The sequence below is a fragment of the Stenotrophomonas sp. CASM106 genome (genome assembly GCF_049384825.1).
In the GTDB taxonomy this organism is placed as follows: domain Bacteria; phylum Pseudomonadota; class Gammaproteobacteria; order Xanthomonadales; family Xanthomonadaceae; genus Stenotrophomonas; species Stenotrophomonas muris.
This window is the reverse complement of sequence record NZ_JBMRFS010000005.1, coordinates 334,914-391,872: the sequence shown is the minus strand read 5'-3', so window position 1 is coordinate 391,872 and position 56,959 is coordinate 334,914. Positions and strand designations below refer to the sequence as shown.

The following is a 56,959-nucleotide window of genomic DNA, read 5'->3' as shown; positions in this document are numbered from 1 at the left end:
GCCAGTACGTCGGCACCAGGAAGGCGGGCCAGTGCCACGGTCGCGGCGGCTTCGGCACCGGGCTGCCCAGGTGCCAGCGCTGGCGATAGAGCGCCGCGTTGGGGCCGACGAGGAGGTTCAGGTAGTCCGCGTCGGACGGAGGGGGCGCGTCGTCCACCTCTGTGGCGGGCGCAAGATAGGGATTGTCATCCGCCGGGGAAACCGGCGGAGTATCCAGATGATTCATGTTGGCGATTCCTTGCCCAGGATGATCCCGCGGTAGCGGCAGCCACCGCCGGATCTGAAGCCTTCCCGGCCTCAGCCTGCCAGCGCCTGCCCCACCAGCATCACCGCAACGACGGCGATGGCCACCACCGCCGCTGCCAGTGCATTGGTGTCACCCCGTCTGGCCAGCTCGCTGCGCAGGCGCGCCCCGTCATCTCCCACCAACGCGCGCGCGCGGGCGATCTCACGCTGGCAATGCGCCAGGTACCAGCGGTTGGCATACACCGCGGCGGTGATGTTGATGACGAGGGTGATGACCGTCGACACGCCTTCCGGAACGCCCAGCAACGCCTCGGCGATGCTGAAGAACACCAGCACGCCGGCCCAGATCGCCGCCAGCCGGTACATCCTGCGGTACACCATCCAGATCACGCCGATCAGGAACGCCGGCCAGTGCCAGGTGCCGTTGCCGTTGCCGTTGCCGTCGGCAATGCCCTGGTCGAGCCGCCAGCGCTGTCGATAGATCGGGAAGTTGCCGCCGACCACGGCGGCGTACAAGGCGATGTCGCCTTCCAGCTGCGGCGCGGTCGCGGCCACCGGCGAAGCTGCCGGCGCACGATAGGGGTCGGACGGATCAGCGGTCGATGCGCCGCTGGCGCTGACGGCCTGCGCCGGTTCAATCGACGGCGGGGTCGGATCCATCGGCGCCACCGAAGGATCCAGCTCGGCCAGCGGCCGCCACGATGCCATTCCTTCCCGCCACATCAGCGTACGGGCGGTTACCGTGCCGTCCTGCTGCAGACGGCGCAGCCCGGCCAGGTCCACCGGCCCTTCGCTCTGCTTGCTGTTGGCGTACCACCACTGTGCGTCCTGCATGCCATCCATTCCTGTCGATCCCATGGTTACTCCGAACACCCCGCCACGGCCTGCAGCGGTTCACTGGCCAGTACCTGCACCAGCTGGTGGCGCGCGCCGGGTGCAAGGGCAATCTGCTCCGGCCCGGCATTGGCTACTTCCAGGCACACGTAATCGTGCCAACCGTCGCCGACATCGGCCATCTTCGCCGCCGCCTCCGCGCCCGGATTCCACGCCACCAGGGTCTGGCTGCCTTCGCTGCGGATCTCGATCCGCCGCTGCAGGACGGGATCGCGAAGCACGTAGTGGCCACCGGCACCGGTATAGATGCGGTCGCTGCGCCCCGGATCGCGCGGGTCACGCAGCGACCAGGGCCCCTGCTGCCGGCGCAGCTGCGTGTAATCCTCGTACTTGTCCAGATAGTGCAGGCCATCGAGGCCATCAACCTCGACACGACGGGCATCGCCCACCCGGAAGTAGCTGTGCAGGGCCTGGGTGAAGGTCATCGGGGACGGGCCGGTGTTCTCGGTGGTCAACTGCTGGCGCAACTGGCGACCGATGCGCAGCTGCATCTGCAGGCGCAGGCCACACTCGGCAATCGACAGGGGCGCCAGCTGCAGCTCCAGTTCACCGTCATCGTCCTGGCGGGCCTGCAGCAGCTCCCAGCGCGCGGTGCGTACCAGGCCGTGTGCCGGCACGTCATCACTCTGGCCCTGGCGACCGAACCACGGCCAGCACACTGGAACGCCACCCCGGATCGGCGTGGGCAGCCCGGCCCGTTTCGGCGACAGCCACAGCAGGTCCGGCTGCCCCTCCGGGATGAACGACAGCAGCTGTCCACCGAACACGCTGATGGCCGCGGTGGCGCTGGGCGTGCGTATCTGCCAGGCCTCGAGCCCGTGGTACAGGCCGGTGCTGATGTCCGGGTTCGACTGCATGCTATGACGCTCCTTGAAGACCGCGGCGATGATGTCGCGGCCAGCCTGTGATCGGCAAGGTCTAGCGGGTGGCAGGCGCCCCTGCGGCTGCCTCCTGCTGCAACGCGCGCAGGATGCGCTGGCCGGCGCGCCCATCCGCATTGGCCCAGCCCAGGCGCTGCTGCTCGACCTGGATCGCGCGGCGCGTGGCGGTGCCGATCATGCCGTCCGCGCTGCCGATGTCGTGGCCGCGGGCCAGCAGCAGGGTCTGCAGCTGGCGGCGTTCATCGCGGCCGATGCCAGGATCATCGGTCGGCCAGGCGGTGGCCAGGCCGGTGCCGCCACGCAGCTGGTCGGCCAGCGTGGCGATGGCCAGTGCATAGCTTTCGGCGGCGTTGTAGCTGTAGATCGCATCGTAGTTGCGGAACACCAGCAGCGCCGGGCCCTTGATGCCGGCCGGCAGCAGCAGGGCGGCGCGCGCGTCGGCCGGCAGATTGGGCGGCACCAGCGCGCTGCCATCCAGCGCGGTCACGCCCTGCACGCGCCAATCGGCGAGGGCTCTACGTTGGGTGCGGCCCGCCTGGCTGGCATTGAAACCGGGGGGAACACGGACCTCCATGCCCCACGGTTCGCCACTGCGCCAACCCGCACGCTTGAGGTAGTTGGCGGTGGACGCCAGCGCGTCGGGAATGCTGCCGACCAGATCGCGGCGGCCATCGCCATCACCATCGACCGCGATACGTGTGTAGGTGCTGGGCATGAACTGCGTATGCCCGAAGGCACCGGCCCAGGAACCGGTGAGCCCCTGGGCCTGCAGGTCGCCGCGGTCGATCAGCTTGAGCAGCGCCAGCAGTTCGCCGCGGAAGAAGGCCTGGCGGCGGCCGGCGCAGGACAGCGTGGCCAGCGACTGCAGCAGCGGGCGCTTGCCGAAGACGCGGCCATAGTCGCTCTCCACCCCCCAGACCGCGACGATGGTGGCCGGGTCGACGCCATACTGCGCGGAGACGCGATCGAGCAGATCGCGATGTTGCTGCAGCAGGGTGCGGCCATCATCGACGCGCTGGCGGTCGACCAGCGCGGCCAGGTAATCCCAGATCGGCGTGGTGAATTCCGGCTGTGCGTCCAGCAGTCCGAGCACGCTCGGGTCCGGCGTGAGTCCGGTGGTGATCTCGTTGAAACGGTCGGCGCCGATGCCCTGGGTTGCGGCGGTGGCCTGCAGGCCCGCCAGGCAGCGGCTGAACACCGGATCGTTGCTGGCGGCAGGGGCCGCAGGCAGCGTCGGGGTCGACGCGAGGGCGGCCGCCAGGCCGAGCGTGGTCAGAATGGGCATGGCGTCCTCCGTGTTGCCGTTGCACGGCCATCTTAGGGGCAGCAGTGCGGCTGAACCTGAAGGGGCGCCTGCTGCACCCCCCTAGGCAGCGCGCAGCAGGCGCAGGCCATAGGCGGGACTTTCGGCATCCCAACGCTGTGCGACCTGCAGGCCCGCCTGCTGCAACAGCGCCTCGAAGCTGTCATCGGTGTACTTGTGGCTGTACTCGACGCGGATGGGTTCACCGGCAGCAAAGTGGAAGGTGCGGCCACCGAGGTGGACGTCCTGCGGCCACTGGCTGACCAGGTCGGTTTCGATGCGCAGCCGCGCGGTGCTGTAACGGGCGCGGTGGCGGAATCCATCGAGATCGAAATCGCTTCCGATCTCGCGGTTGAGGCGGGCCAGCAGATTGAGGGTGAATGCCGCAGTGACGCCCTGCGCATCGTTGTAGGCCGCTTCGATCAGCGCCGTGTCCTTGTGCAGGTCGATGCCGATCAGGGCCAGGCCGTCGCGGCCCATCGTCTGGCGCATCGCCCGCAGCAGGGCGACGGCCTCCGCTTCGGCGAAATTGCCCAATGTGGAACCGGGGAAGAACAGCAGCCGTCGCGCGGGTTCGCGTTCGGGCATGGGCACGGCGACGGCGCGGGTGAAGTCCGCGCAGACCGGCAGCATCTCGACCTCGGGCAGCGCCGGCGCCAGGTGGTCGATGCTGGACAGCAGTGCGGCCCGCGAGATCTCGATCGGCGTATAGGCCACCGGATCCTGCAGCGCGGCCAGCAGCAACGCGGTCTTGCGGCCACTGCCGCTGCCCAGCTCGACCACATGCAGGCGCGGGCCGACCACGCGCGCGATATCGGGCAGCACCCGGGCCAGCAGCGCCAGCTCGGTGCGCGTGGGGTAGTACTCGCGGGTCTGGGTGATCTGTTCAAACAGACGCGAGCCGCGGGCATCGTAGAAGTACTTGGAAGGCAGCTGCCGCGATGCGCATGACAGACCGGCCAGCGCATCGGCCAGGATCTGCTGGCGGCTGGGGGTCAGGTCGGTCAGCGCCTGCAGCGCGTCATGCACCGTGCTCATATGAGGTCCCTGGCCAGGCGCAGTCCGGAGAACTGCCAGCGCGCCGGCGGCATGAAGAAATTGCGGTAGCTGGCGCGCACATGGCCACGGGGCGTGGCACAGCTGCCGCCGCGCAGCACCCATTGCCCGCACATGAACTTGCCGTTGTATTCGCCGAGGTTGCCGTCAAAAGAGCGGAAGCCCGGGTAGGCACCATAGGCGCTGGCGGTCCATTCCCAGACATCACCGAACAGCTGCCGCAGCCCACTGCCCCCGGCTGCCTGCGGGTGCAGGTGATCGTCATCGGCGAAATGACCGCGCAGGGGCTGCGACGCGGCGGCCGCTTCCCACTCGAACTCGCTGGGCAGGCGCGCACCGGCCCAGCGGGCGCAGGCATCGGCCTCGTAGTAACTGAGGTGGCAGACCGGCGCGTGCGGGTCCAGCTCGCGCCAACCACCCAGGGTGTACTCGCGCTGCAGGGCATCATCCCAGTACAGGGGGTGCTGCCAGCCTTCGGCTTCTCGCAGCGCCCAGCCTTCGCTGAGCCACCAGCGCGGTTCGCGGTACCCCCCTGCCTCGATGAAGGTGCGGTACTCGGCATTGCTGACGGGACGCTCGGCCAGGGCATGCGCGGGCAGCAGCACGCGGTGCGGCGGCGATTCGTTGTCGTAGGCGAAGGCGGCGTGCCGGGGCCATGCCGCAGCACCGACGGTGACGATGCGTTCGGGCGATTCGATCCAGCCCTGCGTCGCGGCGATGCTGGCAACGGGCCGCAGGTCGTCGCGATACGGTGGCTGCAGTGGATTGCACCAGAACGCATGCTTGATGTCGGTCAACAGCAGTTCCTGGTGCTGTTGTTCGTGCTGCAGACCCAACTGCAGGTGGTGCAGCGCCTGCGCGTCGAGGTCACCGGCTGCCAGCCGTGACTGCACCTGCATGTCGACCTGTTGCCGGTAGTCGCGCACCTGCTGCAGCGAGGGCCGCGACAGCAGCCCGCGCTGCGGCCGCGCATGCGCCGGGCCGATGCTCTTGTAATAGCTGTTGAACAGATAGTCCCAGGCCGGGTCATGCGCGGGCGTGGTGGCGAAACCGGCCAGCACGAAGCGTTCGAAAAACCAGGTGGTATGGGCCAGGTGCCACTTGCTGGGACTGGCGTCGGCCATGCTCTGCAGCATGGCGTCCTCGGCACTGAGCGGCGCGGCCAGCTGCAGGCTGCGCGCCCGCACCTGTGCAAAGCGGCGGGCGAGATCGCGCTGCGGGGCAGCGACGGCGGTGGGTACGCTGTCCATGCCGGAAGCATCGGCGCAGGACGGTGAGCGCAACGTCATGGCACCACATCACCACGTTCACATGACAGCGGGCACGCGCATTCAAGAAGCGCGTGGGGACGCCGCTAACGGCAATGTTGCGGCCGCATCGTCACCGCACTGGACTTACCGCGTGCCCCTGCATCCGCTCCGCCAGCCTGCGCATTACCTGTTCGTGCTGCCCGCCGTGCTGGTCGTCCTGGTGCTGTGGATGGCGCTGGGCACCGAGGATGTCGCCAGCCCGGCGCAGCGCATCCTGCCCTGGCTGCTGGCCTGTCTCGGTGCAGGCCTGGCCCTGCTCTACCACCAGATGCGCACGTTGTGCCTGCTGCTGCTGGTGGCGGTGGTATTCGCCCTGCTGCACTGGGACGTCGGTGGCTACCTGCGCAGCGGCCATGTCGACGCCCTGACCCCGCTGCGCTTCCACGCGATCTCGGCGTGGGTGCCGCTGCTGTTCGCCGGACTGGCACTATGGCCGGAACGCGGCCGCCGACGCCAGGACCTGCTGCTGCGCGGCGTAGTGTGCGGCGCGGCGCTGATGATCTTCCTGCTGCTGGCGGCACAGCAGCCGCAGGGCATGCACGATCTGCTGTCGAACCGTCACTGGGCCTGGATTCCCGCCAACTGGAACGCGTTGGCGCAGTTGCCGGCGCTGCTGTTCCTGCTGGCGACCGCAGCATTGGGCTGGCAGGCCTGGCGGCATCCGCGGCCACTGCACACGGCAATGCTGCTGGCCCTGCTGTGCCTGTGGTGGATGCTGCCGCGGATCTTCCTGCAGCCGGTGCTGCTGCCGGCGCTGAGCAGTGCCGCCCTGCTGCTGATGCTGGGCGCGATGCTGCAGGAATCCTTCCACATGGCCTTCCGCGATGAGCTGACCGGCCTGCCGGGGCGACGGGCGTTCAACGAGACCCTGCAGCGGGCACGCGGTACCTACAGCATCGCGATGGTGGACGTTGACCACTTCAAGTCATTCAACGACACCCATGGTCACGACACCGGCGACGATGTGCTGCGCCTGGTGGCGTCGCGGCTGGCGCGGGTGGGCGACGGTGGCCGTGCGTTCCGCTATGGCGGCGAGGAGTTCGCGGTGGTGTTCCTGGACCGGCCGGCGGCAGCCTGTGTCGATGCCGTGGAAGCATTGCGGCAGAGCATCGAGGACACCCGCATGCAGCTTCGCGACCGCAGCACCCGCAGCCGTGACGACGAAGCCGGCCGCCAGCGGCGGGGACGCGGTGGCAGCGGCCAGGTGGTACAGGTGACGGTGAGCATCGGGCTGGCCGACAGCCGCGTGGATCCGCGGCCGATGGCCGTGGTCAAGGCCGCCGACCAGGCCCTGTATGTGGCCAAGGACGGGGGCCGCAACCAGGTGCGCGCGCACGGCGGCCAGCGCGTTCTGGCAGCGCACAGCGCGTAGTGCTCAGACCGCGTCGAGGTAGTACCAGCGGCCGTCGATGCGTTGGAAGCGGCTGTGCTCGGTCATCCTCACCGCGCTGCCGCCGCCGATGCGGTAGCGCGCGGTGAAGCGGACTTCGGCGCTGTCAGCGCCAGTGACGGTGTGCTCGTGCACGGTCAGGCCCAGCCAATGGGTGCGCTGGCCGGGGGCATCGTCCAGCGACAGCTCGGCCGGACGCGTGTCCGGATGCCAGGACTGGCGCAGGTAGTCAGCCAGGCCACGCACATAGGCGCTGTAGCGCGAACGCATCAGGTGCTCTGCATCAGGCGCGGCTTCACCGGCATGGAAACGGCCACAGCAGGCGGCATAGTCGGCGGGAAGGCCACAGGGGCAGGGATCGGCGGGTTTTCGGCTCATGCCGGCATTGTCGCCGGGTTGCCGGGATTGATCCACGCGGGGCCGCAGTCGCCCGGAGCAGGACAGGCGTATGCTGTCGCGCCCCCTCCTTGATTGATCGCCGTGCTGGAACTGGTTCCCCCTGAGTTGTGGTGGCTGGTGGTGATCGCCTTCATCGCCGGCCTTGTGGATGCCGCTGTCGGTGGCGGTGGCCTGGTGCAGCTGCCCGGCCTGTTCACGGTGCTGCCGCAGCAGACGCCGGCGATGCTGTTCGGTACCAACAAGTTCAGTTCGATGTTCGGTACCGGTGCGGCCGCCTGGCGCTATGCGCGCAACGTGCGCTTCCCGTGGAAGCCGGTACTGTTCGCGGCCGGTACCGCCTTCATCTTCTCCTTCGCCGGGGCCACCGCGGTGAGCCTGCTGCCCAAGGACGCGGTGCGCCCACTGGTGCTGGTGCTGCTGATCGCGATGCTGGCCTACACGTTGTGGAAGAAGGACTTCGGCGCGTTGCACCGGCCGCAGGAGATCGGCCGCCGCGAACTGGCGATCGCGCTGGCGATCGGTGCGGCGATCGGCTTCTACGACGGCTTCTTCGGGCCGGGCACCGGCAGCTTCCTGATCTTCCTGTTCGTGCGCTTCTTCGGCCTGGATTTCCTGCGTGCGTCAGCGGCGTCGAAGGTGGTGAACCTGGCGACCAATGTGGCGGCAATCTCGTTCTTCGTACCGACCGGCAACATCCTGTGGCTGTTCGCGCTGCCGATGGCGGCGGCCAACATCATCGGCTCGGTGGTGGGCACGCGCCTGGCGTTGAAGGGCGGCACGCCGTTCATCCGCAAGTTGTTCGTGGGGCTGGTGGTGGTACTGATCGCGCGGATGGCGTGGGATACCTTCCGCGGTGCGTGAATGCGGTTGCCGGCCAGCGGCCGGCACTACCGGGTCATGAACCCCGCCCATGGGCAATGCCGGCCGCTGGCCGGCATCCCCATCCGATCGGGTCATGAACCCCGCCCATGGGTAGTGCCGGCCGCGGGCCGGCACCCCCATTCAATCGACCGGGTCAGGCTTCGGCTTCTTCCGGTTCGTTGGCCTGCTGGCGGCTGCGCTCGGGCAGCTTCAGGCGCTTGCCTTCTTCGTCGTACTCGATCAGCAGCACGCCGGAGTCGTGGCGGCCGCTGATCTCGACGAAGCAGGCGCCACCGATGAACGGCTCCAGCGTCATCACCGACTTCAGCGGGGTGGCGACCACCATCTGGAAACCGAAGTTGTCGAAGATGTTCATCGCCAGCGCGGTGAACTCGTTGTCGGCCTTGTCGAAGGCTTCGTCGAGCACGACGGCGGCGTAGCTGGGCAGCTGGCTGTCGGCGCCGCCGAGCTGGTAGCGCAGTGCCGCAGCCAGGCAGGTGGTGGCCAGTTTCTGGCGCTGGCCACCGGACTTGCCCGCGCCACTACGGTAGATCTCGACCTGCTGGCGCGTTTCCGCATCCAGCTCGACGCCGATGAACTCCACGTGCATGCGTACGTCCAGCACCAGCTCGCGCCAGCGCTTGTCCTCGCCTTCCTGCGAACCCAGGCGGTTGACCAGCTGGCGCAGCACGGTGAACTGCGATTCGGCCAGCTCGCGCTGCTCGGTCTGCTGCTGCGCCAGCACCTCGCGCAGCTGCAGGTGGAACTCGCCGACTTCCGGCAGGCGGCGGTCGCTCAGTTCGATGGTCAGCAGCGTGCCACGGTTGAACGGCACCTGCTCCAGGCTGGCGTTCACTTCGTCCAGGCGCTGGCCAATCGACTTGCGGGCCTCGGCGCTGTGGCGCTGCAGGGCCAGCAGGTTGTTCTTGCTCTGGTTCTGCAGCAGATCGAAGAAGCGCTCTTCGTGCTGCGGCAGGCCGTCGCGCTCCAGGCGCTCGAGGCGGGCAAGGAAATCCTCGGCCGAGGCCACCGATACGGTGAAGTCGCCCGATTCCTCCGGCCACTGCTGGATGAAGCGACGGAAGCAACCGATCAGCTGGTTCTCGATGCGGTTGAGGTCCTGCTGCGAGGTCGACAGCTGCTCGTTCAGCGCGTTGCTGACCTGGCGCATGTGCGCCTCCAGCGTTTCCAGGCTGAGCGGGCCCTGCTCCTGCAGGCGCTCGGCGAGCCCGGCTTCCTGCTCCTGGGCCAGGCTCGGCAGCACCAGCGCACGGCTCTGCTGGCGAGCGCGGTCGAGGCGATCGCGTTCCTTGACCAGCTGGCCGCGCTCGACGCGGACGTCTTCATAGGTGCGGCGGGCCTGCTCGATGTCGGCGCGCACGGCGTCGATCTGCTTGGCCAGCTTGGCCAGGTCGGCATTGCCTTCGCGCAGGTCGCGCAGGGTGGCCTCGATATCGGTCAGGCGCTGCTGCGGGGCGGCGATGTCGATCTCGTTCCAGCTGATGCTGACCAGCTCGTGGCAGGCCAGCCGGCGCTCGTTGTCGCGGTCACGCTGCCCACGCAGGCGCGCGATGTCGGTCTCGCAGCTGGCGATGCGCTTGGCCAGTTCCTGGGCTTCGCGCTCGAAGGCGCCCACCTTGTCGTGGTTGTTGAAGCCGAGGATCCAGCGACGGCGGTCGCCCACCGCACTGCGGTCGTCCTTCTCGAAGCGGTCGCCGGGATGCTTGACCTGGCCTTCTCGGGTGATGCCGCGGTCGACGTTGCGCAGCTGCTTGGCATCCACGCACTCGTAGTCGAAGCGCTTGCCGAGCTCACGGCGCAGCCAGCTTTCGAATACGTGCTCGCGCAGCTCCAGCTTGTGCAGCAGCGACTTCGCCGACGGCTCGCGCGCGAACGCATCATCGTTGCGGCGCACACGGTAGTAGGTGAAGCGCATGCCCAGGTGAGTGCGATTCACCCACTCGGCGACGTCGTTGTAGTGCTTGTCATCGACCAGCAGCGACAGCGCGAAGCCACCCAGCACACGCTCGATGGCACCCTGCCAGCCCTGCTCTTCCGAGCGGACCTGGATCAGCTCGCCGACAAACGGCAGCGCCGCCTCGGCAATGCCGGTTTCCTCGGCCAGGCGCGCGCGCAGCTTCTGCATCGGCGCAGGGATGTTGGAGGGCGTGCGCTGCATCGCTTCGAGTTCCGCACGGACTTCGCCGAAACGGCGCTCGTCATCGCGCTTGCCACCCAGGCGATCGCTGATCGCATCGTCCAGCGCCGAAGAGGCACGCTGGCGGTCCTGCAGTTCGTTCTGCGCACGCTCGACCAGCTCGGCGAAGCCGTGTGCGTCGTCCGGAAGTTCAGCCCCCAGCTGCTGCGCGGCCAGGCTTGCCTGCTCGCGCTTGGCTTGGCGGCGGTCACGCTCGGCTTCGGCGCGGCCCTGCTCGCGTTCCAGTTCCTCGATGCGCTCACCGCCCTGCTGGCGACGCTGCAGTTCCAGTTCGGCCAGGCGCTCGGTGTGGTTGTCCAGTGCGGCACGGCGCTGGGCTTCTTCCCCGAGCAGGCCACGGTCACGCACGTCCATCTCGCGCAGGCGCGCCTCGATCAGCGCCTGGCGGCGGCTTTCACGGAAGCTGTCGACGCCAAGCTTGAGGGCTTCGTCGTCGCCGCGCCGGCGGTGCATTTCCTTCAGGTCGTTGTAGTAGGCGCGTGCCGGCAGCAGGGTCTCCACCTGGCGGCGGGCGGTGACAACGGCCTGGTGCGCGCCATCGAGTTCGGCGAAGTCGCTGACCAGGCGCTCGGCGGCGTCGAAGGTCTTCGGCGTGTCGAGCATGAAGTCGCGCAGGAAGACGTTGAGGTCGCCCAGGTTCTTCGCCGACTGCGTCTTGTGCAGCAGGCGCAGCGCCATCTCGTTGTCGATGCCGAGCAGGTCGCGGAAGCGCTCGGCGTAGCCGGAGAAGGTGTCGAAGTGGTGCAGGTCAGGCAGCTTCTGCTTGAGCTTGCGCAGGTCCAGGTCAAAGCCGCCAAGATCCTTGGCGATGTCGAACGGACGCTCGGCGATCATGTAGTGCTTGCGCACATCGCCGGCCGAGGTGCCGTTGCCGGAGATCCACAGCAGGCGCACCAGGCTGACCACGCGGCCATCGCCGGCGCGGTACTCCAGCACCAGCGCAGTCCAGGTCGCGCCCTTGCGAAGGTACTGGGTGGCGATTTCGCCGGTGCCGCTGTCCTGCTGGTCGGCCCACGCGCCACGCACGTAGGACACCAGGTTGCGGTCGCGGCCACTTCGCTCGGCTTCACGCGCGGCGGCGTTGAAATCGACGATGGCCGGCGGCGTCAGCAGCGCGGACATGGCATCGAGCAGGGTCGACTTGCCCGAGCCGGAACGGCCGACGAACAGGAAGCCACGCTCGGCGATCGGTACTTCGGTCAGTCCGTTGAACGTGCCCCAGTTGTGTACCTGCAGGCGACGCATGCGGAACTGCTGCAGGCGCGGGTCCGGCAGGCCTTCGTTGAACAGGGCGGGAGTGTGCTTGGAGATAGCCATGCGATGGTCGGGTCTCTCAGGCCTCGGCGGCCGGGGTTTCACGCAGCTGGCGGTAGACCGCCGAAAGCTGGGATACGTCTTCGGCGGAGAACAGCAGCTTCAGCGCCGGCGAGACTTCGTGGCGGTCTTCCTGGCCGCTGAGGCGGGTCAGGATGTGGTTGTCCTTCATCTTCTGCACCGCCGAAGCGACGCGGCGATTGAAGCCGGCGCGGTCGGTGGACAGGTTCTTCTCGTAGATGGCCAGCGCTTCGGCCATCTCGGCGTCGGCGACCACCGCGCGGTTGCCGCGCGCATCGGCCTCGGCCAGCTGCTGGCGCAGGTACAGCAGCAGCACCGAGTCGATGAAGGTCAGCGGCGAGGTGCGCAGCAACACCGGCGCATCAACGTCTTCGGTGTCGGCCTGGCGGGTGAAGGCCACGCCGCTGTCACGGTCGAGCACCAGTTCCAGGAACAGGTCCGCCAGCGAGGAGCGGATGGCCGCCTCGCTGCGGATCAGTGCCGGCCACAGCTTGGCGTGGCGCAACTGGTCGATGCTGGGGCCGATCAGCAGCTGGCACAGCGCGCGGCGTGCATCCAGCGGCAGGCGCCCGGTGTCGCCGAGATAATACACGTCATTGCCACGGCGGGGCTGCGCCACGGCCGCCACCGGTTCGGCTTCGTAGGCGTCTTCCGCCACGTCGGCCTGCGGTGCGTCGATGGGATCTTCATGCCAGCTCATGGCGTCTCTCCTGGGTGAACCAAACCAGCGGGATGCGGGCGCGACGGACCTGGCCGTCGCCACCACGCCATTCGGCAAGCTCCTGCTCACCAGCGATCACGTTGCCGAAGCGGGTGCCCAGCGACAGGTAGCCGATGACGCTGCCAAGACCCTGCGGTGCTTCGCGCTGCGACAGTGCCTGGGCGATGCTGAGCCGCGGCTGTGCATCGAGCAGGTCGTGCAGGTCGCGGCGCAGGGTGCGGAAGTCGATTTCAGACGAAGCGACCAGATCACCGACGCTCTCCAGGCTGATGGCTGCGGCGTCGTTGTACTCGACGTTGCCATCGACCTGGGCGCTGCGCGGATCGTGCAGCTTCCACTGCGACCACGAGCGCAGGCGGCTGGTGGTCAGCTGCAGGTCGCGGCCGATGCCGCGTTGTGCGGGGAATTCGTCGCGCAGGGCCAGCGCTTCGGACTGCGCCTGCTTCAGCAGCTGGTTGAGGCGGCGCTGTTCCAGATAGCCACGGCTCTGCACGAAGCCACGCAGGCTGCGCGCGAAATTCTGCAGCACGTCGTGCACCTGGCCACCGCGCTCGAGCATGGTGCTGGTGAAGCCGCGCAGGAAGTTGCGTTCGTTACGGTCCAGGCGGCGGGCGAAGCCACGCGCCAGCACCGCTTCCAGCGCGGCATCGAGCTGGGCGCTCTGTTCGGCGTCGTTGAGCAGGCGCCAGAAGGCCTGGAAGCTGCGACCGGCATCGCTCTCGCCGATCACATCCACGCCTTCGAACAGCTGCGACAGCACATCGCCGCGCTCGCCCTCGTCGTCGATGATGCGTTCGCGGAAGTCGCGGTTGAGCTGCTCGAAATCGTCACGCACGCGACGGAAATCCTCGGTCAGCTCGTCGGCCAGGCCGATGATCTGGCGCGCACGCTCCAGCGCGCGCTTGCCATCCAGCGCGACCACGCGGCCGGCGCCGACGCGGGCGATCTCGGCGTCGATGCGGTCGCGCTCGTCGCGCAGTGCCGACAGGCGTGCGTCCGGATCCGATTCGGTCTGCGCGGCCAACTGCGAGAGCTGTTCGATGACCAGCGCCAGGCGGCTTTCGGTGGCGGCCACGCGGGCCTGCTCAAGACCATCGGCGAAGCGGATGGCCTGCAGTGCCGCAGTCGACAGCTCGTACTGCTCCTGGTCGGCGCCTTCGGGCAGGCGGCGTTCCAGCCAGCCCTGGGCCAGCCAGTGCGCGATGTAGGCCTGCGCGGTACGCGGCAGCTCACGCGACAGTTCGTCGCCGTTGAGCTGGTCCAGCGCACGCTGCAGGCGCTCGTTGAGCACCGACGACGGCAGCGTGCGCTCGCCGTCCATCAGCAGCCCCTGCAGCAGGCCGATGATTTCCGGGGCGTGGTCGGCGGCAAGCAGCTTCCACTGGGGCTGTTCGCGCAGATGGCGGTAACGGGAGATGCGTTCGCGGTGCTTCATGCAGCGAAAGGAGTCATGAGGGCTGGCGGGGACGAGCAGCCGCCCGCGGCGGCCGCGCGGGCAGCCGTGGGCATGCCGGCCCGCAGAGGCCGGCGCAGTGCGGTCAAGCGGCTCAGCGCTTGCCGCCCACTTCGATGAAGCGCAGGAACTCGGCGCGGGTACGCGCGTCGTCGCGGAAGCTGCCCAGCATCTTCGAGGTGACCATGCTGACGCCGCGCTTGTGGATGCCGCGGGTGGTCATGCATTCGTGGGCACCTTCGACGACCACACCGACGCCGATCGGCTGCAGCACATCCTGGATGCACTGGGCGATCTGCGCGGTCATCTTCTCCTGCACCTGGAAACGGCGGGCGTAGGCTTCGACGACGCGGGCCAGCTTGCTGATGCCCACCACCTTGCCGGCCGGCAGGTAGCCGACGTGGACGCGGCCGATGATCGGCGCCATGTGGTGCTCGCAGTGGCTTTCGTACTCGATGTCACGCAGGACGATCAGTTCGTCGTAGCCGGCCACTTCCTCGAAGGTCCGCTCCATGTAGGCGCGCGGGTCGTCGCGGTAACCGCTGAACCAGTCGCCATAGGCTTCGGCGACACGGCGGGGGGTATCCAGCAGGCCTTCGCGGGACGGGTCCTCACCGGCCCAGCGCAGCAGGGTGCGCACGGCATCCTCGGCCTGGTCCTGGGTCACGTCGCCCTGCGGGGCGGCCTTTTCGTTGTTCTTGCTCATTGCGTACAGCGTCCCGAACGGGGGGCGAGCATCGTACCCGACCGGGGGGTGGGTCGTCCTGTTGGGACGGTTCATCGGGGGGTTCTTCCGGCGCCTCGTTGCTGCTGAGCGAGAGGGGGGAGGGGCAGGCCGGGCAGGACACGCCGCAAGTACGTCCCTGTAGGCTCGGCCACGGCATCCATGCCGTGGACGGTCCTGCCCGGCCTGCCCCTCCCCCTCTCCGACGGTTTCCTGCGGGCGCGGCCGGACCGCCCGAAAGCGGGGGCAAAAGCGGGGATTCATGGCTTCGGAAGCACCGCGGGCCGCTGCTGCGGTGGGTGCGGGCCGTTGGTCCGCACTGCTCCTGCCTTTAAAGAGCCAACCCACCGCGCTCGCGGGGTGATGGGAGGGCAGCGGGGGCCGGGCGGGGCAGGACCGTCCGCGGCATGGATGCCGCGGCCGAGCCTACAGGGACGTACTTGCGGCGTGTCCTGCACCGTCCGGCCCCCGCTGCCCCACCCGACACCAGGCAGGCGCAACGCTTTCCCCACTACACCCCCATTCAGAAAAACCTATTGATAGGAATGAAATTAGTAGTATCCTATCTATCTCTTATGGACCGACCCCTCGACGAGCGCACCGTGCTGCAGATGCAGCTCAGCTCCGGCCTGCTGTACGCAGGGCGGCAGTGGCAGCGCCTGGCCGACAGCCGGCTCGGCAGCTACGGCATCTCCACCGCCTGCACCATGCCCCTGCTGATGATCGGCCGCTCCGGCGGTGGCATCCGCCAGGTGGCGCTGGCCCAGCAGCTGGGCATGGAGGGTCCTTCCCTGGTGCGCCTGCTGGACAAGCTGTGCGCCAGCGACCTGGTCCGCCGCGAGAGCGACGCCAGCGACCGCCGCGCCAACCTGCTGTGGCTGACCGACGCGGGCCATGCGCTGGTCAGCGAGCTGGAAGACCAGTTGATCGGCCTGCGCCAGGACGTGTTCGGCGAGCTTTCCATGGATGAACTGCACGCCGTGCTGAAGGCATGGCGCCTGCTGGCCGAGGCCGCCGACCGCATCACGTAAGACCGCTGCCCCCGAATACCGCCGCTGCCGTGCACACGCCAGCGGCTTTTACCCGTTGCTGTTGTTTCGTTGTTCCTCCCCTCCCCCACCTCGCCCCCGCCCCTACCGATGCCCGGTGAATTCAGTCTCCACGGAGTGTTCGTCCCGACCCTGCTCGGGCTGATGTTGTTGGCCTACCTGGTCAACAGCGGCCTGCACGCGCTGCTGCAGCGTGCCGGCGCCTATCGCCACGTATGGCACCCGGCGCTGTTCAACCTGGCCCTGTACGGGATCGTGCTTGGCCTGCTGTTCCACCTCCTGCGTTGGATGCAATCGTGAACAAGATCGTGAAGAAGACCCTGCCGGTGCTGCTCACCAGCGCAGCCGTGATCATCGCCCTGCTGGTGCTGCGCCAGCTGTGGGTCTATTACATGGATGAGCCGTGGACCCGCGATGCCCATGTCGGCGCCGACGTGGTGCAGGTGGCGCCGGACGTGTCCGGGCTGGTGGAAACGGTGCAGGTGGCCGACAACCAGGCGGTGAAGAAGGGTGACCTGCTGTTCGTGGTCGACCGTGCCCGCTACCGCATCGCGCTGGAGCAGGCCCGCGCCAACCTGGCCGAGCGCCAGGCATCGGTGGCGCAGCTGCGCCGCGAGATCGGCCGTGACCGCAGCCTGCAGGACCTGGTCGCCGCCGAGGACGCCGAAGTGCGCCGCGCCAAGCTGCAGGCCGCACAGGCTGCGCTGGCCACCGCACAGGCGGCGGTCGACCTGGCCGAGCTCAACCTGGGCCGCACCGAAGTGCGCGCACCGGCCGATGGCCGGGTCAACGACCGCACCCTGCGCGTGGGCGACTACGTGGTAGCCGGCAAGCCGGTGCTGGCGCTGCTGGATACCGGCTCGTTCCGCATCGATGGCTACTTCGAGGAAACCCGCCTGCGCGGCGTGGCCCCGGGGCAGCGCGTGGACATCCGCCTGATGGGCGAGTCGGCCCCGCTGCGTGGCCATGTGGAGAGCATCGCCGCCGGCATCGAAGACCGCTACCGCAGCAACGGCAGCACCCTGCTGCCGAACGTGACCCCGGCCTTCGACTGGGTGCGGCTGGCACAACGCATTCCGGTGCGCATCGCCATCGACGAAGTACCCAAGGGCGTGGAACTGATCGCCGGCCGTACCGCCACGGTGACCGTGGACACCGGCCGCCATCCGCACAACGACAAGGCCGGCACTGCGCCGACACAGGCGGGCCTGTGAACGCCGCCCTGCCCCGTCTCGGCCTGATCGTTGCGCTGGCCAGCCTGGCGGCCTGCAAGACCGTCGGCCCGGATTACGCCCTGCCGGAAGGCTCGGCCTTCAAGCGCCCGCAGGCCAATGCGGCCTTCATCGATACGCAGAACCCGCAGGTGGCCGCCAACCAGGCGCTGCCCGACCGCTGGTGGTCGCTGTACAACGACCCGGTGCTGGACGGCCTGATCACGCAGGCGCTGCGTGACAACGTCGAGCTGAAGGCCGCCGATGCACACCTGCGCCGTGCCGCGGCGGTGTACGAGCAGGCGCTGGACGCCGGTGGCTTCGAGTACGAGGCCGAGGCCGGGGTCAGCCGCGCGCAGCTGTCGGCCGAATCGTTCCTGCAGGAGCACGAGCTGCCGGTGATCAACCTGGCCGATGGCAAGTTCGCGGTCAGCTACCAGTTCGACCTGTTCGGCAAGCTCAAGCGCGGCGCCGAGGCAGCGCGTGCCGACGAGCAGTCCGTTGCTGCCGCGCGCGACCTGGCCCAGGTCAGCGTGGTCGCGCAGGTGGCCGACAGCTATCTGGAAATCTGCCACGCCAACCACGAGCTGCACGTGGCCGAACATTCGCTGCAGCTGCAGCAACGCAGCCGTACGGTCACCGAGCGCCTGATCGCGGCTGGCCGTGGCACGCCGCCGGAACTGGCCCGCGCCAATGCCCAGGTCGCGCTGCTGGAAGCCGCGCTGCCGCCGCTGCGCGCGCAGCGTTCGGCGGCCGCCTATTCGCTGGCCGCCCTGCTCGGGCAGACCCCGGGCCAGCTGCCGGCCGGCGTGATCGACTGCGCGCACGCGCCCAGCCTGGCGCAGCCGCTGCCGGTCGGTGATGGGCGTGCGCTGCTGCAGCGCCGTCCGGACGTGCGCCAGGCCGAACGCAAGCTGGCCTCGGCCACCGCGCGGATCGGCGTGGCCACCGCCGAGCTGTACCCGGACATCCGCCTGGGTGCCTCGGTGGGTGCCGCCGGCCTGCTGGAAGACTTCGGCACGCCGATGACCCAGCAGTGGTCGATCGGCCCGCTGATCTCGTGGACGCTGCCGTCCTCCGGCACGCACGCACGCATCCACGCCGCCGAGGCGGGCGCCGATGCCGCGCTGGCCGAGTTCGACCACACCGTGCTGCAGGCGCTGCGCGAGACCCAGACCGCGCTGGACCGCTATGCGCAGGACCTGCGCCGGCTGCAGTCGCTGCGCACTGCGCAGGAACAGGCCGCATTGGCCGCCGAGCAGAACCGCCGGCTGTACCAGGGCGGCCGCACGCCGTACCTGTCCAGCCTGGATGCCGACCGCAGCCTGGCCACCAGCGATGCCACCCTGGCGGCCGCCGAAGCGCAGGTCTCGCGCGACCAGATCCACCTGTTCCTGGTGCTGGGCGGTGGCTGGCAGGCAAGCGCCACCGCGCCCAACGCCTCGACCGCAGCGAAGTAAACCATGAACGCGCTGACCGACCGCCAGGCCTGGCTGTTCTCGATCAAGACCTACCTGGCCGCAGTGGCCGCGCTGTACATCGCCATGGCCGGCAACCTGTCGCGCCCGTACTGGGCGATGGGCACGGTGTACATCGTCAGCCAGCCGCTGCTGGGCCCGACCCGGGCCAAGGGCGTGTACCGCATCGTCGGCACCTTGGTGGCCGGCCTGGCCACCCTGCTGGTGCTGCCGGCGCTGGTGGAGACGCCGCTGGTGCTGAGCGCGGCCATGTCGATCTGGCTGGCCGGCTGCCTGTTCATGGCCCTGCTCAACCGCGGCCCGCGCGGCTACGCGTTCCTGCTGGCCGGCTACACCACCGCCTTCATCGGTTTCCCTGCGGTGACTTCGCCGGAGACCATCTTCGACACGGTGGTGGCACGCAGCGAGGAGATCATCCTCGGCACGGTCGTGGCGGTGCTGGCCGCTTCGCTGCTGTTCCCGGCCTCGGTACGCCCGATGCTGCGCGCGCGCATCGGCAACTGGATGGAGGACGCCGCGCAGTGGTGCCGGCAGATCCTTGAACGTGGACGCGCGCACGCGCCGCGCAACCGGCTGGCCGCCGACCTGGTGCAGTTCGAGGCACTGATCGAATTCCTGCGCCGCGATGATCCGCGCCATGCCGGGTCTGCGGTGTCGATGGAGCGCCTGCGTGAGCGCATGCTGCTGCTGTTGCCAGTGCTGTCCTCGATTGCCGATCGCCTGAGTGCGCTGCGCAGCGACGGCCAGGCCCTGCCCGAAGGGCTGCCGGCGCTGGTCGATGACATCCACGATTGGCTGGATGGCCCGACCAACGCCAGTGAATACGCCCGCCTGCGCGCGCGCATCAGCGCGCTGAAGCCGCAGGTGGACCGCGACCTGCAGCATCTGCAGCTGGCCAGCCTGCTGCTGCGCCTGGAGGAACTGGTGGACCTGTGGCAGGACTGCCGCACCCTGCAGCACGCCATCGACCACGGCACCGCGCCGCTGGACCGCGCGCATTACCGCATCCGTACCGAACGCGTGGCCGCCGACAAGCACGTCGACTACGGCATGGCGCTGTTCTCCGCGCTCAGTGCCGGCGTGGCACTGATGAGCTACTGCGTGCTGTGGATCGCGCTGGGTTGGGAGGGCGGTGGCAACGGCGCGATGATGGCCGCGGTGACCGCGGCGTTCTTCGCCGCGCAGGACGACCCGGCACCGAGCATGGTGTCGTTCCTGGTGTGGGCCATGGTCGCCTCGGTGGTGGCAGGCGTGTACCTGTTCGGCGTGTTCCCGGCCGTGCACGACTTCGGCCTGCTGGCGCTGGTGCTGGCGGTGGCGTTCCTGCCGCTGGGGCTGATGCTGCACCACCCCAAGAGCGCGCTGTTCGCACTGCCGCTGACGGTGAACCTGGCCGCGCTGTTGAGCCTGCAGAACACCTACAGCGCCAACATCCAGACCTTCCTCAACTCGTCGATCGCGATGTTCATCGGCATTGGCTTTGCGGTGGTGATGACCCGCCTGTTCCGTTCGGTGGGTGCCGAGTGGACCGCGCGCCGGCTGGTGCGGCAGGGCTGGACTACGCTGGCCGAGGCCGCCGAAGGGCGCGGCCAGCAGGACCGCCAGCGCTTCGCCGCACGCATGCTCGACCTGCTGGGCCTGCTCGCGCCGCGCCTGGCGGCAACCCCGGAGGGCAGCGACATCGCCTCGGTGGATATGCTCAACGAAGCGCGCATTGGCCTGAACATCCTGCAGCTGCGCCGCGCGCGGCTGGAACTGCCCGAGCGCAGCCGCGAAGCGGTCGAGCACATTCTTGAGGAGATCGCCGCGCACTACCGGCGGCAGATTGCCGCACGCAAGCCGATGGTGGCGGCCGACGCATTGCGCGAGCGGCTGGATACCTCGCTGGGACGGGTCGGCAGCGTAGCCGCCTGCAAGGCACGCGACGAGGCGCTGATGGGCCTGATCGGCCTGCGCTTCGCGCTGTTCCCGGAGGCGAAGGCGCTGGCGCCGGGCCTGGCCATGAGTGCAGCCGAACAGCCGTAGCGCGATACCCTGTGCGTCCACAGACCCCGTTGCCGGGGTCGGATCCTTCGCTGCGGGCGAAGGCTCTGACCCCTGCTCTGCACAGGAAGCTCCAATGAGTTACGACATGATGGTGTTCGAGGCCAGCGCCGCACCACGCGAGGCGGCAGCTTTCATCGCCTGGTTCGAAAAGCAGACGCAGTGGAACGAGCGCCACGAGTATGACGACCCGGCGGTCAGCAGCCCGGCGCTGCAGGCGTGGTTCGCGGAGATGGCGCAGGACTTCCCGCCACTGAACGGGCCGCTGAGCAACGACGATGACGACCGTGCCGAGGTGACCGAGTACAGCATCGGCCAGCAGGTGATCTACGGCGCGTTTTCCTATTCGGTAGCCGAACGTGCGCACGGGCGCGTGCAGGACCTGGCCGAGAAGCACGGCGTGGGCTTCTTCGATGTGAGTGCCGATGAAGCGGCAATCGTGTTCCCGGATGGGCTGGTGTTGATCGCGGAATAGGTGTGGCGGCAGGGCTGCGCCCTGCACTTGCCGAATCAACTTCAACGGCAACGTCAAAGGCTGGCATTCCGTGGGATGGCGGGGTAGGTCCGGTTGAGGGGGACGCCGTAAACCCATCCATGGGGGCTTGGTCGCGGCATCCATGCCGCTCACACCCCCTCAACCGGACCCACCCCGCCTTCGACAGTTTCCTGTGATCTGTCGGCACGGCGTTCTGCTCTGGTGGGTGTCGACCTTGGTCGACACGGTAGATCCACGCCATGCGTGGATGAACGTCGGAATGATCGAACTACGCTTTTGTAGAGTCGAGCCATGCTCGACTGCTTCTGCCTGGCGATCAGGTGAAGGGGTCAGAGCCCGTTCCCGGTGGGAACGGGATCCGACCCCGGTTCAGAACAAGGTGCCCTGCACGGTAGGCTGTTCGATGCGCGCCGGTGCTTCGGCCACCGCTTCCGCACCCAGCCGCCAGGCCAGGCCACCCAACCGGCTGGCGTGGCGTTTCAATGCGGCCTGCAGCACCTCTGCGCTGCCCGCCACATGCAGCACCTGGCGGGCGCGGGTCAGGCCGGTGTAGACCAGTTCGCGCGACAGCACACGGCTGTCCTGGCGTGGCAGCTGCAACCACACTTCATCGAACTCCGAGCCCTGTGCCTTGTGCACGGTCATCGCAAAGGCGCTTTCGTGCGCGGGCAGTGCGGCCGGGTGGAAGGCGCGCGGCTGCTCGACGCTGTCGCCGGGGAACCAGGCCACCATCGCGCCGCTGCTGTCGCGCAGGCAGATGCCGATATCGCCGTTGAACAGGCGGTGCCGGTAGCTGTTCTCGGTGACCAGCAGCAGGCGGCCCTGGAAGTAGCCCGGGGTGTTGCCGGCCAGCAGCTGTTCGATGCGGCTGTTGAGGCCACGCGCGCCCTGCGGGCCTTCGCGCAGCGCGGTCAGCACGCGCAGGCGCCCGGCCTGCTGCAGGGCAAGCGCTGGATCGGCCGCGTCGGCCAGTGCACGCCAGTGGCCCAGCAGGTGCTCGCGCTGGCCGCGCAATGGATCGGCCTCGCCTTCGTGGAAATGCACGCCGGCCAGTTCACCGCCGCGCAGCAGCTGCAGGGCGGCGCCGGCGTCACCCTCGCGCACGGCATCTGCCAACGGGGCCAGCACCAGTGCATCGCTCTGCCGGTACCCTCGTTGCAGCTGCACGCGGCGGCCGGCGAAGGTGTTCGGTTCGGCCTGGGGCTGCAGCGTGGACGGCGCCAGCAATCCACGCAGCGCCTGCGCGTCATCGGCGCGGGTGCCGATGCCATCACCGCTGGCACGCAGGATCGCACTGAGTACGTCGCCGGCCTCCACCGACGGCAGCTGGTCGGGATCGCCGAGCAGGATCAGCCGCGTGCCGCTGGCGATCGCATCGACCAGCTTGGCCATCATCGGCAGATCGATCATCGAGGCTTCGTCGACCACCACCACGTCCACCGGCAGCGGATTGTCGGCGTGGTGGCGGAAGCGCGGCGAATCCGGGATCACGCCGAGCAGGCGATGCAGGGTGGTGCCGGAACTGGGCAGTGCCGCGCACAGCGCCGGGTCCACGCCGTGCTCCTGCAGGCGCTGCACGGCCAGCCGCAGGCTCTCGGCCATGCGTTCGGCGGCGCGCCCGGTGGGCGCGGCCAGCGCCACCTCGGGCAGCGGCTGGCCAGCGTGCCGGGCCTGTGCGGCCAGCAGCAGCAACAGCCGCGCGATGGTGGTGGTCTTGCCGGTGCCGGGACCGCCGGTGACCAGCGCCAGCGGATGGCGCAGGGTCACGCCGGCGGCGCGTGCCTGGTGATCCTCGCTGCCCAGTGCCTGCGGGAACAGCTGCGCGAACAACGGTGCCAGCGCGGCCATGTCCGGTGCCGGCAGCGGATGCCGGCCGATGCGCTGCAGCCCGGCCGCCAACTGCCGCTCGTACTCGCGATAGCGGCGCAGGTAGAGCAGGCCGTTCTCCAGCACCAGCGGCGCATCCTCGGCGATGGCATCGGCCTGCTCCGGCGTCGCTACCCAGGGCGATGCGCGCAGCTGCGCCAGCCAGTCCTGCGCGGCAGGCCATTCGGGCACGCCGTCCAGCAACCGCTGCGGTTGTGCCGGATCAAACCCGGCATGGCCCTGCGACACCGCCAGCGAGGCCAGCGCGGCCACCAGCGCCACACTGTCCGGCGTGTCGTCGCGCAACCGCTGCAGGCTGGTCGCCAACGCGTGATCGAGGGTGCGCAGCAGGCCCTTCTGGTGCAGTTCCTTCAGCAGGCTCATGCGCTGGCCCCACGGGCACGTGCGGCCAGTTCGGCCTGGGCCTGTTCGCCACCTGCGAACAGTGCGTCGAGTGCATCCACCAGCGCGAACGGGAAGCGGTCCACATGCACGCCGTTGCCGGCAGCATCCAGGCCGCGGCAGAACAGGTAGCGGATGCCCCCCATGTCGCGCTCGTAATCGTAGGCCGCGCCCAGACGGAAGCGCAGCCAGCGATGCAGGGCCACGGTATAGATCAGCGCCTGCAGGTCGTACTCGCTGTGGCGCATGGCAATGGCCAGCAGGTCCGGACTGTAGCCGGGCAGCCGGTTGGATTTGTAGTCGAGCACGTACCAGCGCCCGTCGCGCACGTAGGTCAGGTCGATCATGCCGGTCATCAGCCCTTCCAGGCGGCGGCGCTGGCCGAAGCCGCGACGCGCACTGGAAACCCCATGTGCATGCAGCAGCTGCAACAGCGCCGGTACCGTGGTCGGTTCGATGGCGAAATGGAAGTCGATTTCCGCGCGCCGCTCGCCTTCGCCCAGGCTGTGCAGCGCACCGCCCTCGGGCAGTGGCACGGTGAGCGTGTGGCCGACCAACGGCACCAGCACCGCCACGCCATCGTCCAGGTCGACGTCGGCATAGCCTTCATCGTGCAGCGCCTTGCGCAGCACCTCGGCCTGGCCCTCGGGCGCTTCCAGGCCCGGCTGCCAGCCCCCCCACGCAGCGAAGTCGACGTTCTCCATCGCCTCGTGCAGCACGTTGCCGAAGCGGCTGCCCATGAAGCGCGGGTCGACCGGCGGGCTGTCTTCGACGGCGGCGGGTTCCGGCAGCGCGGGCTCCAGCGGCAGTTCCGGGCCCGCGGGTTCGTCGGCGGCGGGCGCCGGCAGCTCGGTGGCGGCGGCTTCAATATCACTGCCAGCGCCCGCGTCGGCATGCGCCAGCTGGGTGAAGCTGTATACCCACCAGTCGTGCGGCACGCGCCGGGTCAGTGCACGCACTGCCGGAAGATCCCCTTCCACTTCGGCCGCCAGCTGCGGCAGCGCGGCCACTGTCTCACTGTCATCGATGTGCACGTCGGCGTGCGCGCGCAGCGCCTGCAGGTCGCCCAGCAGCGGCGCCAGGCGCGTCTTGCCAAGCCCGGCCAGATCACCCACGGCGATCCACAGCGCATGCTCGGCGCGGGTCAGTCCCACATACAGCAGGCGCGCATCCTCGGCCCGCTGCTCACGCTCGCGCTGTGTGCTGGCCGCTTCCCAGGCCTCGTCCCTGTCCAGCTTCCAGTGCAGCTGGCGCTGGCCATCGACGTGCACGGTGCAGTGCGAGGCGGTGTTCGGTGCGCCGCCGTCGATGCCGACGAAGGGCAGGAACACCAGCGGATACTCCAGGCCCTTGCTCTTGTGCAGGGTGATGATCTGCACGCGGCGTGCATCCGATTCCAGGCGCAGCAACTGCTGCTCGTCATCCTGGTCGGCGCTGGCCATCTGCCCCTGCAGCCAGTCCAGCAGGCCATGCATGCCCAGCGCCTGCGCCGAGGCTTCCTGCAGCAGTTCGCCCAGTTGCAGGTAGTTGGTCAGGCGGCGCTCGCCGTCGATCAGCGCCAGCAGGCGTTCGCCGTGCGCGGCACAGACATCGGCGATCACCGCGAACGGACCACCGCGCTGCCAGCGCTCGCGCCAGTGCAGCAGCTGCGCCTGGAACCCGCGCTGCAGGTCGCCCTCGCGCTCCATCGCCGCGATCGCACTGGCCCGCTGGCCCAGCAACACCGTGGCCAGCGCTGCACGCAGGCGGCCTTCGTCTGCCGGTTGCAGCAGCGCCAGCAGCAGCGCGCGCAGATCACGTGCCTCACTGGTGGCGAACAGGCTCTGCTTGCCCGCCGCCACTGCGGGTATGCCCACCGCAGCCAGCGCGCGCTGCACCAGCGTCGCCTCGCGATGCGAGCGCACCAGCACCGCGATATCACCAGGCTGCACCGGGCGCCCACGCAACACCGCTTTGCCCGCACGCGCCTCGACCAGGGCCTGGTGGATCGCAGCCACGCAGGCCTGGGTCGCTGCCTCACGCGAGGCATCGGCACTCATCGCCTTGTCACCCCCGCTGCGCAGCACGCGCAGGGTGAGTGCCTTGGCGGCGTGGCCGTCGTGCAGATAGTCCTCATCGGTGCGCACGCCACCGGGACGCACCGGCTCGAACTGGATGTCACGCTCGAGGAAGGCGTCCTCACCCCCGTTGTCGTACAGCGCCTGCAACGCGCGCAGCACTGACGGTCGCGAGCGGAAGTTCTGGTCCAGCACCGGCGCCTGCTGCGCCACCTGCTTGGCCTTCAGGTAGGTGTGGATGTCGCCGCCGCGGAACCCGTAGATCGCCTGCTTGGGATCGCCGATCAGGAACAGCGCCGGTGCCAGGCCGAGTTCGCGCACCTCCGGCGAATCGCCGAACACGGTGTGGAAGATGTTCCACTGGCGATCATCGGTGTCCTGGAACTCATCGACCAGCGCGATGCGGTACTGCGCGCGCAGCTGCCTTACCAGCGGCAGCCGCTGCGGGCCTTCCAGGGCCAGTGCCACGCCATCGATCAGATCGTCATAGGTCTGCACCCGGCGCGTGCGCTTCAGCGCCTGCAGGCGCTGCATGGCTTCGGCGCGAAGCGCGTGCAGGAAATTCAGCGCAGTACCACGCAGCCAGGCATCGCGTTCGGCCAGCAGCGCGACATAGCGCGCCAATGGCACCTGCACTGGCGACGACGGCGTGCGGTCGGGGAACTTCTTGTTGGTCTTGTCGGTTAGCACCTCCGGCAGCAGTGCCGGCAGGCGCTCGCTGGCCAGCAGCTCGCGCGGGTCGCCGCGCTCGGCCCAGGCCAGCAGCTGCCGGCCCAGCGAGTGCAGCCAACCCAGCTTGTAGGACACCCCGTTGATCCACTTGTTGTCGACGGCATCGCAGAGGTCGATGAAGAACTGCTCGCCATGCCCGCGCAGCGCCTGCTGCAGTTCGGTGGCGGCGGCCTGCAAAGCCGGCTGTGGATCGGCCAGCGCCACCGGCCGCGGCAACGGGTGCAGAGGCGGCGCAGCCAGCAACGCGCGCAGATCGGTGGCCAGCGCGTCCGGGTTGGACCACAGCCAGGTCAGCGGCTCCAGCGTGGCCGCGTCGTTGGCATGCACCCGCCACAGATCGGCCGCCAGTTCCTCCAACAGCTCACGGTCGCTGGCCAGTAGTTCCGGCGGATCGAAGGTATGGCCGCTCTCCAGCGCATGCTCGCGCAGCACGCGGGTGCAGAAGCCGTGGATGGTGAAGATCGACGCCAGGTCGATCTCATCGGCGGCCACCTGCAGGCGGCGCTTCAGTGCGGCGGCGCTCTCGGTCCCCCCCTGCAGATGGCGCTGCAGCACCTGGCGGGTCAGCCTCGTGTCCGGTGCTTCGCCCTCGGCCGGTTCCAGATCGACCAGGCGCGCGGCCAGCGACAGGCGCTCGCGGATGCGCTTGCGCAGTTCCTGGGTGGCGGCATCGGTGAAGGTCACCGCCAGGATCTGGCCGATGCGCAGGCCCTGCTCCACCACCAGGCGGGTGAACAGCGTGGCCAGGGTGAAGGTCTTGCCGGTACCGGCGCTGGCCTCGATCAGGCGGATACCATCCAGCGGCAGGGCCAGATAGGGATCGCCCGCCATGCGCTGGGAGTCCTCATCGACGATGGCGGTGCTCATGCGCTGCCCTCCTGGCGTGCATCGGCGCCAAGGGTGCGGCCTTCGCGCACCGCGCTGAAGACCACCTGGCTGTTGCGCAGCAGATCGGCATAGCCGGCGTCGGTGGCAAATGGATCGGCACCGCGCAGCAGCAGCTGCCAGGCGTCGCTGCTGGATTCACCCCAACTGCGGTCGCTGCCGTGCCACTGCTTCCAGCCTTCGCTGCGCTGCTTTTCGGCCGGCGCGTTGTACAGCACCCAGCCGGTGTAGGGGGCAAAGCGCAGCGGTTCACGCAGTCCGCGTTGGCGCAACTGCAGCAATGCGCGCAATGCCGCGCGTGCAGCAGGAGCACTCAGTGCCGGCAGTACATGCGGGCCGGGACCGGCGTCGCCGCCATCATGGAACTGCACCAGCGGCAGGGCATCGCCGGCAGCGTTGGCCAGCAGCCAATCCAGGCCCTGGCGGATCACCGCAGTGCCATTGAGGGTGCCAGCGCGCAGGCGCACCAGCCCGTCGGGGTGTCGATCGGCCACACGGCCATGCAGGCGCACGCCATCGATCTCCACTTCATAGCGGCGGCTTTCCAGCGGCTCGCCCTGCATCCAGCCCAGCAATGCACTGGCATACGGGCGGGTCTTCAACTGCTCCACCTCGAACTGGCGCTCACCCAGGGGGCCCGACGGCAGCAGGCCACGCGCGCGCAGCCGCGGATACAATGGCTCGGTATCGCCACTGAGCGTGGCGCGTACCACCGCCGCCTGCACGCTGCGCCTTTCCGGCCCGCGCGAGGACAGCACCAGCGGTTCCAGGTCATCGACCTCCTCGACATCGTCGGCCAGGCGCAGGCCCAGCGACTGCGCCAGGAACTGCCCGGCCGGATCGCACAGGAAGCGGCGCAGGGTATCGAGTGCAACGTCGTCTTCCACCGCATCGTCGAGCGGCGGCAACGCGGCATCGAACCACGGCTGCAGGCCTCCGCGCGCGCCGGTGAGGCGACCGGCGGCCGGATGCCATTGGCGGCGATAGCTGAAGCGGCGTGGATCACCGTCACCGAACGCCGCCGGAGAGAACGGCTGCAGTGCGTGGCGCACGGTGAAGTCGCGGACCGCCGCAGGCGGATCGAGGTGATACGCAGCGGCGGCATCGATCAGTTCACTGACCAGCACCGACGGCTCACGCGCGCTGCCATCGCGCGGATCGGCACCGAGGTAGCTCAGGTAGAACACCTCCTGCGCGGCGGCGAACAGCTGCAGGAACAGGAAGCGGTCGTCTTCGCGGGTGGAGCGGTCGCCGGGCCGGCGGCGCGGCGTGTCCAGCTCGGCAGTGAGCTGGTTGAGACCGGCAGCCGGGTCACGGCGCGGGAAATCGCCATCATTGAGACCGAGCACGCAGATCACCCGGAACGGCAGCAGGCGCATCGGCACCATGCGGCCAAAGCTGATGCCACCGGTCAGCAGCGGCGCGCGCGTATCGGCCTCGCCCAGTGCCCCGGCGAAGTGCGCGCGCACGACCTCCGGCGGCACCCCGTCCGTGAAGCCGGCCTTGGCGGCATCATCGGCGAACTGGTTGAGCAGCTTGCGCAGGCGCTCCAGGGCACGCTGGCTGTTGGGCGAACTGGGCGCAGTCGGCAGCAGCGCGTCCAGCAGCGACAGCAGGCGTTGCCGCCACTGCGCCGGCGTCAGCAGTTCGCCGAGGCGGCGCTGGTAGACCGCCAACACGCGCAACAGGCGCAGCAGCCGGTCCAGGGCTTCCAATGCGCCGCCCTCCAGCTCGATCCACGGGGCAACACCGGCCAGGTCGGCCTCGCTGCCGGTGGCATGACCGAGCACCAGGCGATCCAGCGCGAACTGCCAGGTGTAGGCGTCGTCGGCCGGGGCCTGGTGCTGGTTGCGGTGCTTCGCATCCAGGCCCCAGCGTGCGCCAGCCTGCTGCAGCCAGCCATGCAGGCGATCAAAGTCCACCGCCTCCAGCCCGGCCGCTTCGGCCAGCGGCGCGCTGGCCAGCAGGTCCAGCACTTCGTTCAGGCCGAAACGCGAGACCGGCAGGCCCAGCAGGTGCACGAACACGTCGGCCAGTGGCTCGCCGGCGAGCGGACTGCTGTCGGCCAGCGCATAGGGAATGTGCTCGTCCTCGCCCCCACGGCCGCCGAACACTGCTTCCAGATAAGGCACATAGGGGTCGATGTCCGGTGCAAGCACGGCGATCTCCCGCGCCTGCAGCGGCGGGTCGAAGCGCGGGTCCTGCAGCAGGCTGCGCAGCTGGTCGTGCAGCACCTGCAGTTCGCGCAGGCGGGTATGGCAGGCGTGCACCTGCAGGCTGGGATCGTCGCTGCGCAGCCCGTCGCGCAGCTCGCCCGAGGGCAGCGCACGGCGGTGGAACAGATCGCGCTGCAGGCGATGCAGCAGGCTGTCGGACAGTCCACCTTCGGCCAGCGTCGGCCGGGTGTCGTCCTCCGGATCGGAATAGGCGGCGATCTCGCCGGCCGGGTGCACCACCTCGTAGCCGCCCAGCACCGCCATGAAATCGCGCCCGGCCGCGCCCCAGGCTTCCAGCAGGCGGTTCTCACCGGCCGCTTCACCGAAGGGATCGGGCGCGCCGCTGCGCAGGCGCTCGGCCAGCGTCTGCAGGTCACCCCAGTACGACTGCACCGGCGTGGGCATATAGAAGTGCAGCTCGCCCACCCGCGCCTGGGTGGCCATCACCCGCAGCACATCGGGCGAGATGTTGAGCGTCGCGAACGCGGACATGCGTGGTGGCAGGCCCTGCGGCAATTGCTGGCCGGCGCCCTCGAAGCGGTCCAGGTAAGCCTGGATGCGGCGCGCGCGGTAGTCGTGGCCAGCGGCGATGCTGCGCCAGAGGATGGCCTGCGGGTCGGCCGGGTCGGCGCCGGCCTCCCAGCGCAGCAGCCAGTCGCGGCGCCAGGCCTGGTACTTCTCGAACACCGACGCCAGTTCACCGGCCAACGCCCACGGCTTCAATGCATCGCTACCGGCAAGATAGGACTGCAGCGCGCGCATCGGTGGCTGCGCCAGCAACGCCGGGTCGCGCAGTGCCTGGTACACCTTCCAGTGCAGGCCGGCCGCGTCCAGGTCGTCGCGTTCGCCGGGCACATTGGCGTTGAGTGCACGGGCAACGAACTCGCCCGGGGTCAGGAACTCAAGATTGGCGGCCACGCCATATTCGGCAGCGAGTGTTGCTTGCAGCCAACGCCGCATCGCCACCTGCGGAATCAGCACCACCTCCGGCGCCAGCAGCGGCTGACCCGCAACCGGCGCACGCACGTTGCGCGCCAGCAGCGCGGCCAGCACGTCCAGGGAGTTGGAATGGTAGAGGCGGAAATCGCTGCCCGGGTCACTCATCATGCACAGTGTGCAGCACGGCAGGCAGTATTCAATGGCCGGCCCATCGCCGGTACGGATTGTTCCGGGCTGCCGGCCGATTATCCCGGCCTGGCAAGGGTCTTGCCGTGCCACAATACTGGACCGTCCAGTCTGCTTATGTTCAGCCGACGGGCCCGATCCTTCGATGTCTAAAAAACGTTAATGGTGCCCATGTCGGCTTCCACCTCCAGTCTGGTGCAGTTATCCAACGTCCGCATCGACCGGAGCGGGCGCACGATCCTGCGCGACGTGTCGCTGCAGGTGCCCAAGGGCAGCATCACGGCCGTGCTGGGTCCGTCCGGCAGCGGCAAGTCGACCCTGCTGGCGGCACTGACCGGCGAACTGCGCCCGGTGGCTGGCGAGGTCACCCTGTTCGGCAAGCCGATTCCGCAGGACAGCGGCGCGCTGCTGGAAATGCGCAAGAGTGTGGGGGTACTGCTGCAGGGCAACGGCCTGCTGACCGACCTCACTGTGGCCGAAAACGTCGCGCTGCCGCTGCGCACGCATACCCGTCTGCCGACCGCCGTGCTGCGCCGCCTTGTGGAAATGAAGCTGCATGCGGTGGGCCTGCTGGCCGCTGCCGATGCCTGGCCGCGCGAGCTGTCCGGTGGCATGGCGCGCCGCGTCGCGCTGGCCCGTGCGCTGGCGCTGGACCCGCCGCTGATGATCTACGACGAGCCACTGACCGGGCTGGACCCGATCGCCTCCGGCGTGATCATGAGCCTGATCCAGCGCCTCAACCACAGCCTGGGCCTGACCAGCATCATCGTCAGCCACCACGTGCACGAGACCCTGCCGATCTGCGACCAGGTGATCGCCATCGCCAATGGCGGCATCGTGTTCCAGGGCACGCCCGAGGCGCTGCAGTCCAGCCAGGACCCGTTGCTGCGGCAGTTCCTGCACGGCCAGCCTGATGGCCCCATCCCGTTCGATGCCGCACCGCGCGCGAGGGTCGCCTGATGCCGTTCGTCCAAGCCACCCGCTCGCTCGGCCGCGCCGGCCTGTTCTCGCTGACCGTGCTGCGTGGTTCGCTGCCGACCCGTGATTTCCTGGCCGAACTGACCCGCGAGATCTACAAGATCGGCGCGCGCTCGCTGCCGATCATCGCCGTCGGTGGCGCCTTCGTCGGCCTGGTGCTGACGCTGCAGGGCTACCGCACGCTGACCACCTTCGGTGCGGCCGACGCGCTGTCGACCCTGCTCGGCCTGTCGCTGTACCGCGAACTGGCGCCGGTGCTGACCGCGCTGCTGTTCATCGGCCGCGCCGGCAGCTCGATCGCCGCCGAACTGGGCCTGATGCGCGCCACCGACCAGATCAAGGCACTGGAGCTGATGGCGATCGACCCGGTGGCCAAGGCCGTGGCGCCGCGCTTCTGGGCGGCGGTGCTGACCGTGCCCCTGCTGACCGGCATCTTCTGTTCGCTGGCGATCAGTGCCAGCTACTTCGAAGCGGTACACGTGCTGGGCCTGGACAATGGCGTGTTCTGGTCGGCGCTGCGCAACAGCGTCGATTTCTGGGATGACTTCGGCGTGGCGATGCTGAAGTCGGCGATCTTCGGCGGCACCGCCGCGCTGGTCGCCGCCTACGTTGGTTTCCACGCCGAGCCGACCATCGAGGGCACCTCGGTGGCGACCACCCGTGCGGTGGTCAACGCCTCGCTGCTGGTACTGATGTTCAACTTCGTGCTGTCGGCAATGTTGTTCACCTAACCCCTCCACAGGCGGTGCGCAGGCGCGCGCGGCCACCACGACTCGATCAGGTAATCCACATGGCCATCCGCGGTCCCAGACTCGAATTCTCCGTCGGCGCCTTCCTGCTGCTGGCCCTGGCCTCGCTGATGGTGCTGGCCGTGGCCTCGACCAACCAGCGCTGGAGCTGGGGCAGCCAGGGCTACGAGCTGAAGGCGCGTTTCTCCCAGGTCGGCCAGCTGCGCAAGCAGGCGCCGGTGAAGATCGGCGGCGTCACCGTCGGCCAGGTCGCCTCGATCGACCTGGATCCGGTGAAGTTCGAATCCATCGTGACCCTGCGCATGGACAGCAAGGTCAAGGACCTGCCGGCGGACACCTCGGCCGGCATCTTCACCAGTGGTTTGCTCGGCGAGAGCTATATCGGTCTGCAGCCGGGCGGTGACCCGGACGTGCTCAAGGCCGGTGACGAGATCGTCTTCACCCAGCCGGCGGTGGACCTGATCCAGCTGGTCGGCAAGTACATGTTCAGTGGCGGCGCCGGTGGCGGCGCAGGCCAGAAGCCCAACGATGGCGCGCAGGCGCCTGCAACGGAACCGCAACCATGAAGATGAAACTGATCCCGGCCCTGCTCGCCTCGGCGCTGCTGGCGGCTACTCCATTCCTCGCCCAGGCCCAGGCCCAGGCCACCGCTCCCGCCCCCGCCGCTGCCGCGGCGCAGGGCCAGGCCGGCAAGGTGGTGATCGATGCCAGCACGCGCATCCTCACCACCCTGCAGCAGCGCCGCAGCGAGTTCAGCAGCAACCCGGCCAGCCTGCGCAGCTACATCGACAGCGAACTGAACCGCACCTTCGATCGCGACTATGCCGCGCGCCTGGTGCTGGGCCCGCACGCCCGTGGCGCCTCGGATGCCGACATCAAGCTGTTCGCCGATGCCATGGCCGACAGCCTGATGCAGCGCTACGGTTCGACCCTGCTCAACATCCAGGGCAAGCCGAGCTTCCGCCTGAAGGGTGAAAGCCCGCTGCCGGGCAACCGTGGTGTGCGCGTGAGCACCGAACTGGTGCGCGCCGGCAACGAACCGACCCCGGTCGAATACTGGATGCGCAACGTGAACGGCCAGTGGAAGATCTTCGACGTCAACATCGAAGGCATCTCCTACGTGCAGACCTTCCGCAACCAGTTCGATACCCCGCTGCGCCAGAAGGGCATCAAGCAGGTGGCCAGCGAGCTGCACAGCGGCAGCATGCAGGCCGGGCCCGCCGGCAATGGCAAGTAACGCACTTGCGCTGCTGGAAGGCGACACCCTGCGCCTGCGCGGGGTGCTTGACCGTGCCGCGGTGATCGCACTGTGGCCGCAGCTGCAGGCCCTGCCGGCCAAGCTGGCGCGGCTGGAGCTGGGTGAGGTCGAGCGCGTGGACAGCGCCGGCCTGGCGCTGCTGGCCGAGCTGGCGGCCCGTGCACGCAAGGCGGGCCATGCGCTGGCCATTTCCGGCGCGCCCGCCGGCTTCAACGAGCTGAGCGCAGCCTACCGGCTGTCGCCCGACCTGGATTTCAACGCTACTTCTGCTGCGAGCTGACATGAACGTCGTACGCACTTTCCCCCTGATCCTCCTGGCCACCGCCCTGACCGCCTGTGCCGGCAAGCCCGCGCGCAGCGATGCACCGGTCGCCAGCACCGTGGTTGCGCCCGGCCCCGCTGCTCCGGCCGCAACGGCCGATACCGGCGGGGTCGACGCTGCTCCGGTCGCCTCCGTGGCCAACCCTGCCGCGCCCACCGCTTCAGCGCCGACGGCTGCGCCGCAGGGCGCAGAGGCCAGCCCACCGAAGGCCGCAGCGTCCACCGCCGCCGCCGGCGACGATGATTTCGACGCCCTCTATGGTGGTACCGGTAACACCGGCAACGCGGCGGCCTACGATCCGTGGGAACCGTTCAACCGCAAGGTGCACACCTTCAACAATGCGGTCGACCGCGGCGTGGCGCGCCCGCTGGCCACCGCCTATACCCATGTGGTGCCGCGCTTCGCGCGCACCGGCGTCAGCAACTTCTTCAGCAACCTGCGTGCGCCGGTGACCATCACCAACCAGTTGCTGCAGGGCCGTGGTGCCGATGCGTGGGACAGCCTCGGCCGCTTCCTGATGAACAGCACGCTGGGCATCGGTGGCCTGTTCGATCCAGCCAGCAAGGCGATGGTGCCGCGTCGCAATGAAGACTTCGGCCAGACCCTGGGTGCCTGGGGCTGGCGTCGTTCGCGCTACGTGGAACTGCCGTTCTTCGGCCCGCGTACCGTACGCGACGTGTTCGGCCTGGCCGGTGACATCCCGTTGTCGCCGATCCGGCGCGTCGAGGAAGACAAGATCCGCATCGGCCTGCAGGGCCTGCAGCTGGTCGACACCCGCGCACAGCTGCTGGCGATCGACGATCTGCGCGACACCGCAGTGGACGAATACGCCCTGGTCCGCGATGCCTGGATGCAGCGTCGCAACTACCAGATCGAGAACGATCTGCGCAGCAAGCGCGACCGCGGCCATGACGATGCCAATTCGCCGATCCCGGTCGATGCGATGCCGATGCCGCAGTGGACCCACTGAGGCCGCGCGACGGTGCATGAAAAACCCCGCCTCGGCGGGGTTTTTCTTTTCCGGTGGGTGCCAACCCTGGGTTGGCACGCCGTGCTCAGGCCGCCAGCGCGGCCTCGATGGCCTCGCGCAGGCGCGCGTCATCGGCGGCCACGTCCGGGGCAAAGCGTGCGACGACCTTGCCATCACGGCCGACCAGGAACTTCTCGAAGTTCCACAGCACCGCCGGTGCCGGATGGATCGGGATCTCCTTGCTGGCCAGGCGCTCACGCAGCGGGCCTTCGCCGATCGACTGCGGCTGCGCGGCGGTCAGCTGCTGGTACAGCGGGTGGGTGTCCTCGCCAGCCACGCTGATCTTGGAGAACATCGGGAAACTGACATCGTAGGTGAGCTGGCAGAACTGCTGGATCTCGGCCTCGCTGCCCGGCTCCTGGCCAAGGAAGTTGTTGGCGGGGAAGCCCAGCACTTCCAGGCCCTGCGCGTGCTTTTCCGCATACAGCGCCTGCAGGCCTTCGTACTGCGGGGTCAGGCCGCACTTGGAGGCGACGTTGACCAGCAGCAGCACCTTGCCCTGGTAGTCGGCAAGCGAGGACGGCTGGCCGTCGATGGTGGTGAGGGGAATGTCCTGGATCGGGGTGCTCACGCGGGGGCTCCGGCTACGGCGGGGAATGGTCCACCAGCATAGCGCCGCGCGCGCTGTTGTAGAGCCGAGCCCATGCTCGGCTGATGGTATGGCAGCCGAGCGTGGGCTCGGCTCTACAGGCAGGATTCAGTCCACGCAGATCGTGCCCTGCGCCTTGCCATCATCGATGCGCTGGCGGCACCCGAAGTTCTGGCGCACATCACGCTGGCAGGTACCGGTGGCGGCACTGCCGGCGGCCACCTCGGCTCCGGCCAGGCACTGGCCCGTGCAGTCGCTCTTACGGCTGCAGGCCTTGCCGGCGTCGGCATAGGGAATCACGCACTGCTCGCGCTGCAGGCGGCCGAGCCGCTGCAGCGTGCCGCCAGCGGCCTGGCAGTCGACGTCACGTGCTTCGCGGTAGGCCTCGCTGGCTTCCGGCGCAGGAGCGGCCGTAGTCGTGTCGGCGACCGGGGGCGTGCTGCTGCACGCAGCCAGCAACGCAGCCAGGACAAGAACGGCACAGGAGCGCAAGCGCATGTCGATACCCGCCACGGACTCAGGGTGCCCAGCATAGCCAGGCGCAGGTGCACGGGACGTGTCAACCCGCATTGCCGTCCTCGTCGTCCTCCGGCGCGCCCAGCTGCTGCATCGGGTCCGGGGTCAGCTCCGGTGGCAGCGCGCGCTTGGCCTTGCTGCCCAGTTCGGCAAGCCGACGGGCGCGGCTGATGGCCGACTGCGGCGAATCGATCAGGCGATTGCGCGCATCGGCGTAGGCCTTGCCGGCATCGTCCAGCTTCTTGCCCATGGCGGTGAAGTCCTGCAGGAACCCGGTCAGGGCGTCCAGCACCAGACCGCCGGCCTCGCTGATCTTCAGCGCCTGCTTCTGCACCTTGTCGCGCGTCCACAGGCGCTCGGCCACGCGCAGCAGCGCCATCAGGGTGTTGGGCGAGGCGAACACCACGCGGTTGTCGAAGGCGAACGCCTGCAGGCTGCCATCGGCGCCCAGTGCGGCTGACAAGGCACCCTCGATGGGAACGAAGGCGATGGTGATGTCCAGCGTCTCGCTGCCCAACGCCTTCGGATAATTCTTCTCGCCCAGGTCCTTAACGTGCTGGCGCAGCGCAACCGCGTGCCTGCGCAACGCGTCTTCCGACTGCTCCGGGGTAGTGGCATTCATGGCTTCCTGCCAGGCGATCAGGTTCACCTTGCTGTCGATCACCACGCTGCGTTCGTCGGGGAACTGCACCACCACGTCCGGTCGCAGGCGCGCACCTTCGTCATCCACGGCATGCTTCTGCCGCTGGTAGTGCACGCCCTCTTCCAGCCCCGATCCGCGCAGTACGTTGTCGAGCATCAGCTCGCCCCAGTCGCCGCGGACCTTGGCATTGCCCTTCAGCGCATTCGTCAGCGCCGATGCCTGCGCCGCCATGTCCTGGTTGAGCGTCTTCAGTTCGCCCACCGCACCCAGCAGGCTGGCGCGTTGCCGCGCTTCCTCGCCATACAGCGTATCGACGCGGGTGCGGAAATCGCCCAGCTTGTCGGCGAACGGCTTGAGCAGCCCCTCGATGTCCGCGCGTGACTGCACTGTCGCCTGCCGCACGTTCTTCTCGAACTGCTGTCCGCGTTCGTCGAACACCTTGCCCGCCAGTTCGGCGAAGGCGCCCGACAGCTTTTCCTTGGCGGTATCAAGATAGCTGCGCAGTTCGGCACTGGCCCGTTCGGAGTGCTGCAGATTGGCCACCGCGCGGGCATGTTCACCGTGCAACTGCTGGTAGCGCTGCTGCACCTGCTGCAGCTCGCTGCTGGTCTCCGCAACGGCAGCGCGCGCCTGCGCCAGGGCCGCTTCACGTTCGGCCAGCTGTGCTTCGCGACTGGCCGACAGCGCTGCTTCGCGCTCCACCCGGGCGGTCAGCGTAGTGACGGCCTGTGCGTGCTGCTGGCTGCGGCTCCGTTCGTTCTCCAGTTCAGCGCTCAGCGCATCGAGGCGGCCGCGCAGCTGGCCGGCATCGACCAGGGCGAGGCGATGCTGTTCGCGTTCGCTGTCCAGCAGCCGCTGCAGTTCGTCGGAGGGTGCACCGCCAGCACTGCGACGCCACAGCAGCACCAGCGCGACCAGGGTCGCCAGCAGCAGGACCACTGCCAGGATCATGAGGACTTCGATATTCATGCGATCAGTTTAGCCCCGCTGCGCTAGGCTGGGTCGGTCTGCCCCGGAAGCCCCCATGCTCGCTCTGTACGGAAAACCCACCTCCATCAACGTGCGCAAGGTGCTGTGGCTGTGCGCCGGCCTCGACCTGCCACTTCACCACGAGCCAGCGCCGCCGACGGACCTGCTGGCCACACTGAACCCGAACCGGCAGGTGCCGGTGCTGCGCGATGGCGGCTTCGTGCTGTGGGAATCCAACAGCATCTGCCGCTACCTGGCCGTACGCGCTGGCCGTGATGACCTGCTGCCCCGCGCGGCACAGGATCGTGCGCGGGTCGAACAATGGATGGACTGGCAGGCCAGCGACCTCAACAGTGCCTGGCGGCACGTGTTCATGGCGCGCGTGCGCCAGCATCCGGACTACCCGGACGATGCCCGCGCCGAGGCCAGCCTGGTCCAGTGGAACGGCTTGATGGGCGTGCTTGATGCCCAGTTGGCCGCTGGCGGCTACGCCGCTGGCAACACCTTCACCCTCGCCGACATCGTGCTCGGGCTGTCGACCCAGCGCTGGCGCAGCACACCGGGCCACAAGCCGGCGCTGGCACACGTGGGCGCCTGGTTCGAGCGCCTGCGCCAGCAGCCCGGTTTCGCCGAACACGTCGACAACGGCGTGGCCTGAGGCAGGGGTCGGATCCCTTTCCCGGGGCAAAGGGATCTGACCCCAAGGGTGCGGGAACGATCCGGCCTTACCAGCCTTCCAGCACGATCTTGCCCTTGGCGCGGTGGCTCTCCAGCAGCGCGTGGGCGCGCCGCAGGTTGGCCGCGTCGATGCGCCCGAAGTGCTCGCCCAGCGTGGTCTGCAGCACGCCCGTGTCGATCAGCTCGGCCACACGGTTCAGCAGGTCGTGCTGGCGCTGCATGTCGGCGGTGCGGTACAGCGGCCGGGTGAACATCGACTCCCAGTGCAGTGACAACGCCTTGCGCTTGAGCGCCATCACGTCCACCTGGCCAGGATCATCGATCAGCCCCAGCTGGCCCTGCGGCGCCAGCAGTTCCACGATCTGCGCGTAGTACTGGTCGGAGTGGGTCAGGCTGGCCACATGCTGCACTTCGCTGATGCCGAGCCGCGCCAGTCCCTCGGCCAGCGGCAGGCGGTGGTCGATCACGTGGTGCGCGCCCATTGCGTATGCCCAGTCCTGGGTATCCGGACGCGAGGCGGTGCCGATCACGGTCAGCCTGGTCAGCTTCCGCGCCAGCTGCACCAGGATCGAACCGACACCACCGGCAGCACCGATCACCAGCAGGGTCTGGCCCTCGCCACCACCCTCGGGGATGCGCAGGCGGTCGAACAGCAGCTCCCAGGCGGTGATTGCAGTCAATGGCAGCGCCGCGGCGGCGGCATCATCGAGGCTGGCCGGCTTGCGCCCGACGCTGCGCTCGTCCACCAGCTGGTACTCGGCATTGCTGCCCGGGCGGTCGATGACGCCGGCGTAGTAGACCGCGTCGCCGGGCTGGAACAGGGTCACCTCGCTGCCCACCGCGTCGACGATGCCGACCGCATCCCAGCCCAGTACGCGCGGGCCATCGGTGGCCACGCCGCGGCGGACCTTGGTGTCGACCGGGTTCACCGCCACCGCGCGTACCGCCACGCGCAGGTCGCGGGGGCCGGGCTGCGGCAGCTCCAGTTCGATGTCGATCAGGGCCAGGGCATCATCGATCGGCAGGCCGGCGTGGGTATAGGCAATGGCGCGCATGGCAGCGGTCCAGTGGGGAAGGAGGCGACAGGTTGCGCCGCGCGCGCTCCCTCGGAAAGGCGCAGAATCGGGCAGCACTTTCACTCTGGCGATGAAGATGATCCGCTTCGACGATCTGCAGCTGTTCGTCCGCACTGCCGCGCTGGGCAGCTTCTCGCAGGCCGCCCGCGAGGCCGACCTGCTGCCCGGGCAGGTCGCTGCGGCGGTGGCACGGCTGGAGCGCGAGCTGGACCTGCGCCTGTTCGTGCGCACGACCCGCAGCCTGCGCCTGACCGGCGAGGGCGCGCTCTACCTGCCGTATGCGCAGGAGGTGCTGGCCACCCTGCGCGAAGGCCAGGCCCGCGTGCAGGGCGAGGACACCGAGCTGCACGGCACGCTGCAGCTGTCGGCGCCGTCGGACTTCGGCCGCAACCTGCTGCTGCCCTGGCTGAGCGCGTTCCGCGCCGCGCACCCGCGGCCGCGCCTGCACCTGCGCCTGTCCGACGAGGTCGCCGACGTGTTCCGCGAACCGGTCGACGTGGCCATCCGCATCGGCCACTTCGATGACGCCAACTACGTAGCCCTGCCCCTGCTGGAAGGCAACCGGCGCGTGCTGGCCGCCTCACCCGGCTACCTGCAGCGGCGTGGCCCGCCCACGCGCCTGGAGGATCTGCGCGAGCACGACTGCCTGGTCTATCAACTCAATGGCCGCGCCTACGATCGCTGGTCGTTCGAGGTGGACGGGCGCCGCAGCGTGGTTCCGGTACGCGGCCCGCTGGTCTGCGACGACGCCGACGTGGTGCGGCGCTGGGCCGTGGCCGGCGAAGGCATCACCTACAAGTCCTGGCTGGACCTGCGCGAGGATGTGCAGGCCGGGCGCCTGCAGGTGCTGCTGGACGGCGTTGGCAGCAGCATCCCGCTGCAGCTGGTGTGCCCGCATCGCAAGCAGTTCTCACCCGCCGTGCGGCAGCTGCACGCGCAGCTGCGCCAGCACCTGCAACCGCTGCTGTCCGGGATGCCGGTTGGCCCCACCGGCCCCCTGTCGCCCGCCGCAGCGCTGGCCGACAATGGCGGCCCCCCGTAACAGAAGAGCACCGCCATGCCGTGGATGGGCATCCAGGACCTGTGGACGTTTCTGGTCGCCGTGCTGGTGTTTCTCGCCCTGCCCGGTCCCGGTACCTTCACGCTGCTGACTGCCACCGGCCGTGGCGGCGTGCGCGGCGGCTACACCGCACTGGCCGGCCTGCTGGTCGGCGACCAGATCCTGATGTGGCTGGCGCTGGCCGGCGTGGCCGCACTGCTGAAGGCCAATCCTCTGGTATTCCACGCCGTGCAGTACCTCGGCGCGGCCTACCTGGTGTGGGTCGGCATCAGCCTGCTGCGCACGCCCAAGCACGAGGGCGGCGACGCCGGCCCGATCCGCATGCAACCCGGCCGCTACTTCCAGCAGGCGATCCTGGTCAGCCTGCTCAACCCGAAGGCGATCCTGTTCTACATGGCCTTCCTGCCGTTGTTCATCGATCCGAAGGCGCACCAGGGCATCGCCACCTTCGCCGCGCTGGCCGGCATCATCCTGGTGGTCAGCATCGCCTACTGCTCGATGCTGATCGGCGTGGGCAACCTGGCCCGCCGCCGGTTGATCCAGCACCCGCGGATCAGCGATGCGCTGCGCCGCGTGGCCGGCCTGTTCCTGGTGGGGTTCGGCATCCGCCTGGGGCTGAACGGATGAACGGGCGGCTGCCACTGCTCGGCATGACCCTGCTGCTGGCCGGTGCCGCCTCTGCCGGCACCGTGCAGGACCATCGCTGCCTGACGGGCGGTCGCAACGACAACATCCACCTGGAATGGCGCTGGCTGGAAGACGGCCGGGCCGACGTGCGTTACGCCGGCCAGCGCGAGCGCCTGCCCCTGCACCGGATCTCGATGGAGACCACGGTGCTGGCCGAGGATCGCCCGTACCAGTTCGACAGCGTGTGGGAAGAGCGCTTCGACGGGCGCCTCAACGGCCGCTACCTGCTGAGCACGCAGGGCGCGCTGGTACTGGATCTGAGCTACGAACGCGCCCGTGATGGCCGTCGCACCACCTTCCACGATGACAGCCAGGCGTGGCAGGAGGATGGCTGCCATTGGCCGGGAGGCGTAGCGGCGCGCGTGGTCGATTGAAGCATGCCAACCAAGGTTGGCATCTACCGGTCGTGCATCTCCGCGCGCAGGTGGTCGATGAACACCCGCAGCTTGGGCGCCATCTGCTCACGCGCGGGGTAGTACAGGTGGAAGCCGGGGAATGGCGGCTGCCAGTCCTGCAGCACGCTCTGCAGTCGCCCAGCGTTGATGTCGTCGGCCATTAACGAGGCGAAGCCTTGGGCCATTCCCAGACCCGCCAGCACGGCACCATGGGCGACGCCGGCATCGTTGAACACCAGCCGCCCGCTCACTTGCACGTCCAGGTCGTGGCCGTCGCGGCTGAACTCCCAGGGCATCAGCCGGCCGTTGGCCAGCCGGTGCACGATGCAGGCGTGGCCCTGCAGGTCATGCGGGGTCTGCGGCACGCCATGGCGTTCGAAATAGGCCGGCGTGGCTACCACCACCTGCCGCTCGGGTGGCCCGACCGGCACCGCGATCATGCCCTGTGCGAGTGATTCGCCCAGGCGGATGCCGGCGTCGAAGCCCTCGGCCACCAGATCGGTCAGCGCGGGGTCGACGCACAGTTCCACCTGCACCTGCGGGTAACGCGCAAGGAAGTCGGGCAGCCGCGGCAGCACCATGCGATCGGCGACGATGCGCGGCAGGGTCACGCGCAGCCGCCCGGCAGGCACCGAGCGCGCGCTGTCCAGTTCGGCAAATGCCTGGTCGATCTGGTCCAGGCCGCCGCGCACGCGCTGCAGGAAACGCGCGCCGTGCTCGGTCAGGTTGACCCGCCGCGTGGTCCGCTGCAGCAGCCGCACGCCCATCCGCGCTTCCAGCGCGCGCACGCTCTGCGACAGCGCCGAGGTCGACACACCCAGGGCATCGGCGGCGCGGGTAAAGCTGGCGTGCTCGGCCACGTGGACGAAAGCGACCACAGCAGTGAGCGGGACGGAGGCATCCATTGTGAAGGCAGCCTTCAAGGTAAGTCCGGTGACACGCAGTTTATCCACATGATGGCGTGGAGGATGCTGTGCCCCTCGCCACTGCCCATCCAGACGTGGCGCCTTCCCCAAGGAGATCCACATGAAGACCCGTACTCTCGGCCCCGCCGGCCCCACCGTGTCCGCCCTCGGCCTGGGGTGCATGGGCATGAGCGCGTACTACGGCGGCCGCGGCAGTGACGATGACGGCATTGCCGTCATCCGGCACGCGCTGGACCGTGGCGTGACCCTGCTCGACACCGCCGATGTGTATGGCCCGCACACCAACGAGGTGCTGGTCGGTCGCGCGATTGCCGGCCGCCGCAACCAAGTGTTCCTGGCCAGCAAGTTCGGCATCGGCCTGGACCCGGCTGACCCGAAGGCGCGGCAGATCAACGGCCACCCGGACTATGTGCAGGCCGCCTGCGAGGCCAGCCTGCGCCGCCTGGGCGTGGACCACATCGACCTGTACTACCAGCACCGCGTCGACCCGACCGTGCCGATCGAGGACACCGTGGGTGCCATGGCACGCCTGGTGGAACAGGGCAAGGTGCGCTGGCTGGGCCTGTCCGAGGCCTCGGCGGCCACCCTCCGCCGCGCCCATGCGGTGCACCCGATCACGGCGGTGCAGAGCGAGTACTCGCTGTGGTCGCGCGAGCCGGAGCAGAACGGAGTGCTGGCCACCACGGCGGAGCTGGGCATCGGCTTCGTGCCGTATTCGCCGCTGGGCCGTGGCTTCCTGACCGGCGCCATCCGCAGCCCGGACGACTTCGACGCCGACGATTACCGGCGCACCTCGCCCCGCTTCGAAGGCGAAAACTTCCAGCGCAACCTGGCACTGGTGGATACCGTGCAGGCGCTGGCCGCCGAGCGCGGCATCGCCGCCTCGCAGCTGGCGCTGGCCTGGGTGCTGTCGCGCGGCGAGCACATCGTGCCGATCCCGGGCACGACGCGGCGGGCACGGCTGGACGAGAACCTCGCTGCGCTGCAGGTGGAACTGGACGCGGCCACGCTGGACGCACTGGATGCGGCCTTCCCGCTGCATGCCGCGGCCGGTGACCGCTACTCGGTCAGCGGCATGGCCAACATCGAGTCGTAGCAGCGGCCGGGACGAACGCACACCGGTGGCTACCGCCGGATTGTGCCGATTCCGGCAGCGTGGCTGGGGTGCAGCGCGCGCCCCGCCATGCATGACCCCCGTCAGTGGTAATGCTGCGCTGCGTTCGGTCACACTCGGGAACTTGTCGTTCTTAGTCACCCCTTCCGAGGCCTGCATGTCCCTGTTCCGGCGCAAGTCCCTAGATTCCGTCACCGTCCACGAAGCCGGCAGGCGTCTGATCCCGACGCTCAGCTGGCCGCACCTGATCGCACTGGGCATCGGTGCCATCGTCGGCACCGGCATCTACACGCTGATCGGCGTCGGTGCCAACCTGGCCGGCCCGGCCGTGCTGATCTCCTTCGCCATCGCCGGTGCGGTCTGCGCCTGTGCGGCGCTGTCCTATGCCGAGCTGTCGACGATGATGCCGGCCGCCGGCAGCGCCTACACCTACAGCTACAGTGCGCTGGGCGAGGTGTTCGCCTGGGTGGTGGGCTGGAGCCTGATCCTGGAGTACTCGCTGGTGGTGAGTACGGTGGCGGTGGGCTGGTCCGGCTACTTCGTCGGCTTCCTCGAATGGGTCCACACCCAGTTCGGCTGGAACGTGCACCTGCCGGCCTGGCTGGCAGCCGGCCCGCACGTGGAAGGCGGCATGATCAACCTGCCGGCGATCATCATCACCTGGCTGGTGGCCGGCATGCTGATGGCCGGGACCAAGGAAAGCGCCACGCTCAATGCCATCCTGGTGGTGTTCAAGCTGATCGCGCTGGCGATCTTCGTGGCCGTGGCCCTGCCTGCGTTCGACAGCGCCAACCTGCAGCCGTTCATGCCGTATGGCTTTGCCAAGTCGATGGGCCCCGATGGCGTCGAGCACGGCGTGATGGCGGCAGCGGCGATCATCTTCTTCGCCTTCTACGGCTTCGATGCGATCTCCACTGCTGCGGAGGAGACCAAGAACCCGGGCCGTGACCTGTCGATCGGCATCATCGGTTCGATGATCGGCTGCACCATTGTCTACGTGCTGGTGGCGCTGGCCGCAGTGGGTGCGATGAGCTACGCCGTGTTCGGGCACAGCGCCGAGCCGCTGGCGCTGATCATGCGCCAGCTGGGCCATCCGACAGCGGCGATGGTGATCGGCGTGATTGCGATCATCGCGCTGCCGACCGTGCTGCTGGCCTTCCTGTACGGCCAGAGCCGCATCTTCTTCGTGATGAGCCGCGACGGCCTGCTGCCGCGTGGCCTGTCCAAGGTCAACGCGCGTACCGGCACGCCGGTGGCGACCACGCTGTTCACTGCGGTGGTGGTGTCGGCGCTGGCCGGCGTGGCCCGCCTGGACGAGATCGCCGCGCTGGCCAATGCCGGTACCCTGGCCGCGTTCACTGCAGTGGGCGTCTGCCTGGTGGTGCTGCGCCTGCGCGAGCCGGACCGCGCGCGCACGTTCCGCACGCCGCTGGCCTTCGTGGTTGGCCCGCTGGCCGCACTGGGTTGCATCTACCTGTTCATCAGCCTGCCGCACACCACCCAGCTGTACTTCCTGTTGTGGAACGTGGCCGGCCTGGTGCTGTACCTGCTGTACAGCCGACGCCATGCGCTGATCGCGAAATAGACCGATCACCGGTAGTGCCGGCCGCGGGCCGGCACCTCTCATCCTGTTGATACGGGCAATGCCGGCCAGCGGCCGGCACTACCACAGGGCGGTCAACCGCCCTGCTTTGCCGCGTAGTCCTGCGCCTGGCGCATCACCCGCAGCAGGTTGCCGCCCCAGATGCCGGCAATCTGCTGCTCGGTATAGCCCTTGCGCAGCAGCCAGGCGGTGATCTTCGGCAGCTGGCTGACATCGGGCAGGTCACTCAGGCCGCCGCCGCCATCCCAGTCCAGGCCGATACCCACGTGCTCGGGGCCGACCACCTTGAGGATGTGCTCGAAGTGGGCGAAGAAGTCGTCGAGGCTGGCATGGCGCACCGGGTGCTCGTGGTCCAGTGCCTGCTCGGCCTTCAGCAGGGCAACACCCTGCTCGATGCCCATGCCTTCCCAGCCGCCCAGCTGCTTGCTCAGCGCTTCTTCGGCCTGCTTGCGCTCGGGCGTCTTCGCCGTGTCGATCAGGTAGCCGCCATAGGCGTTCACCTGGATCACGCCGCCGGCCTTGGCCAGCTTGCGCAGCCGCGCGTCATCAAGATTGCGCGGGTGGTCGTACACCGCCTTGGCCGAGCTGTGCGACAGCACGAAGGGCACCGGCATCATCGCCAGCAGGTCGTCGAACACCGCGTCCGAGGCATGCGACTGGTCGATCACGATGCCCAGCTTCACTGCCTGCCGCACCAGCTCCTTGCCGGCCGGACTCAGGCCCTTCCACTCCGCGCCCTTGGGATCGGTGGCCGAATCGGCGAACTCGTTGTTGGCGAAGTGCACGGTGCTGAGCAGCCGCAGGCCGGCGCGGTGGTAGAACGAGAGCAGGCTCGGGTCTTCCACCAGCGGGCTGGCATTTTCCATGCTGATGCAGACCACGCGCTTGCCGGCGGCCTTGATCCGCGCCGCATCATCGGCGGTCAGTGCCAGCGCGAAGCGCGCGGGATTGGCCGCCAGCATCTCGCGGATTTCCAGCAGTCGCTGCAGGCCGTGGTCACGCTCGGCCAGGTGGGCCGCTGCGCTGCGATCGCCCTGGTCGGTGTAGATCGCCCAGAAACCGCCATCGAGCGCACCTTCGACCATGCGCGGGTAGTCCACCTGCGAAAGCGCGTTGCGGTCGTGGCGCTGCTCGATGTCGAAGCCGGTCCGGCCGAAATTTGCCGGCGTATCCAGATGGCTGTCGAGCGTGACCAGGCGCTGCTGCAGCGCCTTGGCACGGGCCAGTTCCTCGGCGCTGAACTCGATGGCATGAGCCGACAGCGGCGCGCACAGCGCCACGGCGAGCACGACGGACAGGTGGCGCAACGATGGCATGGGCTCTCACCGGCAATGGGAAGAGCCCGACCATAGCGCTGCACCCGGCCTTTTTGTAGAGCCGAGCCCATGCTCGGCTGCCAGACAGATCATCCGAGCGTGGGCTCGGCTCTACAGAGATCGGCAGTGACGCGGTCAGTCGACCACGCGGCAGAACACGGCCTTCAGGTAACGCGATTCCTGCACGTGGGCCATGAACGGGTGGTCCGGACCGGCGCCGGCCACCTTCAGGATCTGGATCGTGCGGCCGGAGAAATACGCCGCGCGGCGCAGCATGTCGAGGAACTGGTCCTCGGCCACCAGGCCGGTGCAGGAGAACGTGGCGAACAGGCCGCCCGGCTTGACCACGCCCAGCGCCAGCTTGTTCATGTCCAGGTACTTCTTCAGCGCAGTGATGACCTGGTCGCGGTCGCGGGTCATCTTCGCCGGGTCCAGGATCACCACGTCGTACTGCTCGCCACGATTGGCCGCATCACGCAGCCACGGGAAGATGTCGGACTGGACGAACTTCGGGCGCACGTTGTTCAGGCGCGAATTGCCCTTGGCGATCTGGATGACGTCTTCATCGATGTCGATGCCGACCACTTCCGAGGCGCCTCGCGCCGCCGCGTACACCGCAAAACCGCCGGTGTTGCAGCACAGGTCCAGCACGCGCTTGCCTTCCACCTGCTGGCTCAGCCACTCGCGGTTCTCGCGCTGGTCGGCGAAGAAGCCGGTCTTGTGCGCACCGGCCGGGTCGGCGCGGAACTTGATGCCGTACTCGGTGATCACCGACGCCTCGGTGGTGGTATTGCCGTGGAAATCGAAGCTTTCCTGTTTCTGCACGTGCTCATCGGCGAAGCTGTGGAAGCGGCAACCCGGGAACTGCTCGCGCAGGGCGTCGTAGATCCACTCGCGGTGGCGGAACATGCCGGCGGCGAAGAATTCGACCACCACCAGGTCGCCGTAGCGATCCACCACCAGGCCGGACAGGCCGTCGCCTTCGCTGTGCACCACGCGCCAGGCGTCGGAGACCGCGTCGAGCTTGAGCACCTCACGGCGCAGTGACACCGCCTGGGCAATCTTGCGCGAGAACCAGCCGGCATCCACCGGCACGTTCTGGTCGGTCTCAAGGATGCGCACGGCAATGCGCGAATGCCCGTTGTAGAACCCGCGGCCAATGAACTCGCCATCAATGCCGACCACGTCGACGATGGAACCGGGCTTGGGCCGGACGGTCGGCTTCTCGACCAGTTTCTGGAAGATCCACGGGTGGCTGGAGCGCCACGCATTCTTGAGGCGGACAATCGGAAGGGGGGTATTCATCCACCCATTGTAAACCGGGCGCCGGGGTCAGATCCCCGAAGGGGCTCTGACCCCCGCCGGCGTGCCAACCAAGGTTGGCACCCACCAGGCCGGAACGGGCTCGGGAATGGGGTCAGAGCCCCTACGGGGATCCGACCCCTCGTCCCCCATTTGACGGCGGCCCAGCCAGACGGCAGAATCGGCGCCAGAAGGGGAGTAGCTCCCAGACGTTGTCGCCGTCATTTCGAGCCCGCAGGCTCCGGTGCAACGGCAGTTCCAGCCGACTGGAACTGCGAGCGAGACCTTCGCCGTACTGGCGAAGCTCTGTCCCTGGATCCCCCTCCCGATCCTCCGTTGCAGATCCTCGCCGTCCGGCCTGGCATTCATCTTTCCAACGGACATTCCCAATGCAGACGATCGGTAACGTGTGGTTGTGGGGCGGCTTCGCAGCGGTGGTGGTCATCGCCCTGCTGGTCGACCTCGTGTTGATGCGCCATGGTGGACCGCACAAGGTCACCTTCAAGGAAGCCCTGTGGTGGTCGATCGGCTGGGTCGCGCTGGCCCTGTTGTTCAACGCCGGCCTCTGGTACTACCTGAATGAGACCGCCGGCCAGGTGGTGGCCAACAAGGTCGGCCTCGAATTCCTGACCGGCTACCTGGTCGAGAAGGCGCTGGCGGTCGACAACATCTTTGTGTTCCTGATGATCATGAGCTACTTCGCAGTACCGGAGGAGCAGCGCCAGAAGGTGCTGATCATCGGCATCCTGGGTGCGATCGTGCTGCGTACGATCATGATCTTCGCCGGCAGCGTGCTGATCAGCCAGTTCCATTGGCTGCTCTACGTGTTCGGTGCCTTCCTGCTGTTCACCGGCTGGAAGATGTGGTTCGCCGCCGGCCAGGAACCGGATCTGGAAACCAACCCCGCCCTGCGCTGGATACGCAAGCACCTGCGCCTGCTGCCGGACTACGCCGGCAATGCGCTGAGCGTGAAGCGCGATGGCGTGCGCTGGTTCACCCCGCTGTTCGCGGTGCTGATCCTGATCGCGGTCACCGACGTGATCTTCGCCGTGGACAGCATCCCGGCGATCTTCGCGATCACCACCGACCCGTTCATCGTGCTCACCTCCAACGTGTTCGCGGTGCTGGGCCTGCGTGCGATGTTCTTCCTGCTGGCCGGCATGGCCGACCGCTTCCACCTGCTGCCGTACGGCCTGGCGCTGGTGTTGGCCTTCATCGGCATCAAGATGATGATCATCGACCTGTTCAAGATCCCGACCCCGGTGTCGCTGGGCGTGGTCGCGGTGATCATCGCCGCCACCGTGGTGCTGAGCCTGAAGTACCCGCCGAAGGAAGGCTCGGGCCACGCCTGAGCCTGGGCGGTGGGAAGACGCGGCCGGCGGGATTGTCCCGCCGGCCGCACCCACTCTCCCGCAACAGTGGCCTTGGTTTCGCGCCAGCCACCGCCATTGCTGAGGTATGGACAACAACACGCCCCTGCCCGCCGGCGACGTGCCGGCCCCCCGCAATGACCGCTCGCGCATCCTGCGGGCGTTCAATGTCAGCCTGGCGGCCGTGCTGGTGCTGGTGGCCGTGTTCGCCCTGCAGGGCACGTTCGACTGGCGACCGTGGGCGGTTGCGCCACTGGAAGCCAAGGGCCTGCTCGGCCTGATCGGCGGCCCGATGCTGCATGCCTCGGTCGAGCACATCGCCGCCAACAGCATCGCCATCCTGATCCTCGGCACCCTGGCCGGCAGTGTGTATCCCAAAGCCACCGTGCGCGCCCTGCCCCTGCTGTGGCTGGGTTCGGGCCTCGGCGCGTGGATGCTGGGCAATCCGGGCAGCGTGCACCTGGGTGCCAGTGGCGTGACCCATGGCCTGATGTTCCTGCTGGCCAGCCTCGGCCTGCTGCGCCGCGACCGTGCGGCAATCGCCACCGGCCTGATCGGCATGCTGTTCTATGGCGGCATGCTGATGACCATCCTGCCGCATGCCGATGGCGTGTCCTGGCAGTCGCACATGGGCGGCGCCTTCGCCGGCATCATCGCCGCGCTGCTGTTCCGCAACGCCGATCCGCTGCCGCCGCGCCAGCGCTACAGCTGGGAAGACGAAGAAGACGAGGCAGAGCCGCTGGCCGACGACGAGCTGGAGCCGCCGTCTCCGCAGCGCGTACCGGTGTTGTGGCAGCCGCGCGAGGGCCAGGACTACGTGGTGATCCCGTTCCGCCGCCCGGACGAGCCGCGCGGTTGAGGTAACGGTAGTGCCGGCCACTGGCCGGCAACCTCATGAACCGGTAGTGGCCGACCTTGGTCGGCGCGGTTGTTGCGTGCCAACCAAGGTTGGCACCTACCAGAGCACACCGGCCCCCGGGTAGCGCCGGGCCATGCCCGGCGCGTTGATCGCTCAGTTCCCCGCCGCGCCCATCCCGTCCACCGCCTGCCGGCCGAGCGCGGGATCATCGGTGAAGAACGCATCGATGCCGGTCGCCAGGTAGGCGCGCATCTCAGCGATCGAGCCTTCGACGTTGCGCGCGTTGTCGGCGCCCTTGCGCAGGTTGCTGGGCTGGAAATGGTTCTCCGGGCGGAAAGTGTACGGAATCACCATCAGGCCGGCCGCATGCGCATCACGTACCAGCGCGGTCGGCGTGCCCAGCGCACCCTTCGCATCCAGCGGAATGATCGAACGCAGCTCGGGGCCGATGCCATCGGCGTAGCCGGCGATGTCCTTCAGCCCGGCCGGGGTCATCATCTGTGCGTAGGTCAGCGTGCCGCCGGCCTTGGCGATGTCGGCCGGCTGGGTATCGCCCTTCCACAGCAGCTGCAGCAGGCGGATGTTGCTGCCCCGGCCGATCTTGCCATGCAGGTAGCGCAGGTTGGCGGTCTCGAACGACTGGATCGTGACCGGGCCGACATTGGTGTACGCGTTGCCACGCAGCGCGGCCAGCAGCTTGTCTTCCATCGGCAGGCCGATGGACTGGAAATAGGTCGGGTGCTTGATCTCCGGCACGAGGCCGATGCCACGGTTGGCGCGCCCGGCCTGCTGCACCAGGAAGGCCAGGATCTCGTCCAGGCTGGCGATGCGGAACTGGCCGTCGTAGGCGGTGCTGCGCAGTTCCGGCAGGCGCTCACGGGCGTACAGGGTCTTCAGCTCGGCCAGGGTGAAGTCCTCGGTGAACCAGCCCTCGACCTGCTGCCCATCGATCACCTTGCGGGTGCGGCGGCTGGCGAACTCCGGATGCGAGGCGACGTCGGTGGTGCCGCCGATCTCGTTCTCGTGGCGGGCCACCATCACGCCGTCCCTGGTCATCACCAGGTCCGGTTCGATGTAGTCGGCGCCATCGGCGATGGCCTGCGCATACGAGGCCAGGGTGTGCTCGGGCAGCAGTGCGCTTGCCCCGCGATGGCCGTAGACCGACACCTTGGGCACGGCCGGGGTGGAGGATTCAGCACTCATGGCCACCGATGGTGCCACGGCCAGCGACAACAGCAACGCACAACCCCACGACTTCACTGCGACTTCCCCAAGCGGTATGTGATGGGCGTCAGTATGCGGCGGCAATGTGACAGGTGGGGGACCTGGGGTCGGATCCCCGCAGGGGCTCCGACCCCGTGGCGGAACCGTGCAGGGTCAGAGCCCCTTTGGGGATCTGACCCCGTGTTACTTGCCAATGCAGAAACTGGAGAAGATCCTCCCCAGCAGATCATCGGCACTCATCTGCCCGGTGATCTCACCCAGCGCATCGTGGGCCAGCCGCAGTTCCTCGGCGGCCAGCTCCAGGTGCTCGTGCGCCAGCTCGCCATCGGCGCGCTGCGCATGTTCCTGCGCGCGTTCAATCGCATCCACGTGGCGCGTACGCGCGGAGAACTCGCCGTCCACCTGCTCACCGGCACCGGCCGAAGCTATCGAACGCAGGCGCGCATGCAGATCGTCGAGCCCGGCGCCGGTGGCGGCCGAAACGAACACCCGATCCGGATCATCCAGCGACGGCAGCGCCGCCAGCAGATCCGACTTGTTGTGGATGTAGAGCTTGTGCGGTACCGCCGCCACGGCCTCGCCCAGCGCCGCTTCACCGGCCGCCGGATCGCGCGCATCCAGCACGATCAGCGCCAGGTCGGTGCGCTCGATTTCCACGTGGGCGCGGCGCATGCCTTCGCGTTCGATGGCGTCACCGCCGTCGCGCAGGCCGGCGGTGTCGACCAGGGTCAGCTCCAGGCCATCCAGGCGGATGGTTTCGCGCAGGGTGTCGCGGGTGGTGCCGGCGATGTCGGTGACGATGGCGCGTTCGCTGCCGGCCAGCGCGTTGAGCAGTGAACTCTTGCCGGCATTGGGCGGACCGATCAGCACCGCGTGCAGGCCATCGCGCAGGCGACGGCCGCGTTCGGCATCGCGGCGCAGAATGGCCAGATCGCTGCGCGCCTGTTCCAGCCCACGCCGTACCTGCGCGCCACCGAGGGTATCCAGCGGTTCGTCGGCGAAGTCGATGGCCGCTTCCACGTGGATGCGCAGCAGCACCAGCTGCTCGACCACCGCATCGATGCGGCGCGAGAACACGCCATCCAGTGAACGACGCGCCGCGCGTGCGGCACGGTTGTCGCCCGCAGCGATCAGGTCGGCGATGGCCTCGGCCTGGGCCAGGTCCAGCTTGCCGTTGAGGAACGCCCGTTCGCTGAACTCACCCGGCCGCGCCTGGCGCGCACCGAGCGCGATGCAGCGCGCGACCAGCTGCTGCAGCAGCACCGGGCTGCCATGGCCCTGCAGTTCCACCACCTCTTCGCCGGTGAAACTGTTCGGTGCCGGGAACCACAGCACGATGCCATCGTCGATGACCTCGCCGTCGGCATCACGCAGGCGCGCGTAGTGCGCGTGGCGCGGGCGCAGTGCAGGCGCCCCCAGCGCATTGGCAATCGCCGCAGCGCGCGGACCGGACAGGCGCAACAGGCCGACACCGCCGGCGCCGGGGGCGCTGGCGATGGCCACGATGGTGTCGGTGCGGATCGCGTCGTTCATGGCTCAGAGCTTCTCCAGCTGCGCGCGCGCCTGGGCCGCGCCACTGCCCTGCGGCTGCAGCGCCAGGTAGGTGGTGTAGGCCTGCTTCGCCTTGGCCTTGTCGCCGGCGTTGAAGTAGGCATCGCCCAGGTTCAGATGGGCCACCGCGCGCGACGGGTCGATCTTCAGCGTGTTCTCCAGCCAGCGCGCGGCTTCTGCATAGCGCTGCTGGCGGTAGTAGACGAAGCCGAGGTTGTTGGCGGCCTGGGCGAAATCAGGACGCAGCTTCAGCGCTTCGGCGAACTGCGCGGCTGCCTCGTCGTACTGCTTCTCGCGGTACAGCTGCAGGCCGCGGTCGTTGGCCTGCTGCGCGCGCTGGCGGTCGGACGCCGGGCCAGCGGTGGGCACCACCAGCTTGGCCTTGCCACCCTGCAGGTCGGCCACCGTCACCGGCGCCTGGCTGCCCTTGGCCTCGCTGGCCGCGTCCACCTTGTTGTTCAGCGCGATCGCATCGGCGGTCAGCTGGCGCGTATCGGCGTTGAGGAATTCCTGGCTGTCCGGCACCTGGAACACGAACTCGCCGCCCTGCGAACCGGGCAGGCTGCCGAAGGCCGGGGTCTGGTGCGAGACCGCCGATACGGCCGGCGCCACGTAGGCGGCCAGCTCGGTACCGGTGATCAGGCCGTCGCCGTTGAGGTCGCCCTTGCCGGCCAGCGCCTGCAACAGCACCCAGGTGAACACCGAATGGCCGTTCGGGCCAGCATCGGCCACCTGCTGGTCGGCACCACCGGCGGTCAGCATCTGCCGCGCGCTGCGACGCGCGTTCTCGCGCAGGAACGACGACGACGACGGCCCACCGCGGGTCAGGCCCAGGCCGCTGTAGCAGGCATCCATCACGAACATCACATGCTTGGCCTGCATGCTCTCGGCAATGTTCTGGATGTCGGTCATCGCGATGGCGTCGGTGGCGAATTCCTTCGGGTCCGAATCGACCGGAATGATGTAGCCCAGGTCGCGCCCGGAAGCGAGCTGGCGGGTCGCGCCATGGCCGGCGAAGAACACGAACACGCGGTCGTTCTTGCCGGTGCGGTCATCTGCCAGGCGATCGTGGAAGGCCGCGAGGATGTTGTTGCGGGTCGCCTGCTCGTTCTTCAGCACGATCACCTGCGAGGACGGGAAGCCGAACTGCCCGGTCAGGGTATCGGCCACCGCCTGCGCGTCGTGGCTGGCGTACTCCAGCTTCGGCCACTTGGCATAGTTGTCGATGCCGACCACGATCGCCCAGGACTTCTCGTAGCCGGTGGTGACCGTGGCGGCACCGGCTTCACCCTTGCGCGCACGGGCGACAGTGAAGTCACGGCCGTTCCAGCCGGCGAACTGGTAACCATCGGCGATCAGCCGGTCGAGGATCTGCGGCAGCGCCTTCACCGCACGATCGTGGATGTCGTGGAACAGGATGATGCCGCGCTGTTCCTTGTTCACCTGGTCTAGCACGCGCTGCACGATCGATTCCGGTACCGGGTCGGCCCAGTCCATCGAGTCGATGTTCCACATGATCGACTTCAGCCCGGCCTCGTTGAGCAGCTGCAGGCCTTCGGCATTGCGCGCGCCATACGGGAAACGGAACAGCGGCGCGCGCTTGCTGTCGACATCCTTCAGCAGCGTGTCGGTGTCGAGCACCTGCTGGCGCAGCGCGTCACCGGTGGTGCGCGACAGCTGGGCGTGGGTCAGGCTGTGGTTGCCGACCGCATAGCCCTCTTCCATCAGGTTGCGGCTGATCTTCGCCATCGGGCCGAGGCTGACCTTGCCATCGGCCTCGACCTTGCCAAGGTTGCGGCCCACTTCAAAGAACACACCCGGCACGTCGTAGCGCTTGAGGATGGCCACCACTTCATCGGTATAGGCCTTGTGCGGGCCATCGTCGAAGGTCAGCACCACGGTCTTGGCCGGCAGGTCGCGGCCGAAGATCTCGCGGTCGCTGTCCTTCATCGACATCGGGTAGGGCTCGATCACGCCGTAGTCGCGCAGGATCGCTTCGCGGCTGTAGTCCTTGTGCAGGTGGGCGATGTAGTCGTCCCACTTCTCACGCTTCAGCTCGATGGCACGGGTGCGCTCGAAGCGGCTGAAGATGCGGGTCAGTTCCTGGTTGTAGTTTCGCTCGATCTCGTCGAGTGCCTCCAGGTCCTCGCCGATGCGCTGGTGCAGCTTGACCGCCGGCAGCGACGAATCAGTGCCGACCCGCTCATGCAGATCACGCAGCACTTCGCGGAAGGCCAGGCGGTCGGCGTCGAACAGTTCCGGCGCCGACTCGATGTAGTCCAGCACGGTGCCGAGGGTGGCGAAGCGCTGCGGGCTGGAGCCGCGCAGCAGGGTGTCGAACTGCGCGGCGATCGCCGTGCGCTGTTCCAGGCCATCGTGGAACAGCTGCTGGCCCACACGCGTGGAGGTGCCGCGGTCGGCGGCCGATTGCTGTTCCTCGTCTGCCAGCAGCACGATGATCCGGCGGTAGCCGTCGAGCTGCTTCTGCAGCGCCGCCAGCAACGGCGCGGCGGCCGGATCGGCGGCGGCCGCGGCCTGCGCGCTTGGCTGGGTGACGGTGGTCGCCGGCGCCTTCGCGTCCTTGTCGCCGCAGCCGGCAACAACCAGGGTCAACAACAGCGAGGGCAGGAACAGGCGGAACGACGACGCACGCGGCATGGCGGACTCGAAGGTGGGAGGAACGGTGTGCCGGCGATTCTACCGCCGCATGCGAAAAGCCCGCCTTGCGGCGGGCTTTTGCTGGGGTCAGCCGGCCAGCGGCCGGCTCTACCGATTACTTCTTCTTGACCGGGGCCGGAGCGGTGGTGGCCGCAACCGGCTCGCCGCCATGGCGCTTGGTCATCCACCACTGCTGCAGCAGGCCCAGGCCACCGTTGACCACCCAGTACAGGACCAGGCCGGACGGCATGAAGGCCATCATGACGCCGAACACCAGCGGCATGAACTGCATCATCTTCTGCTGCATCGGGTCCATGCCCGGTGCCGGGGTCAGCTTCTGGGTGAACCACATCACTGCCACGTTGATGACCGGCAGGATGAAGTACGGGTCGCGTGCGGTCAGGTCCTGGATCCAGCCGAACCAGGGCGCCTGGCGCAGTTCGACCGATTCCACCAGCACCCAGTACAGAGCGAAGAAGATCGGCATCTGGATGAGGATCGGCAGGCAGCCGCCCATCGGATTGATCTTTTCCTTCTTGTACAGTTCCATCATCGCGGTCTGGAACTTCTGGCGGTCATCGCCATAGCGTTCCTTCAGCTGCGCGATGCGCGGCTGGAAGCGGCGCATCTTGGCACCGCTCTTGTACTGGGTCGCCGACAGCGGGTACAGCACCAGCTTCAGCAGCACCACCAGGCCGACGATCGCCCAGCCCCAGTTGCCGACCAGCTTGTGCACCTGGTTCAGCACCCAGAACAGGCCCTGGCCGATCACCGCCATCATCGAGAAGCGGCTGTAGTCGACCACGCGGTCCAGGCCCGGCACGTCTTCCTTGGCGATCAGGTTGACCAGCTTCGGGCCGACCCACAGGCGGGCCTCGGTGCTGGTGGACTGGCCCGGGGCCACGGTGAAGGCCGGGCCACGCGCTTCAATCAGGTCACGACCGGCCACCTGCGACAGCACGTAGTGCGCGGTCTGGTCCTTCTGCGGGATCCAGGCGGTGAAGAAGTGGTGCTGCAGCATCGCCAGCCAGCCGCCGGTGATGTTCTGGTTCAGTGCGCCGTCGTCCAGGTAATCCTTGAACGCACGACGCTGGTACTTCTTGTCGTTGTCGTACCAGGTGGCGCCGTTGAAGCTGAACGAATCCGGGTTGGTCATGCTCCGCGACAGGATGGTCGGGGTGCGGTCCAGGGTGCGGTAGACGTAGCCGTTCCACGGTGCGGCGCCGGCGTTGCTGACTTCGTCCTTGAAGCGCACGGCGTACTCGTTGCGCGAGACGGTCAGGGTGCGCTTGATGGTCACGCCGTTGTCGGCGGTCCACACGAACGGGATCTGCAGTTCGTTCTGGCCCTTGGCCAGCACGAAGTCCTTGGTATCACCGACCAGCTTGAAGCCGTCAGCGCCGGGAACCGGGGTGTTCTTGTCTTCGCTGGCCCAGCCGCTGATCGCGCTGTACGGATGCGCGGGGTCTTCGGTCAGCAGGCGAACCGGCGGGCTGCCTTCGTCCTTGGTCTGCGGGAACTGCAGCAGCTCGGCATCGAGCACACGGCCGCCGTCCAGCACCAGGCGCAGCACGTCGGTGGTGACGGTCACGCGCTGGCTGGCCGGGGTGGCGCTGGCCTGGGCCTGCACAGCGGCCTGGCCCGGCGCACCCGGGACCTGCGCGCTGGGGATGCTGCCCGGGGTCGCGCCCGGAACACTCTGTGCAGCAGCCGGGGCCGACGTGGTCGTCGGTGC

Annotated in this window: 47 protein-coding genes (2 of these 47 only partly in view); 22 read left to right on the top strand and 25 right to left on the bottom strand. The window is 68.5% G+C overall.

Going from position 1 to position 56,959, the window contains the following annotated elements; genetic code table 11:
• From VG556_RS14940 to egtB, 6 genes are all read right to left on the bottom strand, one after another.
• On the bottom strand, positions 1–226 hold the beginning of the coding sequence (locus VG556_RS14940) for a DUF2628 domain-containing protein (protein WP_100450816.1). The gene continues 320 nt to the left of window position 1, outside the view; the window shows 226 of its 546 coding nt (coding positions 1–226); the start codon lies at positions 224–226; the stop codon falls past the left edge of the window.
• 71 nt (positions 227–297) lie between these two features.
• Complete coding sequence (locus VG556_RS14935) at positions 298–1,080, bottom strand: GYF domain-containing protein (RefSeq protein WP_100450817.1); 783 nt, start codon at positions 1,078–1,080, stop codon at positions 298–300.
• Positions 1,081–1,106: 26 nt separating this feature from the next.
• A complete protein-coding gene (locus VG556_RS14930; RefSeq protein WP_100450818.1) occupies positions 1,107–1,997 on the bottom strand; it encodes a D-hexose-6-phosphate mutarotase in 891 nt (296 codons plus the stop codon).
• Positions 1,998–2,058: 61 nt separating this feature from the next.
• Positions 2,059–3,306 carry a lytic murein transglycosylase gene (locus VG556_RS14925; RefSeq protein ID WP_100450819.1) on the bottom strand — a complete coding sequence of 416 codons (1,248 nt, stop codon included), beginning with the start codon at positions 3,304–3,306 and terminating at the stop codon, positions 2,059–2,061.
• A gap of 81 nt (positions 3,307–3,387) precedes the next feature.
• The gene (gene egtD, locus VG556_RS14920; RefSeq protein ID WP_100450820.1) at positions 3,388–4,362 is read right to left on the bottom strand and encodes an L-histidine N(alpha)-methyltransferase; all 975 of its coding nucleotides are present in this window, start codon (positions 4,360–4,362) and stop codon (positions 3,388–3,390) included.
• Positions 4,359–5,630 (bottom strand): ergothioneine biosynthesis protein EgtB, encoded by a 1,272-nt coding sequence (egtB, locus tag VG556_RS14915; RefSeq protein ID WP_100450821.1) that lies wholly within the window; start codon positions 5,628–5,630, stop codon positions 4,359–4,361. Before egtB ends, egtD begins: the two co-directional genes overlap by 4 nt.
• A gap of 151 nt (positions 5,631–5,781) precedes the next feature.
• Between egtB and VG556_RS14910 the strand changes: the two genes are divergently transcribed.
• On the top strand, positions 5,782–7,062 hold the full coding sequence (locus VG556_RS14910; RefSeq protein WP_100450822.1) for a GGDEF domain-containing protein: 1,281 nt from the start codon (positions 5,782–5,784) through the stop codon (positions 7,060–7,062).
• Between the two features lie 3 nt (positions 7,063–7,065).
• Here VG556_RS14910 and VG556_RS14905 read toward each other — a convergent pair whose 3' ends face one another.
• On the bottom strand, positions 7,066–7,458 hold the full coding sequence (locus VG556_RS14905) for a YchJ family protein (protein ID WP_041863982.1): 393 nt from the start codon (positions 7,456–7,458) through the stop codon (positions 7,066–7,068).
• Positions 7,459–7,560: 102 nt separating this feature from the next.
• Here VG556_RS14905 and VG556_RS14900 point away from each other — a divergent pair, with 102 nt between their 5' ends.
• Positions 7,561–8,340, top strand: a complete 780-nt coding sequence (locus VG556_RS14900) for a sulfite exporter TauE/SafE family protein (RefSeq protein ID WP_032960169.1) — start codon at positions 7,561–7,563, stop codon at positions 8,338–8,340.
• Between the two features lie 154 nt (positions 8,341–8,494).
• Here the strand turns inward: VG556_RS14900 and VG556_RS14895 are convergent, their stop codons facing one another.
• The 4 genes from VG556_RS14895 to folE all read right to left on the bottom strand — a co-directional run bounded on the left by VG556_RS14895 (position 8,495) and on the right by folE (position 14,773).
• The gene (locus tag VG556_RS14895; protein WP_069118226.1) at positions 8,495–11,875 is read right to left on the bottom strand and encodes an ATP-binding protein; all 3,381 of its coding nucleotides are present in this window, start codon (positions 11,873–11,875) and stop codon (positions 8,495–8,497) included.
• A 16-nt stretch (positions 11,876–11,891) separates the two neighbouring features.
• Positions 11,892–12,593, bottom strand: a complete 702-nt coding sequence (locus tag VG556_RS14890; RefSeq protein WP_005421303.1) for a DUF4194 domain-containing protein — start codon at positions 12,591–12,593, stop codon at positions 11,892–11,894.
• Positions 12,580–14,049, bottom strand: a complete 1,470-nt coding sequence (locus VG556_RS14885; protein ID WP_032960145.1) for a DUF3375 domain-containing protein — start codon at positions 14,047–14,049, stop codon at positions 12,580–12,582. The genes VG556_RS14890 and VG556_RS14885 overlap by 14 nt, the downstream gene beginning before the upstream one ends.
• A gap of 112 nt (positions 14,050–14,161) precedes the next feature.
• Complete coding sequence (folE, locus tag VG556_RS14880) at positions 14,162–14,773, bottom strand: GTP cyclohydrolase I FolE (protein ID WP_004141296.1); 612 nt, start codon at positions 14,771–14,773, stop codon at positions 14,162–14,164.
• Between the two features lie 593 nt (positions 14,774–15,366).
• On the opposite strand from folE, the gene VG556_RS14875 reads away from it, so the two are divergent.
• From VG556_RS14875 to VG556_RS14850, 6 genes are all read left to right on the top strand, one after another.
• Complete coding sequence (locus VG556_RS14875) at positions 15,367–15,822, top strand: MarR family winged helix-turn-helix transcriptional regulator (protein WP_012481667.1); 456 nt, start codon at positions 15,367–15,369, stop codon at positions 15,820–15,822.
• Between the two features lie 108 nt (positions 15,823–15,930).
• A complete protein-coding gene (locus VG556_RS14870; protein WP_010487502.1) occupies positions 15,931–16,140 on the top strand; it encodes a DUF1656 domain-containing protein in 210 nt (69 codons plus the stop codon).
• On the top strand, positions 16,137–17,054 hold the full coding sequence (locus VG556_RS14865) for an HlyD family secretion protein (protein WP_049442557.1): 918 nt from the start codon (positions 16,137–16,139) through the stop codon (positions 17,052–17,054). The genes VG556_RS14870 and VG556_RS14865 overlap by 4 nt, the downstream gene beginning before the upstream one ends.
• Positions 17,051–18,511, top strand: coding sequence for an efflux transporter outer membrane subunit (locus VG556_RS14860; RefSeq protein ID WP_100450825.1), 1,461 nt, complete (start codon positions 17,051–17,053; stop codon positions 18,509–18,511). Before VG556_RS14865 ends, VG556_RS14860 begins: the two co-directional genes overlap by 4 nt.
• 3 nt (positions 18,512–18,514) lie before the next feature.
• Positions 18,515–20,554: an FUSC family protein gene (locus VG556_RS14855; protein WP_014648929.1), complete on the top strand. Its 2,040-nt coding sequence runs from the start codon at positions 18,515–18,517 to the stop codon at positions 20,552–20,554.
• Positions 20,555–20,648: 94 nt separating this feature from the next.
• Complete coding sequence (locus tag VG556_RS14850) at positions 20,649–21,047, top strand: hypothetical protein (RefSeq protein WP_100450826.1); 399 nt, start codon at positions 20,649–20,651, stop codon at positions 21,045–21,047.
• Positions 21,048–21,437: 390 nt separating this feature from the next.
• Here VG556_RS14850 and recD read toward each other — a convergent pair whose 3' ends face one another.
• From recD to recC, 3 genes are read right to left on the bottom strand one after another with little or no spacing between them, the layout of a single operon-like run.
• The gene (gene recD / locus VG556_RS14845) at positions 21,438–23,318 is read right to left on the bottom strand and encodes an exodeoxyribonuclease V subunit alpha (RefSeq protein ID WP_100450827.1); all 1,881 of its coding nucleotides are present in this window, start codon (positions 23,316–23,318) and stop codon (positions 21,438–21,440) included.
• Positions 23,315–26,992: an exodeoxyribonuclease V subunit beta gene (recB, locus tag VG556_RS14840; RefSeq protein ID WP_100450828.1), complete on the bottom strand. Its 3,678-nt coding sequence runs from the start codon at positions 26,990–26,992 to the stop codon at positions 23,315–23,317. Before recB ends, recD begins: the two co-directional genes overlap by 4 nt.
• The gene (gene recC, locus VG556_RS14835; RefSeq protein ID WP_100450829.1) at positions 26,989–30,333 is read right to left on the bottom strand and encodes an exodeoxyribonuclease V subunit gamma; all 3,345 of its coding nucleotides are present in this window, start codon (positions 30,331–30,333) and stop codon (positions 26,989–26,991) included. Before recC ends, recB begins: the two co-directional genes overlap by 4 nt.
• A gap of 189 nt (positions 30,334–30,522) precedes the next feature.
• Here recC and VG556_RS14830 point away from each other — a divergent pair, with 189 nt between their 5' ends.
• From VG556_RS14830 to VG556_RS14805, 6 genes are read left to right on the top strand one after another with little or no spacing between them, the layout of a single operon-like run.
• Positions 30,523–31,311 carry an ABC transporter ATP-binding protein gene (locus VG556_RS14830; protein WP_014648934.1) on the top strand — a complete coding sequence of 263 codons (789 nt, stop codon included), beginning with the start codon at positions 30,523–30,525 and terminating at the stop codon, positions 31,309–31,311.
• A complete protein-coding gene (locus VG556_RS14825) occupies positions 31,311–32,060 on the top strand; it encodes an MlaE family lipid ABC transporter permease subunit (protein WP_005414955.1) in 750 nt (249 codons plus the stop codon). The genes VG556_RS14830 and VG556_RS14825 overlap by 1 nt, the downstream gene beginning before the upstream one ends.
• 59 nt (positions 32,061–32,119) lie before the next feature.
• A complete protein-coding gene (gene mlaD / locus VG556_RS14820; protein WP_014039020.1) occupies positions 32,120–32,644 on the top strand; it encodes an outer membrane lipid asymmetry maintenance protein MlaD in 525 nt (174 codons plus the stop codon).
• A complete protein-coding gene (locus tag VG556_RS14815; protein ID WP_053494825.1) occupies positions 32,641–33,315 on the top strand; it encodes an MlaC/ttg2D family ABC transporter substrate-binding protein in 675 nt (224 codons plus the stop codon). The genes mlaD and VG556_RS14815 overlap by 4 nt, the downstream gene beginning before the upstream one ends.
• The gene (locus VG556_RS14810) at positions 33,305–33,616 is read left to right on the top strand and encodes an STAS domain-containing protein (RefSeq protein WP_014648936.1); all 312 of its coding nucleotides are present in this window, start codon (positions 33,305–33,307) and stop codon (positions 33,614–33,616) included. Before VG556_RS14815 ends, VG556_RS14810 begins: the two co-directional genes overlap by 11 nt.
• Position 33,617: 1 nt before the next feature.
• Positions 33,618–34,628 (top strand): MlaA family lipoprotein, encoded by a 1,011-nt coding sequence (locus tag VG556_RS14805; protein WP_100450830.1) that lies wholly within the window; start codon positions 33,618–33,620, stop codon positions 34,626–34,628.
• Positions 34,629–34,713: 85 nt separating this feature from the next.
• On the opposite strand, the gene VG556_RS14800 is transcribed toward VG556_RS14805, so the two are convergent.
• The 3 genes from VG556_RS14800 to rmuC form a co-directional block, all read right to left on the bottom strand.
• Positions 34,714–35,259: a glutathione peroxidase gene (locus VG556_RS14800; protein WP_014648938.1), complete on the bottom strand. Its 546-nt coding sequence runs from the start codon at positions 35,257–35,259 to the stop codon at positions 34,714–34,716.
• Between the two features lie 126 nt (positions 35,260–35,385).
• Entirely contained in the window at positions 35,386–35,775 is a 390-nt protein-coding gene (locus VG556_RS14795; protein WP_041863989.1) for a hypothetical protein, read from the bottom strand.
• Between the two features lie 61 nt (positions 35,776–35,836).
• Entirely contained in the window at positions 35,837–37,405 is a 1,569-nt protein-coding gene (gene rmuC / locus VG556_RS14790; protein WP_069118218.1) for a DNA recombination protein RmuC, read from the bottom strand.
• Positions 37,406–37,460: 55 nt separating this feature from the next.
• On the opposite strand from rmuC, the gene VG556_RS14785 reads away from it, so the two are divergent.
• Positions 37,461–38,063 carry a glutathione S-transferase family protein gene (locus VG556_RS14785; RefSeq protein WP_032958433.1) on the top strand — a complete coding sequence of 201 codons (603 nt, stop codon included), beginning with the start codon at positions 37,461–37,463 and terminating at the stop codon, positions 38,061–38,063.
• A gap of 67 nt (positions 38,064–38,130) precedes the next feature.
• On the opposite strand, the gene VG556_RS14780 is transcribed toward VG556_RS14785, so the two are convergent.
• Complete coding sequence (locus tag VG556_RS14780) at positions 38,131–39,138, bottom strand: zinc-binding alcohol dehydrogenase family protein (RefSeq protein ID WP_100450831.1); 1,008 nt, start codon at positions 39,136–39,138, stop codon at positions 38,131–38,133.
• 91 nt (positions 39,139–39,229) lie between these two features.
• On the opposite strand from VG556_RS14780, the gene VG556_RS14775 reads away from it, so the two are divergent.
• The 3 genes from VG556_RS14775 to VG556_RS14765 are packed head-to-tail and all read left to right on the top strand — an operon-like array spanning position 39,230 to position 41,280.
• Positions 39,230–40,201, top strand: a complete 972-nt coding sequence (locus VG556_RS14775; protein ID WP_423180025.1) for a LysR substrate-binding domain-containing protein — start codon at positions 39,230–39,232, stop codon at positions 40,199–40,201.
• A 15-nt stretch (positions 40,202–40,216) separates the two neighbouring features.
• On the top strand, positions 40,217–40,846 hold the full coding sequence (gene leuE, locus VG556_RS14770) for a leucine efflux protein LeuE (protein ID WP_005411716.1): 630 nt from the start codon (positions 40,217–40,219) through the stop codon (positions 40,844–40,846).
• Positions 40,843–41,280 carry a hypothetical protein gene (locus VG556_RS14765; RefSeq protein ID WP_100450833.1) on the top strand — a complete coding sequence of 146 codons (438 nt, stop codon included), beginning with the start codon at positions 40,843–40,845 and terminating at the stop codon, positions 41,278–41,280. The genes leuE and VG556_RS14765 overlap by 4 nt, the downstream gene beginning before the upstream one ends.
• A 23-nt stretch (positions 41,281–41,303) precedes the next feature.
• Here VG556_RS14765 and VG556_RS14760 read toward each other — a convergent pair whose 3' ends face one another.
• The gene (locus VG556_RS14760; RefSeq protein ID WP_032958441.1) at positions 41,304–42,206 is read right to left on the bottom strand and encodes a LysR family transcriptional regulator; all 903 of its coding nucleotides are present in this window, start codon (positions 42,204–42,206) and stop codon (positions 41,304–41,306) included.
• A gap of 121 nt (positions 42,207–42,327) precedes the next feature.
• On the opposite strand from VG556_RS14760, the gene VG556_RS14755 reads away from it, so the two are divergent.
• Both VG556_RS14755 and VG556_RS14750 read left to right on the top strand, forming a co-directional pair.
• Positions 42,328–43,323, top strand: a complete 996-nt coding sequence (locus VG556_RS14755) for an aldo/keto reductase (protein ID WP_100450834.1) — start codon at positions 42,328–42,330, stop codon at positions 43,321–43,323.
• Between the two features lie 175 nt (positions 43,324–43,498).
• Positions 43,499–44,926 (top strand): amino acid permease, encoded by a 1,428-nt coding sequence (locus tag VG556_RS14750; protein ID WP_046433392.1) that lies wholly within the window; start codon positions 43,499–43,501, stop codon positions 44,924–44,926.
• Between the two features lie 92 nt (positions 44,927–45,018).
• Here the strand turns inward: VG556_RS14750 and VG556_RS14745 are convergent, their stop codons facing one another.
• Together VG556_RS14745 and VG556_RS14740 are read right to left on the bottom strand one after the other, a co-directional pair.
• On the bottom strand, positions 45,019–46,260 hold the full coding sequence (locus VG556_RS14745; protein WP_423180024.1) for a dipeptidase: 1,242 nt from the start codon (positions 46,258–46,260) through the stop codon (positions 45,019–45,021).
• A gap of 135 nt (positions 46,261–46,395) precedes the next feature.
• Positions 46,396–47,565, bottom strand: a complete 1,170-nt coding sequence (locus VG556_RS14740; RefSeq protein WP_032958445.1) for a class I SAM-dependent rRNA methyltransferase — start codon at positions 47,563–47,565, stop codon at positions 46,396–46,398.
• A gap of 386 nt (positions 47,566–47,951) precedes the next feature.
• Between VG556_RS14740 and VG556_RS14735 the strand changes: the two genes are divergently transcribed.
• Together VG556_RS14735 and VG556_RS14730 are read left to right on the top strand one after the other, a co-directional pair.
• Complete coding sequence (locus VG556_RS14735; RefSeq protein ID WP_049408436.1) at positions 47,952–48,914, top strand: TerC family protein; 963 nt, start codon at positions 47,952–47,954, stop codon at positions 48,912–48,914.
• Between the two features lie 106 nt (positions 48,915–49,020).
• Positions 49,021–49,791 (top strand): rhomboid family intramembrane serine protease, encoded by a 771-nt coding sequence (locus VG556_RS14730; protein WP_032958447.1) that lies wholly within the window; start codon positions 49,021–49,023, stop codon positions 49,789–49,791.
• Between the two features lie 153 nt (positions 49,792–49,944).
• On the opposite strand, the gene VG556_RS14725 is transcribed toward VG556_RS14730, so the two are convergent.
• The 4 genes from VG556_RS14725 to yidC all read right to left on the bottom strand — a co-directional run.
• Positions 49,945–51,051, bottom strand: coding sequence for a glycerophosphodiester phosphodiesterase (locus tag VG556_RS14725; protein ID WP_049408437.1), 1,107 nt, complete (start codon positions 51,049–51,051; stop codon positions 49,945–49,947).
• A gap of 147 nt (positions 51,052–51,198) precedes the next feature.
• Positions 51,199–52,548 carry a tRNA uridine-5-carboxymethylaminomethyl(34) synthesis GTPase MnmE gene (gene mnmE / locus VG556_RS14720; RefSeq protein ID WP_049408439.1) on the bottom strand — a complete coding sequence of 450 codons (1,350 nt, stop codon included), beginning with the start codon at positions 52,546–52,548 and terminating at the stop codon, positions 51,199–51,201.
• Positions 52,549–52,551: 3 nt separating this feature from the next.
• Positions 52,552–55,224: a polysaccharide deacetylase family protein gene (locus VG556_RS14715; protein WP_053494814.1), complete on the bottom strand. Its 2,673-nt coding sequence runs from the start codon at positions 55,222–55,224 to the stop codon at positions 52,552–52,554.
• 115 nt (positions 55,225–55,339) lie between these two features.
• Positions 55,340–56,959: the 3' portion of a membrane protein insertase YidC gene (yidC, locus tag VG556_RS14710; protein ID WP_014648955.1), read on the bottom strand. The gene runs 96 nt beyond the window's last position; only the last 1,620 of its 1,716 coding nucleotides appear in the window; the start codon falls outside the window, past its right edge; the stop codon is at positions 55,340–55,342.

Excerpts from the sequence above, each read along its gene's own strand:
- VG556_RS14935 (WP_100450817.1), bottom strand. The coding sequence starts at position 1,080 with ATGCAGGACGCACAGTGGTGGTACGCCAACAGCAAGCAGAGCGAAGGG.
- VG556_RS14930 (WP_100450818.1), bottom strand. The coding sequence starts at position 1,997 with ATGCAGTCGAACCCGGACATCAGCACCGGCCTGTACCACGGGCTCGAG.
- VG556_RS14925 (WP_100450819.1), bottom strand. The coding sequence starts at position 3,306 with ATGCCCATTCTGACCACGCTCGGCCTGGCGGCCGCCCTCGCGTCGACC.
- egtD (WP_100450820.1), bottom strand. The coding sequence starts at position 4,362 with ATGAGCACGGTGCATGACGCGCTGCAGGCGCTGACCGACCTGACCCCC.
- egtB (WP_100450821.1), bottom strand. The coding sequence starts at position 5,630 with ATGGACAGCGTACCCACCGCCGTCGCTGCCCCGCAGCGCGATCTCGCC.
- VG556_RS14905 (WP_041863982.1), bottom strand. The coding sequence starts at position 7,458 with ATGAGCCGAAAACCCGCCGATCCCTGCCCCTGTGGCCTTCCCGCCGAC.
- VG556_RS14895 (WP_069118226.1), bottom strand. The coding sequence starts at position 11,875 with ATGGCTATCTCCAAGCACACTCCCGCCCTGTTCAACGAAGGCCTGCCG.
- VG556_RS14890 (WP_005421303.1), bottom strand. The coding sequence starts at position 12,593 with ATGAGCTGGCATGAAGATCCCATCGACGCACCGCAGGCCGACGTGGCG.
- VG556_RS14885 (WP_032960145.1), bottom strand. The coding sequence starts at position 14,049 with ATGAAGCACCGCGAACGCATCTCCCGTTACCGCCATCTGCGCGAACAG.
- folE (WP_004141296.1), bottom strand. The coding sequence starts at position 14,773 with ATGAGCAAGAACAACGAAAAGGCCGCCCCGCAGGGCGACGTGACCCAG.
- VG556_RS14875 (WP_012481667.1), top strand. The coding sequence starts at position 15,367 with ATGGACCGACCCCTCGACGAGCGCACCGTGCTGCAGATGCAGCTCAGC.
- VG556_RS14870 (WP_010487502.1), top strand. The coding sequence starts at position 15,931 with ATGCCCGGTGAATTCAGTCTCCACGGAGTGTTCGTCCCGACCCTGCTC.
- VG556_RS14855 (WP_014648929.1), top strand. The coding sequence starts at position 18,515 with ATGAACGCGCTGACCGACCGCCAGGCCTGGCTGTTCTCGATCAAGACC.
- VG556_RS14850 (WP_100450826.1), top strand. The coding sequence starts at position 20,649 with ATGAGTTACGACATGATGGTGTTCGAGGCCAGCGCCGCACCACGCGAG.
- recD (WP_100450827.1), bottom strand. The coding sequence starts at position 23,318 with ATGAGCCTGCTGAAGGAACTGCACCAGAAGGGCCTGCTGCGCACCCTC.
- recB (WP_100450828.1), bottom strand. The coding sequence starts at position 26,992 with ATGAGCACCGCCATCGTCGATGAGGACTCCCAGCGCATGGCGGGCGAT.
- recC (WP_100450829.1), bottom strand. The coding sequence starts at position 30,333 with ATGATGAGTGACCCGGGCAGCGATTTCCGCCTCTACCATTCCAACTCC.
- VG556_RS14830 (WP_014648934.1), top strand. The coding sequence starts at position 30,523 with ATGTCGGCTTCCACCTCCAGTCTGGTGCAGTTATCCAACGTCCGCATC.
- VG556_RS14825 (WP_005414955.1), top strand. The coding sequence starts at position 31,311 with ATGCCGTTCGTCCAAGCCACCCGCTCGCTCGGCCGCGCCGGCCTGTTC.
- mlaD (WP_014039020.1), top strand. The coding sequence starts at position 32,120 with ATGGCCATCCGCGGTCCCAGACTCGAATTCTCCGTCGGCGCCTTCCTG.
- VG556_RS14815 (WP_053494825.1), top strand. The coding sequence starts at position 32,641 with ATGAAGATGAAACTGATCCCGGCCCTGCTCGCCTCGGCGCTGCTGGCG.
- VG556_RS14810 (WP_014648936.1), top strand. The coding sequence starts at position 33,305 with ATGGCAAGTAACGCACTTGCGCTGCTGGAAGGCGACACCCTGCGCCTG.
- VG556_RS14805 (WP_100450830.1), top strand. The coding sequence starts at position 33,618 with ATGAACGTCGTACGCACTTTCCCCCTGATCCTCCTGGCCACCGCCCTG.
- VG556_RS14795 (WP_041863989.1), bottom strand. The coding sequence starts at position 35,775 with ATGCGCTTGCGCTCCTGTGCCGTTCTTGTCCTGGCTGCGTTGCTGGCT.
- rmuC (WP_069118218.1), bottom strand. The coding sequence starts at position 37,405 with ATGAATATCGAAGTCCTCATGATCCTGGCAGTGGTCCTGCTGCTGGCG.
- VG556_RS14785 (WP_032958433.1), top strand. The coding sequence starts at position 37,461 with ATGCTCGCTCTGTACGGAAAACCCACCTCCATCAACGTGCGCAAGGTG.
- VG556_RS14780 (WP_100450831.1), bottom strand. The coding sequence starts at position 39,138 with ATGCGCGCCATTGCCTATACCCACGCCGGCCTGCCGATCGATGATGCC.
- VG556_RS14775 (WP_423180025.1), top strand. The coding sequence starts at position 39,230 with ATGAAGATGATCCGCTTCGACGATCTGCAGCTGTTCGTCCGCACTGCC.
- leuE (WP_005411716.1), top strand. The coding sequence starts at position 40,217 with ATGCCGTGGATGGGCATCCAGGACCTGTGGACGTTTCTGGTCGCCGTG.
- VG556_RS14765 (WP_100450833.1), top strand. The coding sequence starts at position 40,843 with ATGAACGGGCGGCTGCCACTGCTCGGCATGACCCTGCTGCTGGCCGGT.
- VG556_RS14760 (WP_032958441.1), bottom strand. The coding sequence starts at position 42,206 with ATGGATGCCTCCGTCCCGCTCACTGCTGTGGTCGCTTTCGTCCACGTG.
- VG556_RS14755 (WP_100450834.1), top strand. The coding sequence starts at position 42,328 with ATGAAGACCCGTACTCTCGGCCCCGCCGGCCCCACCGTGTCCGCCCTC.
- VG556_RS14750 (WP_046433392.1), top strand. The coding sequence starts at position 43,499 with ATGTCCCTGTTCCGGCGCAAGTCCCTAGATTCCGTCACCGTCCACGAA.
- VG556_RS14745 (WP_423180024.1), bottom strand. The coding sequence starts at position 46,260 with ATGCCATCGTTGCGCCACCTGTCCGTCGTGCTCGCCGTGGCGCTGTGC.
- VG556_RS14740 (WP_032958445.1), bottom strand. The coding sequence starts at position 47,565 with ATGAATACCCCCCTTCCGATTGTCCGCCTCAAGAATGCGTGGCGCTCC.
- VG556_RS14735 (WP_049408436.1), top strand. The coding sequence starts at position 47,952 with ATGCAGACGATCGGTAACGTGTGGTTGTGGGGCGGCTTCGCAGCGGTG.
- VG556_RS14730 (WP_032958447.1), top strand. The coding sequence starts at position 49,021 with ATGGACAACAACACGCCCCTGCCCGCCGGCGACGTGCCGGCCCCCCGC.
- mnmE (WP_049408439.1), bottom strand. The coding sequence starts at position 52,548 with ATGAACGACGCGATCCGCACCGACACCATCGTGGCCATCGCCAGCGCC.
- VG556_RS14715 (WP_053494814.1), bottom strand. The coding sequence starts at position 55,224 with ATGCCGCGTGCGTCGTCGTTCCGCCTGTTCCTGCCCTCGCTGTTGTTG.